The organism is Pseudomonas sp. 2 (assembly GCF_056627435.1).
In genome coordinates, this window is the sequence record NZ_JBWXNG010000026.1 from 1 (window position 1) to 56,713 (window position 56,713).

The window sequence follows — 56,713 nt, forward strand, 5'->3', positions numbered from 1 at the left end:
CTGGGTGCCAGTACCGGTGTGGCCGATGATCGGCGCGTCGTTGACCGGGATGACGGTCACTTGGCTGTTGTTGACTACGGTCTGGTTGTGGGTGCCGTTGGCATCGACGTCAGTGACCGACACGCTCACGCCGCGGGTGGCGGTGCTCGGGTTTTCGCTGCTGTTCTGGTAGGTGATCGAGTTGATCAGCTCTTTATAAGCATCGATCGAGGCCTTGCCGGTCAGCTCGATGACGATGTTGCCGTTGCTGTCGTTGCTCAGCTGGTAGCGGATCCCCAGATCGGTGGTGCCTTCGGTGCCGCCCTTGTAGTACTTGGAGACGATCACGTCTTCGGCCAGGAAGCCGGTGAGGGTGATCTTCGCGCCGCTCAGTTGGGTGCTGTCGACATCGGTCACGTTGAAGTCTTTGACCAGAGGAGTCGCTGCGCCGTTTTCGGTGTACTCGATGCTGCCGAAAGTGACAACGGGTGCGTCGTTGACGGCGACCACGCCGATCTCGCCCTTGGCGACCACCGAGGTTTCTGCGCCCACGCCATCGCCTTTCAGGCCGGTGTCGGTCACGCTGATTTCCACGCCGCGCGGGGTCACGCTCGGGTCTTCAGTGACGGCGGCGAATTTGATCGACTGAATCAGCGCCTGGTAATCGGCAACGCTGGCGGTGCCGGTGAGGGTGATGACCAGCGTGCCGCTGGCGGCCGAACCTTGCAGGGTGTAAGTCACACCGGCGATCGTGGTGGTGCCGTCCGGATTGGCCATGTTCGAACCGAAGACGTCTGTCGCTTGCAGGTGAGTCAACGTGATCGTTGCGCCCTGCAGAGTGGAGTTGTCCACATCGCTCAGGTGAACGCCCTGGGCGATGGCGACAGGCTCGCCGTTCTCGGTGTAGGTGCTGTTCTTGAAGCCGACTTCCGGCGCGTCGTTGACCGCAATGACATTGATAGTCGAGGTGCTGGTGTTCGAGGTGCCATTGATCAGATGGCCGTCGCTGACGGTCACGGTGATGGTGCGCGGCACGGTGCTCGGGTCATCACTGGTGTTGCTGTAGGTGATGGCCTGAATGGCTTTCTGATAGGTATCGGCAGTGGCGCTGCCGGTCAGGGTGACCGTGATCTTGTTGTGCGCGATGTCGTTGTCGATCTTGACCGTCAGGCCGTATTTGTTGGCGATCGCCAGCACGTCGCCTTTCTGGGCGTTGGTCAGGGTGACGGTTGCGCTCTGTACGCGGGTGTCGTCCGGGTCAGTGATGCTGACCTTGCCAGCGACGCTGACGCCTGTGCCGTTCTCGGTAAAGCTGGTGTTGTAGTTGGCAGAGCCGTTGTCCAGCCCGACCACTGGCGCGTCGTTGATCGGGGTTACGGTGACGAGGACGGAGCCTGCCGAGGAGTTCAATTCGCCGTCGTTCACGGTCACGTTGACCAGACGAATGCCGCCAACCGGATCATCGCCTTCGCTGACGAAGGTCGCCGACTTCAGCACGGCTTCATACTGCGCCTGGGTTGCGGTCCCGGTGAGGGTGTAGACCAGTTGGCCTCCGACGGTTTGCGAAGTGACCACGATGCCGGTGGTGCCAGTATCGAAAGCCAGTGCGTCGCCAGGCTTGGCGTTGGTGATGGAAACCCTGGCACTTTCGAGATTCGGGCTGTCCGGATCGCTGAGGGTGATGCCCGGCATCAGTTTGACCGGCACTGCATTCTCGAAGTAAGCGGCCAGTGTGACGTTGCCGAAGCCATGCATATCCAAGGTCGGCGCATCGTTGACGGCAATGACCTTGATGGTGCTGGTCGCGACGTTGGACAGGTTGTTCTCGGACTGGCCGTCATTCACCTGCACAGTGATCTGACGATCGACGGTGCTCGGGTTATCGCTGGTGTTGCGATAGGTGATCGACTCGATCATCGCCTCGTACTGGGCTTTGCTCGCCTCGCCGGTCAGATTGACCGTAATGGTCTTGTTGCCGTTGGCGTCGGTGCTGTTGACGATCTGCACCGAGATGCCGAATTTGTTGCTGGCGGCCAGCACGTCACCGGCCTGAGCGTTGGTCAGGGTGACGGTCGCGCTCTTGATCGTGGCGTTGTCGACGTCGGTGATCGAGACATTCTTGCCCGCGATGCTGATGCCGCTGCCGTTCTCGGTGTAGCTCAGGCTGTAGCCGGTTTCGGTCGCGCCGTCCTTGGAGTTCAGGTCCAGTACCGGAGCGTCGTTGACAGGCGTCACGGTGACCGCAAGCGGCTGAGTGGTGGTCGCTGTCTGACCGTTGCTGGCTTCAGTCGAGGTGGCTGTCACCACCAGGTTGATCTGGCCATTGAAGTCTTTCGGCGGGGTGATGGTCAGTTTGGACAGGTCCCAGCCATTGATGACGACTGCGCCGTCGCCGCCGGGAATCGAGGTGTAGCTGTGGGTGCCATCGGTCAGTACGGCGCCCAGCGGGATGCCGGAAACGGTGGTGGTCAGGCTTTCCGAACCATCGGTGTCGACCAGCGCCGGAGCAATGGTCAGATGAATGGCCGAGTCCTCGGCGCCAGTGGCCGACGTCACGGTCAGGATTGGCGCGTCGGCCACGGCGATGACGTGAACGACGAAGCTCAGGTCCTGACTGGCAGGCGCAGCGGTGCCGTCCTGTGCGGTTGCGGTCACGGTCAGCTGAATATCGCCACTGACGTTGGACGGCGCAGTGAACTTGAGTTTGCTCAGGTCCCAGCCGGTGATGTCGGTCGAGGTGTTGCCAACGGTCGCGGTGAAGGTGTGAACGCCGTCGGTCAGGGTCGAGCCGACAGGCAGGCCTTTCATGGCCAGTTTCAGGCTCGAGTCTTCGGAGCCGTCGATGTCGGTGGCGTGGGCCTGGATGGTCGACAGCAGGATGCCTTTGTCTTCAAGGCCGGTGTTCAGGTGCTCGGTGACGCTGATATTGTTGATCACACCGCCCGTGGAGTTGCTGTCCACGGCCTTGAATTCAAGCTTGGCAGTGCCATCGGCGGTAACCGGCACCTGGAAGGTGTAGGTCTGCATGCCGGTCTGGCTGGCGTTCAGCGTGCCGATCAGCGTGTCACCCCAGTAGACATTGATGGCCGAGTTATTCAGCGCGATGTCACGAGGCGAGTAGTCGACCGAGATGGTGTAGGTCGCGCCGTCTTTGACGGCGATGTTGGTGTACAGGTTGCTCGGATCACCATTGTCGCGTTCCAGCTCGATGACCTGCGAGTTGCGCGGGTCAGTGGCCACGCCGTAGGTGCCCGGTGCGCTGATTTCGACGGTGCCGCCGTTATTGTCGGTGTGCCAGGCGCCGCTGCCGATGTTGCCGATCACGCTGGTGTTTGCGCCGTTGACGGTGAGCGAGGCAACGGTCTGGTCGCCAACCAGCGCCAGGAACGGAGTGTCGGTGACCGGCGCGACGGTGATGGTGCCGGTCGCAGGCGTGGTCGCTGGCAGGCCCTGGTTGTCGGTCGCGGTGTAGGTGAAGTTGGTGTCGCCGCTCCAGTCCTTGTCAGGCTTGAAGTAGATCGTCGCGCTGTTGTTGGCGGCTGCGATGTCGCTGGCGCTGGTCAGTTCCTGAGTGCCGGCGGCGTCGGCGTAGAACTTGCCGTGGGCGGCCATGTCGACCAGGTTGAAGTGCGAAATGGTGCCGTCGACATCGCTGCCGGTCAGCTTGATTTCGATCATGCCGTCTTCATTGCCCGAACCTGTGGCCGGAGCCACGACCGGTGCGTCGTTGACCGCAATGATGTCGATTTCGCCGGTGTGGCTGCCAGCCTGGTTGTTGGTGCCGTGGGCATCGACGTCAGTCACTTCGATGGTCACGCCGCGTGGGGTGACGCTCGGGTTGTCACTGTTGTTGGCGTAGGTGATCGAGTTGATCAGTTTGGTGTAGTCGGCGATCGAAGCGTTGCCGCTCAGCTCGATGATGATGCTGCCGTCCGGGGCGTTGCTCAGCTTGTAGCTGATGCCCAGGTCGGTCGTGCCTTCGGTGCCGCCCTTGTAGTACTGGGAGACGATCAGGTCTTCGGCCTGGATGCCGGTCAGCGTGATCTTCGCACCGCTTAAGGTGTCACCGTCGACGTCAGTGATCTGCAGGTTGGCGACCAGCGCTTGAGGTGCGCCGTTTTCGGTGTAGGTCGGGCTGTCGAAGGACACGACCGGCGCGTCGTTTACAGCAGTCACGTGCACGGTGCTGGTCACCGGCACAGAGTCATTCTGCCCATCGTTGACGGTCACAGTGATGGTGCGGTCGACGACGCTCGGGTTCTGGCTGCTGTTGCTGAAGGTGATCGATTTGATCACGGCTTCGTACTGCGCCGCGGTGGCGTTGCCGGTCAGGGTCAGGACGATCTGGCCGTTGACCACAGCGGTGGTCACGGTGATGGCCGGGTTTGGGCTGCCGACGACCAGGGTGTCATCAGCCTGGGCGTTGGTCAGGGTGACCTTGGCGCCTTGCAGGGTTGGGCTGTCGACGTCGCTGACGCTGATGTTAGGGGCGATCGATACGCCAGTCTGGCCTTCGGTGAAGGTCGCTTCGTTGTTCACGCCGGCGGCGCTGCCGTTCAGGTCGACCACTGGCAGGGCATCGTTGTCGATGATGGTGGTGGTGACGCTGCCGTTGGTGCTGCTGACCACGACGTTTTCGAAGTTGCCGCCGGTGATGGCGCCGATCGATACGGTGACGTTCTCGACGCCTTCCGGAATGGTGTCGTTGATGGTGGCCAGGTCGAAGGTGACGCTGCTGGAACCGGCCGGGATCTTCACGCTGACCACTTGGGTGTAGTCACTGCCGTTGGCGGCGGTGCCGCTGTAGGTCAGGTTGATGGTGACTTCAGTCTGCGCCGGGTTGCTCAGGCTGATGGTGTAGGTCGCCGACTGGCCTTCGGTCACCTGGGTGCTGCCGGTGATGCTGGCCGTGGTGGTGTCGATAGTGTCGGTGATGGTGGTCGTTGCCGGCGCCGGGTTGGTGGTGATGACCAGGCCTGCACCGCCGGTGGTACCGGTGATGGTGGTGGTGATGTCATGGGCATCGATGTACGGCGTGTTGCCGTTCGGAATCTGCACGGTGACCGAACCGGTGGTCTGGCCGGCGGCGATGGTGATCACCGATCCGTTGGACAGGGTGATGGTCAGGTCGCTCAGCGGTGCCTGGGTGACAGTGGCGGTGTACACCAGCGCGCCGCCGGCTTCGGTCAGGGTCGGGGTGGCGGTCAGCGTCAGCGTCGATTCGCGCTGCGGAACGGCCGCGTCTTCCTCGATGCCGGCGGTGGCGTTGTTGCCAAGGCCTGCGGTGTTGAAGCCGATGTTCGGGTTAACCACGTCAGCGGTCTCGGTCAGCATCACCACGCTGTGGCCGCCGCCGGCAGCGCCGCCATCTGCGGAGGTGCCGGTGGCGTTACCGGCAGCGGTCGCCTCCAGGTCTTTGGTCGGGTCGGCGCCCGCAGCGATGGCTTGTTGCAGCTCGGCAACCGACGGTGCGGCCTGTGCGGCGGCTTCGGCGACGTTGGTGGTGGAGGTCGGGGTTTCCGAGCTCCACTGGCTGTCACGGCCCATGTCCAGTTGACGGCCGTCCGGCAGTTGCAGGGTGACGGAGCCTTCCGGCCCGGTCAGCACCTGCTCGCCGGCTAAGAGCCGGTCACCCTCGATCAGTACACGACGAATCCCTTCCGGGGAGACTGCGACTACTTGGCCAACAATGCTTTTGACGATGGCAACAACACTGCTCATGGGGGTGACTCTCCGAGTTTACCGTTCAGTTGGGATCCGTCATGCCGACTGGTCACTTAGGGATGCCGATTCGTATTGGGGTGTTCACAAACTTCAAAACTTTGACGTCAATTAAATAAGCGTTTGATTTAATTATTGTTAAATATTTGACGTCAATTTATTAACTGCTATTTTCAAGGTCGGGCATTAACTTTATGCCAAACTATTGACCTATTACGCGCCATCCTAAACAATCGCTTTCGTAATGTCACATTGATATTTTCTGAGATCGCGTATTTGTGTTGTTCGCTCCCAGATGCCCTTCAGAACAGCGTGACGCCGCCGATCTCCTTCATGACTCTCATGCTGCGCAGCAGTGAATGCTGCGTTTTCGAACAAGTACGTTCTCGGGAAGTAAACAAAATGCGAGTGCAACTCCTCTCCGCTGTACCTTTCGTTCTCTCCGTCGGTTTCGTGCAGGCACAAACCCTGCCAGAAGCCATGCAGAAGGCCATGGACGTGCATCCTGAGGTGCAGGCAGGCGTCAACGCCCGCATTGCACAGGACTATGCGGTGCGTGCAGCCAAGGGCGGATACCTGCCTCGCGTCGATGTGACGGCAGGTTACGGCAGAGCGGGTTCGGACACGCCAACCACTCGTGCGCAGGGCGGCAACGATCACTGGCAGACGCTGAACCGCGGCGAGTCTGCCATCCGTTTGCGTCAAATGCTATTCGACGGTTTCGCCACAAGTAACGAAGTTGGCCGTCAACAGGCCACCGCCAACTCCCGTGGCTACTCTTTGCTCAATACTTCCGAGCGCACCGCGCTGACAGTTGCGCAGGTCTATATCGATGTTCTTACCCAGCGCGAGATGGTTCGCCTGGCGCAGGAAAACCTGAAAAGTCATGAACGTATCTACGACCAGATCAAGTTGCGCACCAGCCGCGGTGTCGGACGAATGGCAGATATGGACCAGGCCGATGCACGTCTGGCACAGGCACAAAACAACCTGATCACCGAGCAGACTAACCTCGCGGACGCTGAAACCAACTTCGCCAGTGCCGTGGGCGTCGTGCCTGATCAACTGGAAAAACCCGCCCCGTTCGCGCTGATGCCGGCCGATCTGCAGGAAGCGCGCCGCCAGATGCTTGAGAACAGCCCTGTGCTGCGTTCGGCCGAATCGGACATTGCCGCTGCCGAGAAGCAGTACGACGCTGCCAAATCCTCGTTCTACCCACGTTTCGACTTCGACCTGGGCCGCAATGCCGACAACAACGTCGGTGGCGACGAAGGCCACAACAACGGCTGGGAAGCGATGGTGCGCATGCAGTTCAACCTGTATGCCGGCGGCAGCAACAAGGCTGACCTGACCTCCAAGTCGTACCTGGCCTCCCAAGCGCTGGACATCCGCAACAACGCCCTGCGTCAACTGAACGAAGAACTGGGCCTGGCCTGGAACGCCTACAACAACGCATCGCAGCAAGTGCCGATCGCGCAGCAGTACGTTGATCGGGCCACCAGCGTCCGTACGTCGTATCAGCAGCAATTCAGCCTCGGAGAGCGTACTCTGCTCGACCTGCTGGACAGCGAGAACGAATTGTTCACCGCGCAACAGCGTCTGGTGCAGCTGCAGAGCCTGAAAACCTACACCCAGTACCGCATTCAGGCTGACATCGGCACCCTGCTGAAAAGCCAGGGCGTAGTGGCTCCGCTGGCATCGGTTGTGCAGAATGATATTAAACCGACAGTGAAACTGCCGGGCATGAACTGATTTTTGACAGAATCGGTTTTCTTCATATTGAAAAGAGAGTGTCAGCGTGGATTTGGAATCGACTTCTGCCCAATTAGGTCATGACCCACGAAGCCAGCATGATGATCCATTGCTTGATGGTTTGCTGACACTCTGCGCCTTGCATCAAAAACCGGCGAGCCGGGCGATGTTGAGCACCGGCCTGCCGTTGCCCGACCAGCGCCTGAGCGCCGACCTGCTGCCTCGTGCAGCGGCTCGCGCCGGTTTGCAGGGGCGTCTGCTGGTGCGCAAGCTCGAGCAGATCCCCGACATCGCCCTGCCTGCCATGCTGCTTCTTAAGGAAGGGCGTTGCGCCGTTCTGCTGGGCTGGGACGGTGACACCGCACGCCTGCTGATCAGCGAAAGCGACGGCGGCGAAGTGCGGGTCGAGCGTGAAGCACTGCTCAAGGATTTCAGCGGCAAAGTGTTCTTTGCCCAACCGCAACACAAATATGACGTGACCCTGGGCTCGCTGATTCCCCGCGCGCGCTCCTGGTTCAAGGACACCCTCAAGCTGTCGCGCTGGCTGTACGCCGATGCGATCGCGGCCAGTTTCGTGATCAACCTGATCGCCCTCGCTGCACCGCTGTTCGTCATGAACGTCTATGACCGCGTCGTGCCCAACCAGGCCACGGCAACCTTGTGGGTGCTGGCGGCCGGTATCTGCGGCGCCTACCTGTTCGACCTCTTGCTCAAGGGCCTGCGCAGCCTGTGCCTGGACCTGGCCGGCAAGAAGACCGACCTGATCATTTCCGCGACCCTGTTCGAGCGCATCGTCGGGATGGCAATGAAGTTTCGCCCGGCGCGCGTGGGCAGCTACGCCCAGAACATCCATGAATTCCAGGGCATGCGCGACTTTCTGACGTCGCTGACCCTGACCAGCCTGATCGATTTGCCGTTCACCGTGATCATCCTGCTGGTGATCGCGCTCTTGGGTGGGCATCTCGTCTGGATTCCGATCGTCGCCTTCCCGCTGGCGCTGGGCATTGGCCATTGGCTGCAAAAACCACTGACTGCAACCCTTGAGCGCACCATGGCGCTGGGCGCCGAGCGTCAGTCGAGCCTGATCGAAACCCTCGCTGGCCTCGACGCGGTGAAGGTCAATAACGCCGAGAGCGAGCGCCAGTATCACTGGGAACACACCATCGGCACCCTCAGCCGCCTGGAGCTGCGAGTCAAGATTCTGTCTGGCCTGGCCATGAACCTGACCCTGCTGATCCAGCAGCTGGCCGGCGTGGCGATGATCTGCTTCGGCGTGTACATGATCATCGACGGCAACCTCAGCATGGGCGGCCTGGTGGCCTGCTACATGCTCAGCGGCCGCGCACTGGGCCCGCTGGCGCAGCTGTCGGGTCTGTTGACCCGATATCAGCAGGCCAAGGTGACCATGGTTTCGGTCGACCAGATGATGGAGCTGCCGCAAGAGCGCAACTTCGAAGAACGCCCGCTCAGCCGTCAGGTGCTGCAAGGCGCGATGGAATTCCGCAATGTCGACTTCACCTACCCGAACCAGGAAAACCTGGCGCTGAAGAACATCAATCTGATCGTTCGTCCGGGCGAGAAGATCGGCATCATCGGCCGCAGCGGCTCGGGCAAGAGTTCGCTGGCCAAGCTGTTGGTAGGCCTGTATCAGCAGGATGAAGGCTCGCTTCTGGTCGACGGCGTGGACATCCGCCAGATCGACGTCAGCGAACTGCGCCACAACATCGGTTACGTCGCCCAGGACATCCAGCTGCTGGCCGGCACCCTGCGTGACAACCTGGTGTCCGGCGCGCGCTACGTGGATGACGAAACCGTGCTGCAGGCGGCGGAGCTGGCAGGCGTGCACGAATTCGCCCGTCTGCACCCGATGGGTTACGACCTGCAAGTCGGCGAGCGCGGCCAGAACCTCTCCGGCGGCCAGCGTCAGAACGTTGCCCTGGCCCGGGCGCTGTTGCTCAACCCGCCGATTCTGCTGCTGGACGAACCGACCAGCGCCATGGACAACACCGGTGAAGAACGCCTCAAGCAGCGTCTGCAAGCCGTGATCGAGAAAAAGACCGTGATTCTTGTGACCCACCGGGCCTCGTTGCTCTCTCTGGTCGACCGCCTGCTGGTGATCGACCGTGGCCAGATTCTTGCCGACGGTCCGAAAGCCGCCGTGATGGAAGCGTTGAAGAAGGGGCAGATCAGTGTTGCTTAAATCGGGTCCAAATTCCGGCGGTGGTCTGTTCGGCTACTTCAAGGGCTCGCCATCGCTCGATGGCCAGCCGATGCCTGAAGTCAAAAAGGCGCTGGTCGACGATGCACCGCGTATCGTGCGGATCACCATCTGGTCGGTGATTCTGTTTTTCGTGTTCCTGGTGCTCTGGGCCAACTTCGCGATCATCGACGAGGTGACCAAGGGCGAGGGCAAGGCGATTCCGTCGACCAAGATCCAGAAGATCCAGAACCTTGAAGGCGGTATCGTCGCGCAGATCTATGCCCGTGACGGCGAGATCGTCGAGGCTGGCGCGCCGCTGATTCGTCTGGACGACACCCGTTTTGCCTCCAACGTCGGCGAAACCGAAGCCGACCGCGTGGCCATGGAACTGCGCGTAGAGCGCCTGAGCGCCGAGGTCGATGATCGTCCGCTGAACATCAGCGCCGACGCCCGCAAGTCAGCGCCCAAGCAGGCGGCCAACGAAGAGTCTCTTTATCAGAGCCGTCGCCAGCAACTGGTGGATGAAGTCGGTGGCCTGCAGCAGCAACTGATCCAGCGCCAGCAAGAGCTGCGCGAGTTCGGCTCCAAGCAGGAGCAGTACCGCAACAGCCTGAACCTGCTGCGTCAGGAGATCGGCATGTCCGAGCCGCTGGTGGCTCAGGGCGCGGTTTCGCCGGTGGACATCCTGCGTCTGAAACGCTCGGAAGTCGAAACCCGTGGTCAGATGGACGGCACCACACTGGCCATTCCGCGTGCGCAGGCGGCCATCGCCGAAGTGCAGCGCAAGATCGATGAAACCAAGGGCAAATTCCGCAGCGATGCGTTGACCCAGTTGAACGAAGCCCGCACCAACCTGGCTAAGGCGCAGTCCACGGCCAAGGGCCTGGAAGACCGGGTCAACCGCACCATGGTCACCTCGCCGGTGCGCGGTATCGTCAAGCAGATGCTGGTCAACACCGTGGGCGGCGTGATCCAGCCGGGCAGTGACATCGCCGAGATCGTGCCGCTGGACGACACCCTGCTGGTCGAAGCGCGCATTCGCCCGCAGGACATCGCGTTCCTGCACCCGGGCCAGGAAGCGATGATCAAGTTCACGGCCTACGACTACACCATTTACGGTGGCCTCAAGGGCAAGCTGGAACAGATCGGCGCCGACACCATTCAGGATGAAGAGAAGAAGAACACCTTCTACGTGATCAAGCTGCGCACCGACCGCAGCCACCTGGGTACCGATGAGCATCCGCTGCTGATCATTCCGGGGATGGTTGCGTCGGTGGACATCATCACCGGCAAGAAGAGCATCCTGAGCTACCTGCTCAAGCCGGTGCTCAAGGCCCGTGCCGAGGCGTTGCACGAGCGCTGATCGCTTAAGGCAAATACCAAACCTGTGGGAGCCGGCTTGCTGGCGAATGCGTCAGGTCAGACAACACAACGTTGAATGACACACCGCATTCGCCAGCAAGCCGGCTCCCACAAGGCGTGTACGAACTGATTCACCGTCCGCGCTTGCTGTCGATCCTGATCAACCGCCCGCCCTCGAACCTCAGGTACTGATACATCCCGTTGTTCGGGCCGTAGATCCATTCCTGGACCTGCACCTGATCGACCTGGCGGAAGTGGTTCACCGTTTCCTTGTAACCGATGATGTCCTGGCTGATCGGCTGGCCGCATTTCTGCTGCACTTCGAACATCCGGTCGCCGGCGCTGATCAACTGGCTGCCACAACGCAGGGTATCCGCTTGAGTCAGGCCGCTCAGCGCGGCGAGGCCGATCAACGCTGCGGCTCTTGTTAACACGCTTTTCAATGTCGTTACTCACTGTCCAGATGCAGGGGGCTGATGACGCGGCCGTCTTTTTCCGGTTGGCCAAGCGTGGCATCCACGAAATAGACCCGGTCATCGGCCAATTGTCCCTTGTCCACCAGATAGTCCTTGATACTGCCCGCCCGCGCCTGACCCAACTGCCGCAACAGCAGGGCGCTGGAGCTCCAGGACTTGAGCACCGCTTCGCGCAGTTTGTTCTGGCGCTCTTCCTTGCCCAGGTCGACCCACTCGGCCGGTGGCTGCTGTTTGAGGCGGGTGCGATAGATGCCGTCCAGCATCGGGCCTTTTTCATCGTCAGGCACCTTCAGGTCGCCGGCCTGGGCCGGGACCTTGTCGCCGCGGCGCTGCAAAATCTTGTAGTAGGTGCTCTGGTACTCGCGCTCCAGCCGTTGCTGCGCGATCAGCGGGCCATCGCTGGCCTCGGCGCTGGTGCCTTCGATTTCCAGGCGCAGGGTCGGGCGTTTTTGCAGCGCTTGCGCCAGTTTGTCCAGTGACGCCTGTGCCTCGCCGCTCAACTCGTCCGAACCCGGCGCGAAGGCCACGGTGCCCAGATCTTCCGAACCGCCGCCGCTGACCAGCCCGCCAATCAGTTTGAACGGCGCGGCTGCCGCCTTGACGATCAGATTGCGCAGGGTCTGCCAGACAATCGGCATGACGCTGAACTGCGGGTTATTCAAGTCGCCGGTCACCGGCAGCTCGATGGAAATCTTGCCGTCGACATCCTTGAGCAGCGCGATCGCCAGTTTCAGCGGCAAGTTCACCGCATCCGGGCTGTCGACTTTCTCACCCAGCTGCAGTTGCTCGACCACCACCTTGTTCTCGGCTTTTAGCTGGCCTTTGGTGATCAGGTAATGCAGGTCCAGATTCAGCCGGCCCTTGCGAATTCGGTAGCCGGCGAACTTGCCGGAGTAGGGCGTCAGCGTGGTGAGTTCGACGCGTTTGAAGCTGGTGGCGATGTCCAGGCTCGCCAGCGGGTTGAACGGGTTGAGCGCGCCTTTGATGGTGACCGGTGCATAGCGGTCGACCTTGCCGTTGATGTTCACCGGCGCGGGTTTGTCCTGGCGGTTGTCCAGCGTGCCGATGGTCCCGTTGAGCTGTTGAATGGCGGTGGCGAAGTTGGGTGTCAGGCTGAAGTCGGCGAAGTTGGCCGAGCCGTTGTTGATGTTGATCTGGCCGATGCGGATGCCCATCGGCTTGCTTGCACTCTGTGCGGTCTTCGCCTGGGCCGGGGCTTTGCCTGCAGTGTTACCGGCAGGCGCACCGTCAGCCGGCTGCGGGATCAGCAGATCGTCGATGTTGGTGGTGCGGTCGTCGGCGATCACGAAGCGTGCGTAAGGCTGCTCCAGGTTGACGGTGGCGATGCTCAGGCTGTCGCCGAGCTGGAAATTCAGGCCATCGACGTTCAGGCGCTGCCATTTGACGAAATCCCTCGATTTGAGGGTATCGAGTGTATGCAATTGGTCGACCTGCGCCTTGCCGGTGATCCCCAGCGCCAGCGGCTCGGTGCTTTTCAGGTCCACCGCCAGGTCGGTGTTGAGCATGCCGCTGCGCACTTCCAGGCGAATGAACGGTGTGACGTAGGACTGCGCCACGCGCAGGTCGATGTCGCGGGTGGTGACGTTGAGCCTGGCCCACACCGGCGCGAGGTTGACCTGGCCCTCGGCGGTGACCTTGCCCTGTTTGCCCAGGCCAGTGTCGAGCTTGATGTTGAAAGGCGACGTGTTGAGGCTGTCGAAGTCGGTCATGTCGAGATTGAGGGGGCCGACCTCCAGCGCAACCGGCTCTTTGGGGGCCTTGTCCGCCAAATGGATGCGATAGTCCCTCAATTGAGTGTCTCTCAGCAGCACTTGCCAAGGCTTGCTCGGCGCTGCGTTCTGGGTGCTCGCCGTGGCTTCAGCACCGGTCGCAGTCGCCGGTTGCTGCTTTTCGGCTTCAGCTTTTTTCTGTTCGATTTTCGCCGGCTGGCTGGCGAACAGTTTCTGCCAGTCCAGCTCGCCATCGGCTTCCCGCGCGGCCCAGGTTTCCAGGCCCTGACTGCGGATCTTGCCGACCGTTACCAATTGTTTGGCCAAGTCTACCGAGGTGTCGCTGACTTCCAGATTCTTCAGGCGCACCAGCGGCCGGCCGTCCGGCGCATCGATGGCGAAGGGCGCGACCTTGATGGACGTCTTGTCCAGCAACAGTTCGGTTTCCTTGGCCAGATTGAGTTTGTAGTGGGTGTCGAGGCTGAGCACGCCTTCCTTGAGCACCAGCGGCAGTGCGTCACGCACATAGGGCCACCAGGCTTTCATCTGGCCATCGGTGACTTTCAGCGTGCCTTCGGACGAGATCGGCACCAGGCTAATGCGGCCCACCCAGTCGATCTGCCCACCGGCCGGGCCTGCGGCCACCAGCGTCATGTCGGCGTTGTCTTCGGGCAGGGTGCTGAGGTTTTTCAGGTCGAAATTCAGCGCGTCGTAAAGGAATTCGATGGGCTCGCTGGGGCGCAAGTCCTGAAAGTGCACGTAGCCGTCGGCCAGTCTGATGTCGTCGATACGCAGCGGGAAGGGTTTGCTCGGGGGCTCGTCAGGCTTGGCCGGCTCGCTGGGCGGCAGTTTGAACAGGCCGGCGAGATTGAGCTTGCCGTCCTTGGAAAACAGCACTTGGGTCTTGGGTTTGTCCAAGTGCACGGCGGCCAGGTGCAGGGCCTTGGTCCACAGGCTGTCGATCTGCAGGTTGGCGTACAGGCGCTCGAAGCCGATCTGTTCCTTGCCTGGGGCACCGATGCTCAGGCCCCACAGCGTCACTTCCAGGGTGTAGGGGTTCAGTTCCAGGCGTTCGAGCTTCGCAGGCTCGGTCGAGTAGTTGGCCAGTTGCTGATTGATCACCCGCAGCGCGATGCCGGGCAGAATGAAGAAGCCCAGCATGCTGTAAATGGCGAAGACGGCCAGCAAGGCGGCAATGACGCGTTTCAATCCTTTGGGCATGTAGTCGCCAACTCTCTCGATAGGAGGTGCCTTTGAGTATGGCACGCCAATCTGGTTCCTGAGGCAGCGTCCTAGAAGCTTGTAGGAAATTTCCTTGCGGCTAGCCAGTCATCAGAGTTGCAAGATCAAGGTCTTGAGCGGCGGCTGTTGGTCCAGTGACGGAAAGTCGGCGCCCGGTGTAAGCACCTGGCAGTCGCGGACCGGACGCCCGATCTTGCTGGCGCAGCGCAGCACCTGATCGCGCCAGTCTTCCATGGCGACCTTTGCCAGATTGTTGCAGCAGATCAGCACGCCGTTGTCTGCCGTGCTCAGCAGCGCCGGTTTGAGCAGGCTCTGGTAATCACGCAACAGGTCGACGGTGCCGAAGGCGCTCTTGGCCCAGGCCGGTGGGTCGAGCAGCACGAGGTCGAACTGGCGTTGTTCGAGGCGCGGGTAACTCGGCAGTTTCTGCCCGCGGCGTGAAGCGATCGGCAGGCCGGCCAACTGGCGAATGGCCGGGAAATAGTCCGACTGGACGAACTGCATTGTCGGCAGTTGCGGGTTCAGCTCACCGTTTTCCCGGCCCACCGCCAGATTGCCCTCGGCGAAATCCAGGTTGCACACCTCGCGGGCACCACCGGCCGCAGCCGCCAGGCCCACGCCGCAGGTGTAGGCGAACAGGTTGAGCACGCTCTTGCCTTTGGCGTGATCCTTCATCCAGCCGCGGGCATTGCGCAGGTCCAGGAACAGCAGCGGGTCCTGTCCGGCATGGCGGCCGCGCACCCGGTAATTCAGACCCCACTCGTGGCCGACCAGGTCTTCCAGCGCAGCGTCTTCGGCTTTATAGATGGCGTCGCTGCGATCAATGCGCGAATTGCCCTGGGAGCGGTCGTTGTAGACCAGCAGCAACTCCAGGCCCAGGCGGGCATTGATCAGCGCGTGGGCGGCCAGCAGCGAATCGCGGTCCAGCGTGTTGTGGAAACTCTGCACCAGCAACTGCGGGCCGTAGCGGTCGATGGTCAACCCGCCGGCGCCTTCCTGGCTGCCGTGGAACAGGCGATAGCAATCGGTGCCCTGAGCGTGCAATTGAGCGAGAAGGGATTGACGGTTATCGAGGGCGACGCCGAGCGCCTGATTCAACGAAGACATGCGCAGCGCCTTGGTGCGGGAATGAGGCGGGCAATTCTAACAGCAAGAGTCTCTGTGGTAACGCCGAACCTGTGGGAGCCGGCTTGCTGGCGAATGCGTTCTGCCAGAAACCACGATGTTAAATGACACACCGCTTTCGCCAGCAAGCCGGCTCCCACACGATGCGGATGAGGAATCCTGAACCTTCCCTGAAGCCCCGCGCGATAGCCCTGGCAAAGCTGTAACAGCGATTTACTCTCTAAAAGGCCGGGCGTATTCTTCGCCCGTTTTCAACAGATGCGGAGACCCACAGTGGGTACTTGTTCGAGTGACAGACGTCAGCCGGTTTTGATGACCGGCCAATTCTCGGCAAGATAACGCGCAGTTCTTTCGCTGCCGTTATCTCGCCGATCAATGCGAGAAACGGCAGCGCCATCCCGTCCATCTGGACCCGGTTCCTGTCCTTTCCCTGACGCCTCATAGCGTGACGAACGCGCGCGGCCTTTTGCCGTGCGGGTCAGCCTGTCGTGCGCCGTTGCCTGGCAACTGCGCGCGAGCGGTCGGCCGTGCCTGCTCTGGCCTCCTTAGTAGTAGCCCTCACGCCATGAGGACAATGCCATGAAGCACATCGACCTGAAGTTCGCCCTGCTCAAAGAGTTCTTCGCAGGCTTTCTGCGCACTCGCCACATCGCCCGGCACTTCCGCCGCCTGGCGCTGCTCGACAGTGTGACCGACGCCACCGTCAGCCGCGAAGTCCCTCCAACCCTGGCGCAAACCCTGACCCGTGGCGCCAGCAGCGAGGTGCCCGAATTGCTCGCCCGCCTGGGCAGCCACAGTGATGGCCTGAGCGAAGAACAGGCGCTGGAACTGCGCCAGCAACACGGCCTCAATGAAGTCGAGCACGAGCAACCGCTGCGCTGGTACGTGCACCTGTGGCACTGCTACAAAAACCCGTTCAACCTGCTGCTGACGCTGCTGGCGTTCATCTCGTGGCTGACCGAGGACATGAAAGCCGCCACCGTGATCTTCTCCATGGTGGTGCTCTCGACGCTGCTGCGTTTCTGGCAGGAAGCCCGCTCCAACCAGGCCGCCGACGCGCTCAAGGCCATGGTCAGCAACACCGCGACCGTGCTGCGTCGTCACGATGCCTCGTTCGAGGAGGTTCACGCCAATGGCAACGGCAAGCAGCACCGTGTCGAACTGCCGATCAAGGAGTTGGTGCCGGGCGATCTGATCGTGCTCTCGGCCGGTGACATGATCCCCGCCGATTGCCGGGTGCTCAGCGCCAAGGATCTGTTTGTCAGCCAGGCCGCCATGACCGGTGAATCGCTGCCGGTGGAGAAATTCGCCCGCCGCGAGGAGTCCGACACCGGCAACCCGCTGGACCTGGAAAACATTCTGTTCATGGGCACCAACGTGGTGTCCGGTTCGGCCGTCGGGGTGATTCTGGCCACTGGCAATCACACCTACTTCGGCGCACTGGCACAGCGGGTCAGCGCCACCGACCGCGCGCCGACTTCGTTCCAGGCCGGGGTCAACAAGGTCAGCTGGCTGTTGATCCGTTTCATGTTCGTGATGGCGCCGCTGGTGCTGTTCATCAACGGCTTCACCAAGGGCGACTGGATGGAAGCGCTGTTGTTCGCGCTGTCGATCGCCGTGGGGCTGACCCCGGAAATGCTGCCGATGATCGTCACCTCGACCCTGGCCAAGGGCGCGGTGTTCCTGTCGCGCAAGAAAGTCATCGTCAAACGCCTGGACGCCATCCAGAACTTCGGCGCCATGGACGTGCTGTGCACCGACAAGACCGGCACCCTGACCCAGGACAAGATCTTCCTGGCGCGGCATGTGGACGTGTGGGGCGATGAGTCCGACGACGTGCTGGAAATGGCTTACCTGAACAGCTACTACCAGACCGGCCTTAAAAACCTGCTGGACGTGGCCGTGCTGGAGCACGTTGAAGTCCATCGCGAGCTGCAAGTGGGCACGGCGTTCAGCAAGGTCGATGAAGTGCCGTTCGATTTCACTCGCCGGCGCATGTCGGTGGTGGTGCAGCAGCAGGGCCAACCGCATCTGCTGATCTGCAAGGGCGCGCTGGAAGAAGTGCTCGGCGCCTGCACCCGTGTGCGCCATGGCGAGGCGGACGAAGCGCTGACCGCTGAACTGCTCGAACGCATTCTGCAGGTCACCGCCGAGTTCAACGACGAAGGTCTGCGTGTGGTGGCGGTGGCTGCCCGCGCGATGGAAGCCGGCCGCGACACCTATGGCCTGGCCGACGAAAGCGACCTGACCCTGATCGGTTACGTGGCCTTTCTCGATCCGCCCAAGGAAAGCACCGCGCCTGCCCTCAAGGCGCTGGCCGAACATGGCGTGGCGGTGAAAGTGCTCACCGGTGACAACGAACGTGTAACCGCGAAGATCTGCCGCGAAGTGGGCCTGGACCGTCAGGGCCTGCTGCTGGGCGGCGATGTCGAGCGCATGAGCGATGCCGAACTGGCGGTGGCGGTCGAGACCACCAACGTGTTCGCCAAGCTGACGCCTTCGCACAAGGAACGCATCGTGCGCCTGCTCAAGGCCAACGGCCATGTGGTGGGTTTCATGGGCGACGGCATCAACGACGCGCCCGCGCTGCGCACCGCCGACATCGGCATTTCAGTGGACAGCGCCGTGGACATCGCCAAGGAAGCGGCGGACATCATCCTCCTGGAAAAGAGCCTGATGGTGCTGGAAGAGGGCGTGCTGGAAGGGCGCCGGACCTTCGCCAACATGCTCAAGTACATCAAGATGACCGCCAGCTCCAACTTCGGCAACGTGTTCTCGGTGCTGGTGGCCAGCGCGTTCATTCCGTTTCTGCCGATGCTGCCGATGCATCTCTTGGTGCAGAACCTGCTGTACGACATTTCGCAGATCGCCATTCCGTTCGATAACGTCGATGAGGATCTGCTGAAAAATCCGCAACGCTGGCAGCCAGCGGACGTGGGGCGTTTCATGGTGTTTTTCGGGCCGATCAGCTCGATCTTCGACATCACCACCTTTGCCGTGATGTGGTACGTGTTCGGCGCCAATACGCCTGAACATCAAACCCTGTTCCAGTCGGGATGGTTCGTGGTGGGGCTGCTGACCCAGACGCTGATCGTGCACATGATCCGCACCCCGAAAATCCCGTTCCTGCAAAGCCGTGCCGCCATGCCGCTGATGGTGATGACCGGGGTGATCATGGCAGTTGGTGTGTTCCTGCCGATGGGCCCGCTGGCGCACTACTTCAAACTGCAGGCGCTGCCAGCGCTGTACTTCGCCATTTTGCCGGTGATTCTGCTGGCGTACGTGGGGCTGACTCAGGCGGTGAAGGGGTTTTATGTGCGTAAGTTCGGCTGGCAGTGAGATGATCGCCAAGCCCGGGGCCAACTGCAGATGAGGAACCCTGTGGGAGTGAGCTTGCTCACGAAAGCGGAGTATCAGCCACGCAAATGTCGTGGATGTACTGGCCTCTTCGTGAGCAAGCTCACTCCCACAGGTCTTGAGTTGGCTTGCAGTCTGGATTACCGCGCCAATGCCAGCGCCACGCCCTGGCCGCCGCCGATGCACAGGGTCGCCAGGCCTTTCTTGGCATCGCGCTTGATCATTTCATGCAGCAGGGTCACCAGCACGCGGCAGCCCGAGGCGCCGATCGGGTGGCCGATGGCGATGGCGCCGCCGTTGACGTTGACCTTGTTCATGTCCCAGCCCAGTTCCTTACCCACCGACAGCGACTGCGCGGCGAAAGCTTCGTTGGCTTCGATCAGGTCCAGCTCGTCCAGCGACCAGCCGGCCTTGTCCAGGCAGCGGCGGGTGGCGCTGACCGGGCCGATGCCCATGATCGCCGGGTCCACGCCGGCATTGGCGTAGGCTGCGATGCGCGCCAGTACCGGCAAGCCCAACTCCTGTGCCTTCTTCGCGCTCATCAGGATCACCGCCGCGGCGCCATCGTTGAGCGACGAAGCGTTACCGGCGGTCACGGTGCCGTCCTTCTTGAAGGCCGGCTTGAGCTTGGCCAGGGATTCGGCGGTGGTGCCTGCGCGAGGTTGCTCGTCGGTGGCGAAGGAGACCGGATCGCCCTTGCGCTGGGGGATCAGGATCGGGGTGATCTCGTCCACAAAGCGCCCGGCTTCGATGGCCGCCGCGGCTTTTTGCTGGGAGGCGGCGGCGAAGGCGTCTTGCGCCTCACGGCTGATGTCGAACTTCTCGGACAGGTTCTCGGCAGTGATGCCCATGTGATAGTCGTTGAAGGCATCCCACAGGCCGTCGCTGATCATGGTGTCGACCATGGTCGCGTGGCCCATGCGCAGACCGGTGCGGGCGCCCGGCATCACGTAATTGGCCAGGCTCATGCTTTCCTGGCCGCCGGCGATGATCACCTCGGCGTCGCCGCAACGGATGGCCTGAGTGCCCAGATGCAAGGCCTTGAGGCCCGAGCCGCAGACCTTGTTCAGGGTCATCGCCGGAACCGAGAACGGCAGCCCGGCCTTGATCGACGCCTGACGCGCAGGGTTCTGCCCGGCACCGGCGGTGAGGACCTGGCCCATGATCACTTCGTCGACCTGCGCAGGATCCAGACCGGTCTGGGCCAGCAACTGGCGAATCACCGCCGCACCCAGATCGACCGCAGGAATATTCGCCAGCGAGCCCTGGAAGCTGCCGACCGCCGTGCGGGTAGCGGCAACGATAACGACGTCTTGCATGGTGCGAATCCTCTATTGTTATGGGTTCAAGTGATGGGCGTAATGTAAGCGTTTTCGCCCCGGCGGGTGATCTTTAAATCACGCCCATCCTGCGTCTGGCGCGATGCACCGAGGCATTGCGCACTGCCCAGCGCAAAACCGGTGCGGTGCAATCGATGCCGGTGCGAATCATTTTGCGTTTCAAGGGGCTGAAGCGGATCCCGAACATCGCGCTGGCCCATTCGGGCAGCAGTTCGATCCCGGCCTGCATCATCAGCTTGCCCATGGGTTTGGCCATGCGGCTCGGTGCCGGGGCGTCGCGCAAGACTTGCAGCACTTCGCGGGTTCGTTCATCGCACAGCAGTTGCGGGCGCATTTGCTGCAGGTAGTCGTCTATATCCTGCACGGAGCGTGGAACATTGCGGGCGCCCAGGCGCTCGGCGACCAGTGCCGTCTCGGCGTAGTAGCGGTTCTGCTCCTCCAGCGACAGCGCCGGGTTCAGGTAGCGCAGGTGCGCGGCCATGAAACTGCTGACCTCGGCCACATGCACCCAGGTCAGCAAATCCGGGTCATCCGCTTTGTAGTGGCTGCCGTCCGGCGCGGTGCCGCTGATCTGCGCATGAATGCCGCGCACCTTGTCGATCAGCCAGTTGGCGTCATGGGTCGAGCCGAAGGTGGTGCCGGACACGAACTGCCCGGTGCGCCGCAGCCGCCCGAGCATGTCATCGCGAAAGTTGGAATGATCCCAGACCCCGGCCAGCACCCGAGGGTGAAGCATCTGCAGCATCAGCGCGCAGATGCCGCCGATCAGCATGGCAGGAAAATCCCCGTGCACCTGCCAGCACACCGCCTGCGGCCCGAACAGGCCGGGATCGCCCTTGGGGTTCTCGATGTCCAGTTGCCCAAGGGCCAGGCCGGTCATGCTCATGACCTGGGTTTCGATGCGGGTGCGGATGAATTCCATGGTGTGCCTTATCGGTTCAAACGCTTTTCGATCAAGCCCTCCACGACACTCGAATCGGCCAGGGTGGAAATGTCCCCCAGGCTGTCCAGCTCGTTGCAGGCGATCTTGCGCAGGATGCGGCGCATGATCTTCCCGGAGCGGGTTTTGGGCAAGGCCGGGGCCCACTGGATCAGCTCGGGTTTGGCGAAACTGCCGATTTCCTTGCTCACCAGTGCCAGCAGTTCCTTGCGCAGCGCCTCGTCCGGCTCGACCCCGGCCATGGTGGTGACGAACGCGTAAATGCCCATGCCCTTGACGTCGTGCGGGTAACCCACCACGGCAGCCTCGGCGACGCTGTCATGCAGCACCAGCGCGCTTTCGACCTCGGCGGTGCCGATGCGATGGCCGGACACGTTGATCACGTCGTCCACCCGTCCGGTGATCCAGTAATGGCCATCCTGATCGCGGCGCGCGCCATCGCCGGTAAAGTAGTAACCCGGATAAGGCTTGAAGTAGGTTTCGACCATGCGCTTCTGGTCGCCATAGACCCCGCGAATCTGCCCCGGCCAACTGGCCTTGATCGCCAGCAGGCCGCTGGTGGCGCCTTGCAGCTCCTTGCCCTTGTCGTCCAGCAGCACCGGTTGCACGCCGAACATCGGCTGGGTCGCGCAGCCGGGTTTCAGCGGCGTGGTGCTGACCAGCGGGGTGAGCATGATGCCGCCGGTTTCGGTCTGCCACCAAGTGTCGACGATAGGGCAGCGCTCTTTTCCTACCTGATGGAAATACCATTCCCACGCTTCGGGGTTGATCGGCTCGCCCACCGTGCCCAATACCCGCAGGCTGTCGCGACGGGTGTTCTCCAGCGGCTTGGGGCCTTCGCGCATCAGGGCGCGCAGGGCGGTAGGCGCGGTGTAGAAAATGCTCACATGGTGTTTGTCGATCACCTGCCAGAAGCGCGAGGTGTCGGGATAGTTGGGCACGCCCTCGAAGATCAGCGTGGTGGCGCCGTTCGCCAGCGGGCCGTAGACGATGTAGCTGTGGCCGGTGACCCAGCCCACGTCGGCGGTGCACCAGTAGATTTCACCGTCGCGGTAGTCGAACACGTATTTGAAGGTCATTGCTGCCTGCAGCAGGTAGCCGCCTGTGGTGTGCAGCACGCCCTTGGGTTTGCCGGTGCTGCCGGAGGTGTAGAGGATGAACAGCGGATCCTCGGCGTCCATGGGCTCGGGCGGGCAGTCGTCGCTGATGCCGTGCAGCGCTTCGTGATACCAGATGTCCCGGCCCTGCACCCAGTCGACGCTGCCTTCGGTGCGCTTGACCACCAGCACCGTGCTGACGTTGGGGCAGCTTTGCAAGGCCTTGTCGACGTTCTGCTTGAGGGGAATGTATTTGCCGCCGCGCACGCCTTCATCGGCGGTGATCACGGTCTGGCAGTCGGCATCGAGAATGCGGTCACGCAATGCGTCGGGCGAAAAGCCGCCGAACACCACCGAGTGCACCGCACCAATGCGGGCGCAGGCCAGCATCGCGTAGGCCGCCTCCGGCACCATCGGCATGTAGATGCAGACGCGATCGCCTTTTTTCACGCCGCGCTGCTTGAGCACGTTGGCCAGGCGCGCGACGTTGTGGTGCAGCTTCTTGTAGGTGATTTCAGCGGATTCGGCAGGATTGTCGCCTTCCCAGAGAATCGCCACCTGATCGCCGCGTTGCTCCAGATGACGGTCGATGCAGTTGTAACTGACGTTCAACTGGCCGCCCTTGAACCAGCTGGCCGCGCCGGTCTTGAGATCGTAGTGCTGCACCTGATCCCAGGGGCGGGACCAGTCGAGGAATTTTTCCGCCTGCCCGGCCCAGAAGACATCGGGCTGTTCAACCGACTGCCGGTACATCCGCTGATAATCCTCGGCGCTCAACTGGGCGGCCTTGCGGGTGGCGTCGGCGTGGGGGAAATGGCTGAGATCGAACATGGCGTCTCCTTGTTCTTGTGCTTGGGACATGACATCAGAGTAGTTGCAAACGCTTGGGTTCAAGGGGTGGGAGTGGGACACCTTCGTGAGGTCGGCATCTGGCCCTGTGGGAGCCGGCTTGCTGGCGAATGCGTCAGGTCAGACAGCACGATGTTGAATGACACACCGCTTTCGCCAGCAAGCCGGCTCCCACAATGTTTCGCGACGTGGCAGATATCGATCCCAGAAACACAAAACCCGCCGCCTCTTGCGAGGGGGCGGGTTTCGGGGTGTTGCGTAAGGGCTGTATCAGCCGCGGTGACGGCCGCGGAAGTAGTTGATCAGGCCCTGGGTGGAAGCATCTTCGGCCACCGATTCCTCGGTGCCGACCAGGCGGCTGTAGACGCCCTTGCCCAGTTCCTTGCCCAGCTCCACGCCCCACTGGTCGAAGGCGTTGGTGCCCCAGATCACGCTCTGCACGAACACCTTGTGCTCATACATCGCCACCAGCGCGCCCAGACGACGCGGGCTGATGCGCTCCACCACGATGGTGTTGCTCGGACGGTTGCCCGGAATGACCTTGTGCGGCGCCACACGCTGCACTTCTTCTTCAGGCATGCCCTTGGCGCGCAACTCGGCCTCGGCTTCCTCGCGAGTCTTGCCGAGCATCAGCGCCTGGCTCTGGGACAGGCAGTTGGCGTACAGCCACTGGTGGTGGTCGGAAACCGGGTTGAAGCTGACGATCGGCACGATGAAGTCAGCCGGGATCAACTGGGTGCCCTGGTGCAGCAACTGGTGGTAGGCGTGCTGGCCGTTACAGCCCACGCCACCCCAGATCACAGGGCCGGTGTCGGTCTTGACCGGTACGCCGTCCATGCGAACGCTCTTGCCGTTGGATTCCATGTCCAGCTGTTGCAAGTGCTTGGTGATGTTGCGCAGGTAGTGGTCGTACGGCAGGATCGCGTGGCTCTGCGCGCCCCAGAAGTTGCCGTACCACACGCCCAGCAGCGCCAGCAGCGTCGGCATGTTCTGTTCGAATGGCGCGTTCTGGAAATGCTGGTCCATGGTGTAGGCACCGGACAGCAGTTCCTTGAAGTTGGACATGCCCACCGCCAGCGCGATCGGCAGGCCGATGGCCGACCACAGCGAGTAACGACCGCCGACCCAGTCCCACATCGGGAAGATGTTCTCTTCACGGATACCGAACGCCACGGCGGCGGCGTTGTTGCTCGACACCGCGATGAAGTGGCGATACAGCTCGGCTTCCGAACCGCCCTGGGCCAGGTACCAGGCGCGTGCGGCCGTGGCGTTCTTCAGGGTTTCCAGGGTGGTGAAGGTCTTGGACGAGACGATGAACAGCGTGGTCTCGGCGCGCAGCTTGCTGGTCAGCTCGTGCAGCTCGGTGCCGTCGATGTTCGCCAGATAATGGCAGCGAACGCCTTTCTGCGCGTAGGACAGCAGCGCTTCGGACACCAGCTCGGGGCCCAGGAACGAGCCGCCGATGCCGATGTTGACCACGTCGGTGATCGGTTTTTCGGTGTAGCCGCGCCACAGGCCGTCGTGGATGCGGCCGACCAGATCGGTGATTTGGTTCAGCACCTTGTGCACTTCGGGCATCACGTTGACGCCGTTGACCATCAGCTTGTCGCCCACCGGACGACGCAGCGCGGTGTGCAGCGCCGGGCGGCCTTCGGAGGAATTGACCAGCTCGCCGTCGTATTGCGCCTTGATGGCGTCCTTCAGGCCCACTTCATTGGCCAGGTTGACCAGCAACTGGCGGGTCTCGGCGGTGATCAGGTTTTTCGAATAATCCAGGAACAGCCCGCTGCTGCTGAGGGTGAAGTTGTTGAAGCGCTGCGGGTCTTCGTTGAACGCATCGCGCATGCTGAAACCCTGCATGGCTTTGCGGTGATCGTTGAGCGCCTGCCAGGCGGGCAGGGTGGTGACGTCATGAGGAGTGCGGTAGTACGCCATCGCTACGGGGTTCCTTGTACTTGCCTTTGGACATTGAAAGCCAGGGGAGGGGTCGAATGCCTGCGTATCCCGAAGCCTAATCTTCGGTCGCGCCGATGTCTGCGCCTGACTCTACCTTTGCTCGGTACTTTTTCTCACAATGTTCTCTATTGTCTGCCGCCTTTCTCGGGCGAACGGTACCGGTATGGCATTGCTCGTGTGGCTAAGTTCATTCCGTCGGCGGCCGCCAGGTCTTTTACGCCGGGCCGCCGGGTACAGAGCATAGCCGCATTGCCTGCGTGGTGTTTATTCCTTGGCCAGATGCAGATTGTCGATCAGGCGGGTCTTGCCCAGGAAGGCGGCGCCCAGCACCACCAGATCGTGGTCGTCCGCAGTCGCCGGACGCAGGGTCACGGCATTGCGGATTTCCAGATAATCGGGGCGAAAGCCAGCAGCTTCGAGCGCTTTCTTGCCATCGTCGAGCAACTGCACGTGGTTCTGCTCGCCATTGTGAACGGCGTCTGCGATCTGTTTGATGACACGGTACAGTGCCGGTGCCGCAGCGCGCTCGGCTTCGCTCAGGTAACCGTTGCGCGACGACAGCGCCAGGCCGTCGGCGGCGCGGACAGTAGGCTCGCCGATGATCTGGATCGGCATGTTCAGGTCACGCACCAGCGCGCTGACCACGGCCAGTTGCTGGAAATCCTTCTGGCCGAAGATGGCGATGTCCGGCTGCACCATGTTGAACAGCTTGCTGACCACGGTGGACACACCGTCGAAATGCCCCGGGCGGCTACCGCCACACAGGCCCTCGGAGACGACCGGCACGCGCACGATGGTCTGGTCGGCCATGCCGTGGGGGTACATTTCCTCGACCGTCGGCGTGAATAGCAGATGGCAACCAGCCTGCAGCAGTTTTTCCTGATCCGCCGCCAGGGTGCGCGGGTAGGTGGCCAGGTCTTCATTGGGGCCGAACTGCAGCGGGTTGACGAAGATGCTCGCCACCACGAAATCGGCGCGCTGCGCGGCCTTGGTCACCAGCGCGGTGTGGCCGCTGTGCAGGTTGCCCATGGTGGGCACCAGCGCGATACGTTTGCCTTCGCTGCGGGCGCGGGCCACGGCGGCGCGCAGTTCGCGAACGGTTTTGACTGTGTTCATGCCGAGAATCCGTGTTCTGGAGCGGGGAAGCTTGAGTCTTTGACGGCGCTGACATACGCGGCGATGGCCGACTGAATGTCTGGCTGGCCGATCATGAAGTTCTTCACGAACTTGGGCACGCGACCGCTGATGGACAGGCCGAGCATGTCGTGCAGCACCAGCACCTGGCCATCGACCGCGCTGCCGGCGCCGATGCCGATCACCGGAATCTTCACCGCGTGGGTGATTTCCTGCGCCAGCTCGCTCGGCACGCACTCGAGCAGAATCATCGCAGCGCCCGCCTGTTCCAGGGTGATGGCGTCGGCGCGCATCTGCCGGGCCTGGGCTTCCTGACGCCCCTGCACTTTATAGCCGCCCAGCACGTTGACCGCCTGCGGCGTCAGGCCCATGTGCGCGCACACCGGAATGCCACGCTCGGCCAGCAGGCGAATGGAGTCGGCCAGCCACGCCGCGCCTTCGATCTTGAGCATGTGCGCGCCGGCCTGCATCAAGGCGGCGCTGTTGGCGAAGGTCTGCTCGGCAGTGGCGTAGGACATGAACGGCAGGTCGGCGAGAATCAGCGCGCCCTGGTTGCCGCGCTTGACGCTGGCGACGTGGTAGGCCATTTCGGCGGTGGTGACGGGCAGCGTGCTGTCATGGCCCTGCAGGACCATGCCCAGCGAGTCGCCGACCAGCAGCACTTCAACGCCGGCCTGGCTGGCGGTGTGGGCGAAGGTTGCGTCGTAGCAGGTAAGCATGGTGATTTTTTCACCTTTCTGCTTCTGACCCAGCAGGGACGTAACGGTGATATCTGGCATGAAAAAGTCCTCGTTCAGGCGCTGTGAACACTACGGCGAGCAACGCGTGATTCATTCGTAAGACACAGGCACACCGTCGTTTCGCGGCGTTTGAAAAAGCCTGTTCTGCGCCTTGGGGCCGGTCTCCCGGCGTTGGGACGCTTATCTTCGTGAGGAGGGGGCGGGAAGTCAATTGCGGGTGTTACCGGTTTGGTCGGGATGTTACCGCGGGCGTCACCGTACCGCTTTTGATTCTGCCCGGAGGGCGTAGGAGCTTGGCTTGCCAGCGATCTGGCGCGCAGCGGCAGCGAAACCTGACGATTCAATGTACCTGACACGATGAGGTGTCTGATTCTACTACCGCTTCGCGGCAGATCGCCGGCAAGCCGGGCTCCTACGCCCTTCGGGCAGAAGCGGCTAGAGTCGCTCCAGCCCTTCGAACGGGCAAGCCGCCAGCAGGTCATCCAGCGCGCGGCCATCGGCCAGGATCAGGCCCGGTGCCAGTTCGGCCAGAGGGTAGAGCACGAATGCCCGGGCATGCATGTGGTAATGCGGGACTTTCAGGCGCGGCTCGTCGATGACCCGGTCATCGAACAGCAGGATGTCCAGGTCCAGCGTGCGCGGCCCCCAACGTTCCAAGCGCTCGCGACCCTGGCCGTTCTCCACACCTTGCAGCGCATCGAGCAGCGCCAGCGGCGCCAGGCCGGTGTCCAGCGCGGCGACGGCGTTGGTGTAACGCGGCTGACCGGGCAGCAGCGAGTCGCTGACATAGAAAGAAGAAACGCCTGACAAGACAGTCTGCGGCAATTGCGCCAGCGCCTTCAGCGCTTCACGCAGTTGCTCGGCGGGATCGGCCAGGTTGCTGCCCAGGCCGATGTAGGCACGTTCCATGTTCATCGCCCCGGATCACTCCCCTGCGTCGGCGCCAGCATGCTTGCGCTTGCCGCCACCGCTGCGGCGACGCTTGCGCGGGCCCTGACCGGCGGCTTCAGGCTTGTTGCCCAGTTCGCGGATCATCTCGCGGCGCCCGGCGTCGTTGGCGTCCTGGTAATCGGTCCACCATTCGCCCAGGCCATCGGTTTCCTCGCCCGCGCTCTCGCGCAGCAGCAGGAAGTCGTAACCGGCGCGGAAGCGCGGGTTGTCCAGCAGCAGGTCGGCGCGCTTGCCCGAACGGCGTGGCAGGCGTTCCTGCATGTCCCAGATCTCGCGGATCGGCAGGGTGAAACGTTTCGGGATCGCGATCCGCTGGCACTGCTCGGTGATCAGGATGTGCGCCGCTTCCTGCATCGCCGGAATCGGCGGCATGCCGCGCTCTTGCAGGCGCAGCACCAACGGTGGCAGGGCCGGCCAGAGCAGGGCGGCAAACAGGAAGGCCGGCGTGACCGGTTTGTTCTGTTTGACCCGCAGATCGGTGTTGGCCAGGGCCTCGCTGATCAGCGTGTGGGTGTAGGTCGGGTTGTGTTCCAGCGCGTGGGACGCGGCCGGGAACAGCGGATCGAACAGTTCCAGGTCCACCAGCATCTCGAAGGTGGGCTCGGCGTTGCCGGACAGGAACAGCTTGAGCACTTCCTCGAACAGGCGCGCAGCCGGGATGTCGCGCAGCATCGGTGCCAGCGGGCGAATCGGCATGGCGCTGTGCTTCTCGATGCCGAAATCCAGCTTGGCGGCGAAACGCACGGCACGCAGCATGCGCACCGGGTCTTCCTTGTAGCGCTGTTGCGGATCGCCGATCAGGCGGATCAGGCGATTGCGGATGTCGTGCACGCCGTTGGCGTAGTCGAGCACGCGCTCGGAGACCGGGTCGTAATACAGGGCGTTGATGGTGAAGTCGCGGCGCTGGGCGTCTTCTTCCAGGGTGCCGTAGACGTTGTCGCGCAGGATCCGCCCGCTTTCGTTGCGCGAAGACTGGTTGCTGTCTTCGTCGTCTTCATCCTGCGGATGGTTGGCGCGGAAGGTGGCGACTTCGATGATTTCACGGCCGAAATGAATGTGAACCAGCTTGAATCGCCGGCCAATGATGCGCGCGTTGCGAAACTCCGCCCGCACCTGTTCAGGCGTGGCGCTGGTGGCGACGTCGAAGTCTTTCGGGGTGATGCCCAGCATCAGGTCCCGTACACAGCCACCGACCAGATAGGCCTGATAGCCGGCATTTTGCAGCCGCTCGACGATATTCACCGCATAACGGCTGAACTGATTGCGTTGCAACGAATGCTGGCTGCTGCTGAGCACTTCAGGCGTTGTGCGCGTGTGTTGCTGCGGCTTGGTGCGCAGAGGGGTACGGAATGACTGGAACAGCTTCTTCAGCATGGGATGCACTGTTTGAAGGAATATTCGGCCAATGACGAAGAATGACCGCATGATGGGCGGGGATTCTAGCATTTAGTCGATCAATGGTGTAGGACGCAGCGCGATCGCCGCCTAGAGGCAGGTATTGCGAGGGTAAGGGCTTGTTCTGGAAGGGAATTTTCTGCTGGAAGCTACTGGGGGAGCCGAAGCTCCCCCAAAGTGCGTGCTCTTATTTTTATTGTCTGTTGGGCTTTTTGTTTTTGTTGAGTGCCCAATTCACGGCTTAACGCCTGTGAAACCTCCCAATCGGGAGTCAAGAGCAAACGGATTGCTTTGGTCGCTGTGCTGCAGTAATCGTTCGATCCAACCAGTTCAGGCGCTACCTTGGTGGTAGTTTTTTGTAGTTCTCAGCCTGGTTGCGGGACGAATCCCGAATGCAACGCCTCTCCAAAAGAATCAGTTAGCTGCGCCTCCGCCGTCTTGTTCTTATTATGCGTGAGCCGATACGTCTTGTTTTTATTATGGTTTTTTTGCGGGTGACTGATTTTTGTTGTTCTTGTACGAATACATATAGCAGGACGCGTGCCAACTTTTGCGAAACACGCCGCAGCCCTTTAAAACCGGGGGTGTGGCAAATCGACGCTATTTTCGTGTAGCCAAAAAAAACCGGGACTACGTTACCGTACGCCCCGGCTTTTGTTACGTGCAGCTTTTGAGGTAACAGTTTTTTCACAACCCGCGCAGGCCACGTGCCAGAGCCTTGCGCGCAAGATTTTTGCTCAGGTTTCGCTGGCCACACCGGTCTTGCGACGCGGAATGCCCAGGCGTTGACGGCGTTCCCATAGGCACTTGCGGCTCACGCCCAGCTTGCGTGCCAGTTCGGTCTCGGTCATGTGGTCCTGATGCTCGAGCACGAAGTGCTGGAAGTAGTCCTCCAGCGACAGGTCCTCGGTCGGCTCGTGGGCGGTGGAGGTGGCGCTGGCCGGTTGTGGCGTCAGGCCGATGAACTCGTCCACGTCCAGATCGCTCAGCTCGATGTCGATGCCCAGCAGGTCGGCGGAGATTTCCGGGCTTTCGCACAGAATCACCGCGCGTTCCACCGCATTTTCCAGTTCGCGCACGTTACCCGGCCAGGAATACTGACGAATCGCCTGCTCGGCATCGGGGCCAAATTTCAGGTCGTTGCGGCCGGCCTTGGCGCTCTGGCGCGCCAGAAACGCATTGGCAATCTCGTTGACGTCGGCGCCACGCTCGCGCAGGGCAGGGAGTTTCAAGGCGATCACGTGCAGACGGTAATAAAGGTCTTCACGGAACTGCCCGACCTTGGCCAGGCTCTTGAGGTCGCGGTGGGTCGCGGCGATCAGGCGCACATCGACCTTCTGTGACTGCACCGAACCGACGCGACGGATCTCGCCTTCTTGCAGCACGCGCAGCAAGCGCGCCTGCGCTTCCAGCGGCAACTCGCCGATTTCGTCGAGGAACAGCGTGCCACCGTCTGCCGCTTCCACCAGGCCCGCGCGGCCTGCGCTGGCGCCGGTAAACGCGCCTTTCTCGTGGCCGAACAGTTCGGACTCGATCAGGGTTTCCGGGATGGCGGCGCAGTTCACCGAAATCATCGGCGCCTTGGCGCGGCGGGAAAGGTTGTGCAGGGCGCGGGCGACCAGCTCTTTACCGGTCCCGGACTCGCCCTGGATCAGTACGTTGGAGTCGGTCGGCGCGACTTTGCGGATCTTGCCATAGAGGTCCTGCATCGGCGGGCAGGAACCAATGATGCCGATCTCGCCGTTGCTGTTGTCCGGCACAGGCTTGTCGGACGAGGGCTTGCTGGCGATGGCGGCGCGCTCGGCCTGCAGGCTCTGTACCGTTTGTCGGTCACGCAGGATACGCGAGACCGCCTGCAGCATTTCGTCGTGGTCGAACGGCTTGGCGATGTAGTCCACCGCGCCCATTTTCATCGAGTCCACGGCCGAGCGCAGGCTGGCGTAGCTGGTCATGATCAGCACCGGTTTGCCCTGGCCGAGCTTGATCAGCTCGGTGCCGGGGGCGCCGGGCAGGCGCAGGTCGCTGACGATCAGGTCGAACGAGGGGATGCTGAAACGTTCCTGAGCTTCCTGCACGGATCCGGCTTCACTGACCTGGTACTGATTACGTTCCAGCAGGCGACGCAAGGCAGAGCGGATAATGGTTTCGTCTTCGACGATCAAAATGTGCGGCATTGATTCGATTCTCTCGACGGTCTCAGTTCACAGCGGACGTCGCTTCGACATGTCGCGGTAATGTCACCCGAATACGGGTTCCGCGTTGTTGCTCGGGGTCAGCCGGGCTGTCGATGGTGATTTGTCCATAATGCTCTTCAACGATGGAATAGACCAGTGCAAGGCCAAGGCCTGTCCCTTCCCCCGGATCCTTGGTGGTGAAGAACGGTTCGAACAAGCGGTCCATGATTGCTTTCGGAATACCGGTGCCTTCGTCTTCGACGATCAGATCCACCGTATGTTCAGACGCTTCGCTCTTGACCCGGATCGCGCTGCCGGGCGGCGAGGCGTCGCGGGCGTTGGAGAGCAGGTTGATCAACACCTGGGCCAGGCGTTGCGGGTCGCCGTCGACCCAGTGATTGGGGTTGCACAGGTTATAGAACTGCACTTCGAAATTGCGCCGGTTCAGCGCCAGCAGACCAATGGCATCCTGGGCCACTTCGGCCAGGCACACCGCTTCGTCGGATTGTTGGTGGCCGCCGGCGTGGGCGAAGCTCATCAGCGACTGGACGATGCGTGACACGCGTTTGGTCTGCTCGATGATCTGGCTGCTGATTTCGGTCAGTTCGCCATCTTCTTCGCGCTCTTCGCGCAGGTTTTGCGCAAGGCAGGCGATGCCGGTGATCGGGTTGCCGATTTCGTGGGCCACGCCTGCGGCCAGGCGGCCGATGCTGGCCAGACGCTCTGAGTGCACCAGCTTGTCTTCCAGCATCTGGGTGTCGGTCAGGTCTTCCACCAGAATCACCAGGCCGCTGTTACCGGGCGCGAGCGGCTCATCGATGGCCGCCTTGTGCAGGTTCAGCCAGCGGGTCTGGCCATCCAGCGCCAGGCGCTGTTTGTGCAAGTGTTCGTCCGGGACGTTGATGAAGCCCAGCAGCAGCTGGCGCCACGGGTCGACGATGGTTTCCAGGCGCGAGCCGACCACGCGCTGGGCGCCGATCCCGGTGAGTTCTTCCATGGCCTTGTTCCACATCAGGATTTCCTGATCCTTGGCCAGCGAGCAGACGCCCATCGGCAGCTCTTGCAGGGTCTGGCGGTGGTAGCGGCGCAGGGCGTCGAGCTCGGCGGCCAGGCCGGTGAGGCGCGAGTGGTAGTCCTCGAGGCGGCTTTCGATGAAGTGGATGTCTTCGGTGACGTAGTTTTCGCTGCCGGATTTGTAGGGCAGGAAGGTTTCAACCATGTCCTGGGCGACGCTGGGGCCCATCAGGCCGGACAGGTTGGCTTCGATCCGGTCGCGCAGGCGGCGCAGCGCATAGGGCCTGCGCTCGTCGAAGGGCAGGTAGAGATCACGCAGCGCTTGCTCGACTTCCTTCTGCGCTGCCTTGGCGCCCAGCGGTTTGGCCAGTTGCGTGGCGAATTCCTGCGGCGAGACGGCGTGCAGTTCCCGGCGCTGTGGACGACGCACGTTGTCCACGGCGCAGGCCTCGGCGGCGCTGGCTTCTTCGGCGCTGGGGTTGCTGAACAGGGAAATCAGGGTGAACACCAGCACGTTGGCCGCCAGCGAGGCGATCGCTGCCATGTGCCAGCTGGTGTCATCCAGCACGTAAATCATGTTCAGCAGCGGAATGTAGAAACCCTGGAAGTTGCCGATCAGCGGCAGCAGCATGCTCGCCAGCCACACCACCACGCCTGCGATCAGGCCGGCCATGAAGCCCCGGCGATTGGCCGCCGGCCAGTATAGTACCGACAGCACGCCCGGCAGGAATTGCAGGGTGGCGACGAAGGCGACGATGCCCAGATTCGCCAGATCCTGCTTGGCGCCCAGCAGCAGGTAGAAACCGTAGCCGGCCATGATGATCGCCACGATCAGGCCGCGACGGGTCCATTTCAGCCAGCGGTAGATGTTGCCTTCAGCGGGAGGCTGATAGAGCGGTAGAACCAGGTGATTGAGCGCCATGCCCGACAGCGCCAGGGTGGTGACGATAATCAGCCCGCTGGCGGCTGACAGGCCGCCGACGTAAGCGAGCAGGGCCAGCGCCGGGTTGTGGGCGGCGATGCCGATGCCCAGGGTGAAGTATTCGGGGCTTGTGGTCGCGCCCAGTCTTAACCCGGCCCACAACACCAGCGGCACGGCCAGGCTCATCAGCAGCAGAAACAGCGGCAGGCCCCAGCTGGCGCTGACCAGTGCGCGGGGGTTGAGGTTTTCGGTGAAGGTCATGTGATACATGTGCGGCATCACGATCGCTGAGGCGAAGAACACCAGTAGCAGCGTGCGCCACGGGCCTTCCTGCAACGGTGTGTGCAAGGCGGCCAGGGCGCTCTGGTTCTGCAACAGCCACTGTTCGAGGCTCTGCGGGCCGTCGAACACGCCATACAGCGCATAGAGGCCAACGCCACCGATGGCCACCAGTTTGATCACCGATTCGAAGGCGATCGCGAACACCAGCCCTTCGTGTTTCTCCCGCGTGGCGATGTGCCGCGAGCCGAAGAAGATGGTGAACAGTGTGATTAACACGCAGAACGCCAGTGCCACATAGTTGCGCACCGGCTCGCGGGTGAGGATGCCGATGGAGTCGGCCACCGCCTGAATCTGCAGGGCCAGCAGCGGCAATACGCCGATCAGCATGAAGACCGTGGTCAGCGCCCCGGCCCAGGTGCTGCGAAAACGGAACGCGAACAGGTCGGCCAGCGACGACAGTTGGTAGGTCCGGGTGATCTTGAGAATGGGATAAAGCAGCACCGGCGCCAGCAGAAACGCGCCCGACACCCCCAGGTAACTGGACAGAAAGCCGTAGCCGTATTCGTAGGCCAGCCCCACCGTGCCGTAGAACGCCCAGGCACTGGCATAGACGCCCAGCGACAGGGTGTAGGTCAGCGGGTGGCGAATGATCCAGCGCGGGATCAGGCCGCGTTCGCTGATCCAGGCAACGCTGAACAGCGCCAGCAGGTAGGCGGCGCTGACCAGAATCATCTGGGTCAGGCTAAAGCTCATCGGCATCTCGTTGGCTCTGCAGAATGAAAGTCACCACGATCAGGATCAGCCACAGCATGTAAGGCCGGTACCAGGCACCTGTCGCGTCGATCCACCAGTCCATGATGGCGGGGGAGAAAAGGTAGATGCCCACCACCAGGAGCAGAACCAATCGGTAGATATACATTTGGCCTCCCAGGTTGACTGACCGACAGATGAGGAGCGGCATGGTAACGGATGGCTATCAGGCTGCAAGCGACGTTTCGGCCAGCTTTGTACGGCAGTTTGGAGCAACCGCTCTAGGTCAGTCTATTCGAGCTTCTTCGATGCTGCCGACCCGAGGAATCAAATCGGCGTTCCAGTGGGCGATTGCCCAGTCCAGCACCTCGCGTGGCGTGCCGAACGACATCTGCTCCGGCGCGGGCTGGCCCAGTGCACGCAAGGCCCGCAGCAGCAAGGGTGTTGCCTGGTCGGCGGGCAGCGGCGGGGAGCGATAGGATTTGCCCAGCTTGTGACCGTTGGGCTGGGTGATCAGCGGCACATGTAAATAGCGCGGTTGCGGCAGGCCCAGCAGTTCCTGCAAGTAAAGCTGGCGGGGCGTGGAGTCCAGCAGATCGGCGCCGCGCACGATGTCGGTGACGCCTTGCCAGCCATCGTCGAGCACCACGGCCAGTTGATAGGCGTAGAAACCGTCGCGGCGGCGGATGACGAAATCGCCGACATCACGGCCCAGATGCTGGGCGAACGAGCCCTGGACCCGGTCCTCGAAGCGATATTCGAGCTCGGGCACACGAATGCGGATCGCGGCGTTGTCAGGCGAATGCCCGGCGTTGCGGCAGAAACCCGGGTAAATGCCCTGGAAATCTTCCAGTTGCTTGCGCGAACAGGTACAGGCGTACGCCAGACCGTGGCTGAACCAGCGGTTGATGATAGCCTGATAGGCGTCGTGGCGGTCGCTTTGCCTGACCAACTCGCCGTCCCATTCGAAGCCGTAGCTCTCCAGCGTCTTGAGAATCGCCGCCTGTGCGCCGGGCTCCTCGCGGGGCGGGTCCAGGTCTTCCATGCGCATCAGCCACTTGCCGCCTGCCGCGCGCGCATCCAGATACGACGCCAGCGCCGCGACCAGCGAGCCGAAGTGCAGATAACCGCTGGGGGTTGGCGCAAAGCGCCCTATATAAGGAAGGGATTTCATGGATGCCTCACAGACCCCAAAAACAACAAAAGACGCCGAAGCGTCTCTTGTCTTGCGTCAAAGCCGGATCATTTACCGATCTGCTTTTCCTTGATTTCCGCCAGCGTCTTGCAGTCGATGCACAGGTCGGCCGTCGGACGGGCTTCCAGGCGGCGCAGGCCGATCTCGATGCCGCAGGATTCGCACCAGCCGTACTCTTCGTCTTCGATCAGTTGCAGCGTCTTGTCGATCTTCTTGATCAACTTGCGCTCACGATCACGAGCACGCAGTTCAAGGGCGAATTCTTCTTCCTGACTGGCACGGTCTGCAGGGTCAGGGAAGTTGGCCGCTTCGTCCTTCATATGATCAACGGTGCGATCGACTTCCTGCATCAAGTCCTGTTTCCACTTGTTCAGGATCTTGGTGAAGTGAGCGCGCATGGGCTTGCCCATGTACTCCTCGTCCTTCGTCGTGACGTAAGGCTCGAAACCACTAATCGTTTGGTTGCTTTTTTGCTTTTCTTCGGTGGGCATGAACGGACAGCCTCTCACTCTTCTAAGCCATTGCGCAGGGTAAAGATCCATCGCCGACGCCTGCCGGCCCTGCGGCTGCAAGCGGGCGAACTTACCAGATCGAATCGGAGCGCGCTACTCCCGGTTGTCGAGCATGGCTCTACAACGCGCCCGTGAACTATGACCACGGCCAAAGCGCCCGGTTTTATATTATTTTGCGGTGCCATCAGTCTAGCCCCCCTTGGAAACTCCACCGGGATTTGCGGATCATCGGCTGCGATCGTTACATGTGGTGTCCGATAGTGCTGTAGCCGGGCAGGCGGTTGGGTAGAATCGGGCGATCGATTCGACACCTGCAAGTAAAAGGAAGGCCCATGCCCCAGCCCTACAGTGCGCGCAGCCGCGCCATCGAACCCTTTCATGTCATGGCGCTGCTGGCCCGCGCCAATGAACTGCAGGCGGCGGGGCACGATGTCATCCACCTGGAAATCGGCGAGCCGGATTTCACCACCGCCGAGCCGATCATCAAGGCCGGGCAGGCGGCACTGGCGGCCGGCAAGACCCGCTACACCGCCGCCCGTGGCCTGCCCGAGCTGCGTGAGGCGATCTCCGGGTTCTACGCGCAACGCTATGGCGTGGATATCGACCCCGAGCGAATCCTGATCACTCCTGGCGGGTCCGGCGCGCTGCTACTGGCGTCCAGCCTGCTGGTCGATCCGGGCAAGCACTGGCTGCTGGCCGACCCGGGCTACCCGTGCAACCGCCACTTCCTGCGGCTGGTCGAAGGCGCAGCGCAACTGGTGCCGGTGGGGCCTGAGGTGCGCTATCAATTGACGCCGGACCTGGTGGCCCGCCACTGGGATCAGCACAGCGTCGGCGCGCTGGTCGCGTCCCCGGCGAACCCGACCGGCACCTTGCTGCATCGCGACGAACTGGCCGCGCTGTCAGCTTCGCTCAAGGAGCGCCACGGGCACTTGGTGGTGGACGAGATCTACCACGGCCTGACCTACGGGACGGATGCGGCCAGCGTGCTGGAAGTGGACAACGATGCCTTCGTCTTAAATAGCTTTTCAAAGTATTTCGGGATGACCGGATGGCGCCTCGGCTGGCTGGTTGCACCGCAAGCGGCTATCGGTGATCTGGAGAAACTGGCGCAAAACCTCTACATCAGCGCACCGAGCATGGCGCAGAGTGCGGCGCTGGCCTGTTTCGAGCCGCAAACCCTGGAAATCCTCGAACAACGCCGAGCCGAGTTTGGCAAACGCCGGGACTTTTTGCTGCCCGCATTGCGCGAATTGGGCTTCAATATCGCCGTCGAGCCTGAAGGCGCGTTCTATCTGTACGCCGATATCAGTGCATTTGGCGGCGATGCGTTCGCTTTCTGCCGGCATTTTCTGGAAACCGAGCACGTGGCGTTTACCCCGGGCCTGGATTTCGGGCGCCATCTGGCAGGCCATCACGTGCGCTTTGCCTACACCCAGGACTTGCCGCGTCTTCAGGAAGCGGTCGAGCGAATCGGGCGCGGACTGCGGAGCTGGCAAGGCTGATGCGTTTCTCTCCTCAACTCGAAGAAGCTCGCCTGCTGCAACGTTACAAGCGTTTTCTGGCCGATATCGAAACCGCCAGCGGCGAGCGCCTGACCATCCACTGCCCCAACACCGGCTCGATGTTTAACTGCATGATGCCCGGCGGGCGCGTCTGGTTCAGCCGCTCCAACGACCCCAAGCGCAAGCTGCCGGGCACCTGGGAAATCAGCGAGACCCCGCAAGGGCGCTTTGCCTGCGTGAACACCGGGCGGGCCAACAAGCTGGTGGAGGAGGCGCTGCTGGCGGGCGTCATCACTGAATTGAACGGCTTTACCGGCTTGAAGCGCGAAGTGGCCTACGGCCAGGAAAACAGTCGGGTGGATTTCCGCCTGGACTACCCGGACGGCTCGCTGTTTCTTGAGGTGAAAAGTGTCACCCTGGGTTTCGACGACAGCGCCGTTGCGGCCTTCCCCGATGCTGTGACTCAGCGCGGCGCCAAGCACCTGCGCGAGCTGGCGGCGCTGGCCCGTGAAGGCGTGCGCGCCGTGCTGCTGTATTGCGTGAACCTGACCGGCATCGAGGCCGTGCGCCCGGCCGAGGAAATCGATCCGGCTTACGCCACCGCCCTAAGAGAGGCCGTGGCGGCGGGCGTGCAGGTCCTGGCCTATGGCGTGGAGCTGACGCCGGAAGAGGTGCGGGTGAACAAGCGGCTCGAAGTGCATCTGGATCAGCTCACGCCTGCGCTGGCAGATTGACCCAGACTCCCTGAGCGTCTTCGCCGGCCGCGATCAGGTTCAGGGATTTGCCCTCGCAGGGCCCGGCGATGCATTCCCCGCTTTCTATGAGGAACAGCGCACCGTGGGTCGCGCACTGGATCAGGCTGGCGCTGTCGTCCAGGAAACGGTCCGGCTGCCACTCCAGCGGGATGCCGCGGTGCGGGCAGTGGTTTTCATAGACATACACCTGCCCGCTGCGGCGCACCGCCAGCAGTTTCACGCCATCGATATCGAAGCCACGGCTGCTTCCCTCGGCCAGTTGATCGCTGTTACACAAGTACTTCAGCTGAAACTCCTTCGCGCTTGACGCGCAAATGCAAATAATTATCAAATTGCCCGGCTGTCGGCAGCCGCCTAGTCTGACAGCTCTGCAATCAAGGCGTCGATTTTGCCGGGCCAAAGGCGGGTTCACAAAAGGCCAGGCCGCCGCGTTCCTTTCCTCTCAAGGACTTTTTCCATGCGCTTCGTTGCCAAGCTGACTGCCGTTCTGACCGGGGTTCTCTTCACTCATCTGGCACTGGCCGACTCGCAGCAACCCCAGCGCTGGGTCAGCGCCGGCGGTGCATTGACCGAGTGGGTCGTAGCACTGGGCGGGCAGCCGCATCTGGTGGGCATCGACACCACCAGCCAGCATCCTGAATCGATCAAATCCCTGCCCAGTATCGGCTACCAGCGTCAGTTGTCGTCCGAAGGTATCCTGAGCCTGCGTCCGAGTATTCTCGTCGGCACCGAAGAAATGGGTCCGCCGCCTGTGCTGGAACAGCTGCGTGCAGCGGGTGTGAAGGTCGAAGTGTTTTCCGCCGGCGCTGATGTAAGTGCGTTGCAAGGCAACCTGCAAAAACTCGGCAAGCTCTTGGGGGACGAAAAACAGGCGCATGAAGCGGCCGAGCGCTATGTGCAGCAACTGGACAGCCAGCATGACTGGGTGGCCCGTGCGCAACAGCATCAAACGGCGCCGGGGGTTCTGCTGCTGGTCAGCCATGCCGGCGCGGCGCCGATGGTCGCAGGCGCGGGCACCGTGGGTGACTGGCTGATCAAGCAGGCTGGCGGTCGCAATCTGGCGACACATAATGGCTACAAGATTTTCTCTGCCGAAGCGATGACCGGGCTGAACCCGGAAGTGCTGATCTTCACCGATCGTGCGCAGAACGGCGCGGCCCGCGAAGCGTTGTTGCGGGAAAACCCATTGCTGGCGGCGACCCAGGCAGGGCGTAGCAACCGCCTGTTCGAAGTCGACCCGACCCTGCTGGTCGGCGGCCTGGGCCCGCGACTTCCCGAAGCCATGAAGGCGCTCTCGAAAGCCTTCTATCCTGCAGACTCATCACTCAATGCCAAGGTGACGCCTGCTCAATGAGGGTTCTGCTCAAACCGCGCACGCTGTTCGTGCTGCTGACGCTGGCCTGTGTGCTGGCGATCTGGCTTTCGTTGGCGCTGGGCCCGGTCAGCCTGCCGCTGGTGGATACGCTACGCGCCGGCCTGCGTCTGCTCGGCGCGCCGATTCCCGGAGATAACCTGCAACAGGCCGAGCTGATTCTCGGCCAGATTCGCCTGCCCCGCACCTTGCTCGGCCTGGCGGTCGGCGCCGTTCTGGCGTTGTGCGGTGTGGCGATGCAGGGATTGTTTCGCAACCCGCTGGCCGATCCCGGGCTGGTGGGCGTTTCCAGCGGCGCCGCCCTAGGCGCGGCGTTCGCCATTGTCATGGGCGCTTCGCTGGGCGGTCTGCCCGAAGGTTTCGCGCCTTATGTGCTGTCGGTCTTCGCCTTTGCCGGGGGCCTTGCGGTGACTGGCATCGTCTATCGCCTGGGCAGCCGCAACGGGCAGACCAACGTGGGCATCATGCTGCTGGCAGGCGTCGCGATGACGGCGCTGGCGGGGTCGATCATCGGCCTGTTCAGTTATCTGGCCGATGACGCTGCCTTGCGCACCCTGACGTTCTGGAACCTGGGCACGCTCAATGGCGCCAGCTACGCGCGGCTCTGGCCTTTGCTGTTGGTGTGCGTGTTGGTGATCCTGTGGCTGCCACGGCGGGCCAGCGCGCTGAATGCGCTGCTGCTTGGCGAATCCGAGGCGCGTCACCTGGGCATCGAAGTCGAAAGGCTCAAGCGCGAACTGGTGCTGTGCATTGCCCTGGGCGTTGGCGCTGCAGTCGCAGCGGCCGGGTTGATCGGTTTTGTCGGGCTGATCGTGCCGCATCTGGTGCGTCTGCTGGTCGGCCCCGATCATCGCGTGCTGCTGCCCGCTTCAGCATTGGCGGGCGCGAGCCTGTTGCTGTTCGCCGACGTGTTCGCGCGTCTGGTGCTGGCGCCTGCCGAACTGCCCATCGGCATCGTCACCGCGTTCATCGGCGCGCCGGTGTTCCTGTTCATGCTGGTGCGGGGGCGGACCTGATGATGAAGGCGCAAAACCTGTCGGTGCATCGTGACGGCAAGTCGGTGCTCGCTGACATCGACCTGACCCTGCAACCGGGTGAAATGCTTGGCGTGCTGGGGCCGAACGGTGCTGGCAAGAGCACGCTGCTGGGCGCATTGTGTGGGGAGTTGAAGACCACGCGCGGGCAGGTCTGGCTCGATGACCGGCCGCTGGCGCAATGGACCGGGCAGCAACGGGCGCAGCGCCTGGCGGTGCTGCCGCAGACCTCGACCTTGAGTTTTGCCTTTACCGTGCGGGAAGTCGTGGCCATGGGCCGGTTGCCCCACGACAGCGGGCAGCAGCGCGACGACGAGATCGTTCAGCAAGCGCTACAGGCCGCCGATGCCGGGCATTTGCAGGCGCGCAGCTACATGGCGCTGTCTGGTGGCGAGCGCCAGCGAGTGCATCTGGCCAGGGTGTTGGCGCAGTTGTGGCCGGGGGAGGGCGGCAAGACGCTGCTGCTGGACGAGCCGACCTCGGCGCTCGACCCGCTGCATCAGCACACCACGCTGCAGGCGGTGCGTGAGTTCGCCGATCGCGGCGGCGCGGTGATGGTGATCCTGCATGACCTCAATCTGGCGGCGCGTTACTGCGACCGGCTATTGTTGTTGCAGGCGGGGCGTGCGCACGCGCTGGGCACGCCTGAAGCGGTGCTGGTGCCGGACTCGCTCAGGCAGGTGTTCGGCCTGGAGGTGCTGGTGCAGCCTCACCCGGAGCGGGGGCATCCGCTGATCATTGCGCGCTGAGTCGCGTTTTGCCGGGCGCGCAGCCTGTAGGACCCAGACAAGGAGGTGCTGTGCGTCGTTATCTGTTGCTGTTGGTGCTGTCCTTGGCGAGCGCATGCCAGTCCTCGCCGACGTTGCCATCCCTTCCACCCTGGCAGAGCCCCGAGGGGCGAGAGCATGTGGACCTGGGCGTGATACGGGATCTGAGCAACGGGCACGTACTGACACCGCAGCAGTTGGTTCGCCGGCTGGCTGGCGCGACACGGGTGTTGGTCGGCGAGCAGCACGACAATCCGGATCATCACGCGCTGGAGCTGTGGCTGCTGCAAGCGCTGGGCGATCAACGCCCGCAGGGCAGTCTGCTGCTGGAAATGCTCACCCCCGATCAGCAAGCCCGCGTCGACAGCGCGCAGCGCGATGTCCGCCGCGGCCAGGCGCCTGCCGACTTGCCCGCCGCGCTGGGCTGGCAGAAAGGCTGGAACTGGGCGCTGTATGGCCCGGTCGTGCGTTATGCCCTGCTGCAGCTTTATCCGCTGCTGTCGGCCAATCTCGCCCCGGCCGAGGTGGGCGCGATCTATCATCAACGCCCCGAACTGAGCGGCACTCTTTCCACGGCAGATTCAGTTCGCAACGTGCTGCTCGCGCAGGTACGTGAATCCCACTGCGGCATGCTCCCGGAAGACGCCTTGCCCGCCATGCTCGCCGTGCAACAGCAGCGTGACAGGCGCATGGCCCGGCGGGTCATGGAGGCACCGGCCCCGGCGCTGTTGTTCGCCGGCAGTTATCACGTGCGCAAGGACCTCGGCGTACCGCTGCACATGGCCGATCTGGGCAGCGATGAGCGGCCGATCGTGCTCCTGCTTGCGCAAGTGGGCAGCGAAATCCCGCCAAGCAGTGCCGACTACGTCTGGTTCACGGCGGCGCTGCCCGATCAGGATTACTGTGCGCAAATGCGCGCGCCGTCGCGTTGAGCGCGCTCCTGCGAACTCCCCGCCGAGCAATGGATAGTTTGAAGGCAATGTCCTTAGGAACCTTCTGATAGTCATGTAGGCGAGTTCTTAACCGTTCCCACAGTCCGCCACGCGCCCTCGCGCTGGATTATCGTCGCTGCCCCAAACGTAAGGAGCGACGACATGAAGATTACGGATGAATGCGATGTAACGATCGCTCAAACAGCCATCAGGCTGTTGGAGCTGACGTCGCTCAACGCGGACGACACCGCCGAGCGCATCGCCGCGCTGTGTAAAAGGGCGCTCACGCCCGTGGGCAATGTCGCCGCCGTCTGCGTGTTGCCCCGATTCGCGGGCCTTGCGCGGCGTACGCTGGACACGCTGGGTGCTCGCGAGGTCAAGGTCGTCGCGATGGTCAACTTCCCCAATGGTGGTGCGTGCGTCGCGACCGTCGAGTCGGAAACTCACGCCGCCATGCTCACCGGCGCTGACGAAATCGATCTGATCTATCCCTTCAATGCGCTACTGGCAGGTGACCGGCAGATCGGCGCGAAGATGATTGCAGCCTGCAAGGCCAAGTGCGGCAGCCGCGGGCAATTGACCGTGACCCTGGAAACCGGTGTGCTGGATGATCCGCAGATCATTCATGGCGTCTGCCGCGTTGCGATTGGCGAGGGGGCGTCGTTTCTCAAGACCAGTACCGGGCGGCAAATTGTCGGAGCCACGCCGCAGGCTGCGCGGATTTTGCTGGAGTCGATTGCCGAGCGCAGTTATCTGGTGGGGCTGAAGGCGTCCGGAAATGTCCGATCGCTGGCGCAGGCAAGATCCTACATCGAGATGGCGCAGAACCGGTTCGGCCCGATGTGGCTGGCGCCCGAAAGAATGCGCCTGGGCGCGGCGAGCCTGCTCGATGACCTGCTGCAAGAGCTGGGCGTTTGCCCGTGAGGGGCCTGTGAGAAATCGCAGGCAAAAAAAGACCCGGCAAAATGCCGGGTCAAAAACCGTGATTAGCCTGATGAGGAGATAATCTGAGAGTCCGAACCAAGGAGCCTTTCAGGTTACCAGCCAGTCTCGCGACTGGATGTGATAATCATAGTGATTCTCATTTGTAAGTCAACAGGCTTTTTCAAACTATTTTTCCGGGTGGGTTTTGCCGGCTTTCAGCGCTTCCAGATCGAGCTTGATCAACTGGCGGTTCAGCGAGTCCTTGAGTTCCTCGGACAGCTCGTACCAATGCCGGTCAAGCAGGGCACCTTCGATTGCGTACAGCAGGACCTTGGAGGTGCGAAAGCCGCGCGTCTTGACGGCGCGAAAGGCATGGATGGCGCCAATGCGGCGTAGATCGGCGGCGTTGTGGATGCCTGAAGCGTGAAGCCATTGGGCGGATGTCTTGCCCAGATTGCGCAGCGATTGCAGTTCGTCGTCCATGGTGACGCCTCCTGGCGGCGTGTTGCTCCGTATGAAATAGCCTCCCTGGCCTGGACAAACTGCGGGCGCAAGCCATGGAATGAGTGTAGGCAGCTGTAGGGCGGGGCAGAGGGGGCAGGCGCCGGACGGTAGGAAGGCAGGCGAGAAAACCGCCGAACGGCTCGGGCCCGGCATGTCCGTGCATGCAGGGCGCAGGCGAGAGTCTTGTGGGAAAGCTTGCGAATGTGTCAGCGGGTACGGTAACGCAGGCGAGTGCCGAAATTGACCGACATGAGAATTTCGTCAGCGCTCAGTTCGGAAGGAAAGTACGCCCCGGAGATCTGCGCATGGGCGATGCTCGCGCCTTCGAGGGAGGCTGTACGAAAGTCGACGCCGCGCAAGTCGGCAGAGCGGAAATAGGCATCGGTGAAGTCGATGTCCTCAGCGTTCAGCTCGCGCAGGTCCAGGCCGCGAAAGTCGCCGCCGGCCAGATCGATAGGGCCGTTCTTCGGGCGCTGGAGGTTGAAGGCTGTTACGTCATCTTTTCGCAGCAAGGCGAAAAGCGGTGAGTCGAGCTGCTTGGGCTGGGTCATCGTGGCGCCACCTTGTTGGATTTCTGGCGCCATTATAATGCCACTATTGTCGAGCCGTGAAGAGCGGCCTTCACGTCTCGATAACCGGTTCACAAAGTTGCGTTACAGCCCCGGCAAATACTGGCGAATGTCGGTTACCAGCTTGTCCAGATCGCCACTCAGGTTGGTCTCCACATGGCGGCTGCGCAGGGTTTCGTCTGCGGTCAGCGGCTCGCGGTTGGCCAGTTGGGCTTCGATGACTTCCATGGTGGCGTCGGACGGGTCGTTATTCTGCGCCTGACGCTGGGCCAGCCAGCCTTCGATTACAGCCTTGGGCGCTGAGCAGTCGAGAATCAGGAACGGCGCGCCGGTGGCTTCGGCCACCTGGGCGGTGGCCAGGCGCTGCTCGTGCTTGAGGAACGTGGCGTCGATCACCACCGGCAGGCCGGCGTGCAGCACCACCGCTGCCAGCTCGTTCAGGCGCTTGTAGGTCGCCGCGCTGACGTCGGCAGCGTAGAGGTCCTGGCTGTCAGCGAACAGGCGCTTGCGTTCGACGTCCGAGCGCAGGCGAATGGCGCCCAGCGCCTCGACCAGACGCATGGCCACGTGGCTTTTGCCAACGGCGGAAACACCGTGGGTGATGGCCAGGAAGCTGGAAGGGATGGCGCTGTAGCTCTCGGCTAGGTTGGCGTAGTTGCGGTACTGGCGCAGGGTGGCGGCGCGCTGGATGTTGTCGGTGTCCGGCTGCAGGCTGAACAGCGCAACCTTGGCGCGAACCAGCGCGCGGTACGCCTTGTAGAAATTCAGCAGCTCAAGGCCCGCGTAGTCCCCGGTGTATTCCAGGTACTGGCTGACCAGGCGCCGCGACAGGCTCTTGAGGCCGCGGTCTTCCAGGTCCATGGCCAGAAAGCCGATGTCGGCATAGACGTCGGTCATGCGGAACGGCTCGTTGAACTCGATGCAGTCGAAAATCACCACGTTGCCGTCGATCAGGGTGATGTTGCCCAGATGGATGTCGCCATGGCATTCGCGGATGAAACCGTCGGCCTTGCGCTGAGCCAGCAGTGGCTTGAGGCGTTCGAAGCTGGCGTTGGCCCAGGCTTCGAGCGCTTGCAGTTGGACCAGGTCGGATTTTTCGCTGAGGAACGGCAGAATCTGCTCGAAGTTCTGAGTGACCGGGGCCATCACGCTTTCGGGCGAACCCAGGACGTTTTCCGACAGCACGCGCGGCGCGCTCAGGTGGAACTCAGCGATTTGCCGGGCCATGTCGTCGATGTGCGCAGTGGTCAGTTCGCCCTTCGCCTGCAGGCTGCTGAGCAGGCCATCCTGCGGGAACTGGCGCATCTTCAGCACGTATTCGATAGCCTCGCCTTCGCCGCCCAGCTGTGGCGCCTCGGCAGTGCCGGTGACCGGCAACACTTCAAGATACAAATTGTCGGTCAGGCGCTGATTGAGCTTGAGCTCCTCGCGGCAGAAGTGCCCACGGGACTCCAGCGTGGTGAAATCGAGGAAGCCGAAGTTCATCGGCTTCTTGATCTTGTACACGTAGGGGCCAGTGAGCAGAACCCAGGAAATATGGGTCTCGATGACCTGAAACTGCTCCACGGGATGGGGAAACAGGGCAGGGTTTTGCAGAGCTGCGATCAGTGTCTGGCTCACGGACGGTCCTTGAAGGTGACAAGTCGATATTTAAAGTGTCTAAAGGCGCCATTATGGCCGCTCGGCGCGTTGGTGAAAACCGCCGCGAGGGTGGTCTGCCGATGACCCTGAAAGTGCGTATAATCCGCCGCCATGACTCGATCCCGTACTTCGAAAAAATCCCCCAAACCCGCCAACAGCCGCCTTCGCAGCCTGTTGGGCTGGGCCCTGAAACTCAGTCTTGTCGGGCTGGTCATCCTGGCCTGCTTCGCCGTTTACCTGGACTCCATCGTCCAGGAAAAATTCTCCGGCAAGCGCTGGACGATTCCGGCCAAGGTCTATGCACGGCCACTGGAACTGTTCGTCGGCCAGAAGCTGTCGCGCGACGACTTCCTGATCGAGCTCGACGCCCTGGGCTATCGCCGCGAAAGCGTGGCCAACGGCCCGGGCGCCGCGTCGGTGAACGGCAACAACGTCGATCTCAATACACGCGGCTTTCAGTTTTATGAAGGCGCCGACCCCGCGCAGCAGATTCACGTGCGTTTCTCGGGCGATTACGTCGCCGACCTGACCGCCGCCAACGGCTCCAAGCTGGCGGTGGCGCGTCTCGAGCCGTTGCTGATCGGCGGCCTGTACCCGAAAAACCTCGAAGACCGCATCCTGATCAAGCTCGATCAGGCGCCACCGTATCTGCTCGATACCCTGGTCACTGTCGAGGACCGCGACTTCTATCACCATTTCGGCGTCTCGCCCAAGTCGATCCTGCGGGCCTTCTGGGTCAACGCCTCGGCCGGCCAGATGCGCCAGGGCGGTTCGACGCTGACGCAACAATTGGTCAAGAACTTCTACCTGACCAACGAACGCAGCCTGTCACGCAAACTGACTGAAGCGATGATGGCGATCCTGCTGGAGATTCACTACAGCAAGCAGGAAATCCTCGAGGCCTACCTCAACGAAGTGTTTGTCGGTCAGGACGGCCAGCGTGCGGTGCACGGTTTCGGTCTGGCCAGCCAGTATTTCTTCAGCCAGCCGTTGTCGGAACTCAAGTTGCATCAGGTCGCGTTGCTGGTGGGGCTGGTCAAGGGGCCGTCCTACTACAACCCGCGGCGCAACCCCGAGCGCGCCCTGGAACGTCGCAATCTGGTCCTCGACCTGCTTGAACAGCAGGGCGTCGCCACGCCGGAAGCGGTGGCTGCTGCGAAGAAAATGCCACTGGGCGTGACCAAGACCGGCTCGCTGGCCGACAGCTCGTTCCCTGACTTCCTCGATCTGGTCAAACGCCAGCTGCGCCAGGACTACCGCGACGAAGACTTGACCGAAGAAGGCCTGCGTATCTTCACCAGCTTCGACCCGATCCTGCAGATGAAGGCTGAGTTGGCGGTGCGTGAAAGCTTCGCGAAAATGGCCGGCCGCAAAGGCTCGGAAGAGATGGAAACGGCGATGGTCGTGACCAACCCGGAAACTGGCGAAGTGCAGGCGTTGATCGGCAGCCGCCAGGCCGGTTTCGCCGGCTTCAACCGCGCGCTGGACGCAGTGCGCCCGATCGGCTCGCTGGTCAAGCCGGCCATTTACCTGACCGCGCTGGAGCGTCCGCAGCAATACACGCTGACCAGCTGGGTGCCGGACGAACCGTTCCAGGTCAAAGGCGCGGACGGGCAAATCTGGAAACCGCAGAACTTCGATCACAAGGCCCACGGCAACATTTTCCTGTATCAGGGCCTGGCGCATTCCTACAACCTGTCCAGCGCCAAGCTGGGTCTGGATCTGGGCGTGCCGAATGTCTTCAAGACTCTGAACAAGCTGGGCGTGACCCGCGACTGGCCGACCTTCCCGTCGATGCTGCTGGGCGCTGGCGCCCTGACCCCGATCGAAGTGGCGACCATGTACCAGACCATCGCCAGTGGCGGCTTCAATACGCCGCTGCGCGGGATTCGCAGCGTGCTGACCGCCGAAGGCGAGCCGCTCAAGCGTTATCCGTTCCAGATTCAGCAACGCTTCGATCCGGGCTCCATCTATCTGCTGCAGAACGCCATGCAGCGCGTGATGCGCGAGGGTACGGGCAAATCGGTGTACAACGTATTGCCAAGCTCGCTGAATCTGGCGGGCAAGTCCGGTACGACCAACGATTCGCGTGACAGCTGGTTCGCCGGTTTCAGTCAGGATCTGCTGGCGATCGTCTGGATGGGCCGCGACGACAACGGCAAGACGCCGTTCACCGGGGCCACCGGTTCGTTGCAGATCTGGACCAATTTCATGAAAAAGGCCGACCCGTTGCCGCTGGACATGGCGATGCCCGATAACGTGGTGCAGGCATGGGTCAATGCGTCGACCGGGCAGGGCACCGATGCCAGCTGCCCGAATGCGGTGCAGATGCCGTATATTCGAGGCAGTGAGCCGCAACCTGGGCCAACGTGCGGCGGGCCGACAGCGCCTGCCGAGTCGGTCATGGATTGGGTCAAGGGCTGGTTGAACTAAGCGAAGAGGGTGTGAAGTGAACAAGTGGTGGATTCCGGCTTTAGCGGCCCTGGCTTTGCTCAACGGCTGCGCGTCGCAAACGCGCAGCAACATTCCGGTGGTGGACTCCGGCTCGCGCGTTTCCAACGGCGAGCGCGTGTCGGCCAACCGCAGCAACACCTATCGCACACCGGTCCAGGCGCAGACGCCATCGCAGTCTCAGTCGATTCAGGAAGACTCCGGCGTCACGGTGATGATCCCGGGCGGGGCGAGCGCCAGTGCTGCGCCGATTTCGACCTTCACGCCGCCGATCAACACATCGCCTGCGCCGATCGACACCTCGCCGGTGAATCAGGCGCCGATCAACAACACCTACACGCCACCGGCGGCCACCGGCAACACCTACAACATGCCGTCCTCGGCGCCGACCGGCATTCCGTCGGCGCCGACCGGCATTCCGTCGGCGTCTAGCGGCGGTCTGTCGGCTGACGAACAGCTCGATGGTCCGGTGCTGGCCCTGCTGACCACCGCTCAGCAACAGCAGAGCAGCGGCGACCTCAATGGCGCATCGTCGAGTCTGGAGCGCGCCCAGCGGGTTGCCCCGCGTGAGCCACAAGTGCTGTACAAACTGGCGCAGGTGCGTCTGGCCCAGGGCGATGCGCCGCAGGCTGAGCAACTGGCCCGTCGCGGCCTGACCTACGCCAACGGTCGTGCCAGCCTGCAGGCCAGCCTGTGGAACCTGATCGCCCAGGCGCGCGAGAAGCAGGGCGATGCAGCCGGTGCTGCGCTGGCGCGGCAGAAGGCCAATGGATAAGCGTTTTCCCCAGATCGCCGATCAGCTGCTGCTGATCGAGCGCGAGCTGCGTACGCTGGGCATGTGGAAAGACGTGCCGCCCAGCGACGAAGCCTTGGCCAGCCGCGAGCCGTTCTGTGTTGATACGCTGGATTTCGATCAGTGGCTGCAATGGATCTTCCTGCCCCGGATGAAAACCATCCTGGAGCAGGATCTGGCGTTGCCCAACGCTTCGGGCATTCTGGAAATGGCGCAGATGGTCTACGCCGAGCGTGCCGCAGAAACCCGCGCCTTGCGGGATTTGCTCAAGCAGTTCGATCAGTTGATCACCGAGTCAGCCTGACGCTCACTTGCAGGTATCGTCGATGGACTTCTTGACCTCGGCGATACGTGCCTGACGCTCCTCTTCGGTAAAGCGTCTGAACTCGCCGTTCACTTCTTCGCGAACCCTTGGATTGTTCTGCAACTGCGCAAGATTGGTGCGCTGGGTCTCGCAGTATTCCTTGCGTCTGGACTCCTGCGCGGCGACCTGTCTTTTGACCTTCGCGTCTACAGCCTGCTGTTCCTGGTCATTTGACGGTTTGGCAGGTGCCGATGAAGGGGCGGGCGGGGGCACCGGCTTTTGCGTGTCGATTTCCTGCGCCGACTGCCCGGCGGGCGGCTGGGCGTCGAAGTGAGTCACGCCTTGAGCATCGACCCACTTGTAGATCTGGGCGGCCTGACTGGCCGTGGAGCCGACGGCCAGGGTCAGCGTGGCAGCAAGAATCATCCAGCGCATACTGCTTCCTTAACTTCGAGTGCTGTGCAGGTGCAACCTATCACAAGCATGCCATCGCGACCTCATTCGGTGCCTTTTCATCTGCTGTGAGTGAAGAAAGCGCATCGATGACTTGACTTGCGAGGGTCGAATCAGAACAATCCAAAGTCCGCTGTAGAGGGACTGCCAGAAGCAGACCGTCTCGGCAGATCATGAGGCGCACACCCGCGCCGACCTGTTACACCCGCAACGCGTTACCTCGCGCTGGGTGGGAAGACCCCGAAACATTAATGGGCTGATTCCCAATACTTGCTCAGTCAGTGCTGACGTAGTCGGCGACCACCGTCGCTCATGCTCTGCTTGGCAGTAAACCTATTAAGACCCGTCTCCTCTTCCTGTGGACGGTATTCTGGCGTTTTAGAGGTGAACAACGTGGAGCTTTTATCTGGCGCTGAAATGGTCGTCCGCTTTTTGCGTGACGAAGGCGTTGAGCATATCTACGGGTACCCGGGTGGTGCCCTCCTGCATATTTACGACGCGCTGTTCAAAGAACCGGCTGTGAGCCATATCCTCGTTCGTCACGAACAGGCGGCTACACACATGGCCGACGGCTACGCCCGCGCGACCGGCAAGGCCGGTGTGGTACTGGTGACTTCCGGTCCCGGCGCCACCAACGCCATCACCGGTATCGCAACTGCCTACATGGACTCGATCCCGATGGTCGTTCTGTCGGGTCAGGTGCCCAGCACCATGGTCGGCACCGATGCCTTCCAGGAAACCGACATGATCGGTATCTCCCGCCCGATCGTGAAGCACAGCTTCATGATCAAGCACCCGTCGGAAATCCCGGAAGTCCTGAAAAAGGCTTTCTACCTGGCGCAATCCGGCCGCCCTGGTCCTGTCGTTGTCGACATTCCGAAAGACATGACCAACCCGGCTGAAAAATTCGAATACGTTTTCCCCAAGAAAGCCAAGCTGCGTTCCTACAGCCCGGCCGTTCGCGGGCATTCGGGTCAGATCCGCAAGGCCGTGGAAATGCTGCTGGCCGCCAAGCGTCCAGTTATCTATGCCGGCGGCGGCGTGGTCATGGGCAACGGTTCGGCGCCTCTGACAGAACTGGCTCAACTGCTGAACGCTCCGGTCACCAACACTCTGATGGGCCTGGGCGCGTACCCTGGCACTGACCGTCAGTTCGTCGGCATGCTGGGCATGCACGGCAGCTACACCGCCAACCTGACCATGCACCACTCGGACGTGATCCTGGCGGTCGGCGCGCGTTTCGACGACCGCGTGATCAACGGTGCACCGCGCTTCTGCCCGGGTGCCAAGATCATCCACATCGACATCGACCCGGCTTCGATCTCCAAGACCATCAAGGCCGACGTGCCGATCGTGGGTCCGGTCGAAAGCGTGTTGACCGAAATGGTTGCGACCTTCAAGGAAATCGGCCAGACCCCTAACAAGGAGTCGGTGGTGACCTGGTGGAAGCAGATCGACGAATGGCGCGCCGGTGGCGACCTGTTCCCGTACGACCGTGGCGATGGCAGCGTGATCAAGCCTCAGGCCGTGATCGAAACCCTGTGCGAAGTCACCAAGGGCGACGCTTACGTCAGCTCCGACGTCGGCCAGCACCAGATGTTCGCCGCGCAGTACTACCGCTTCAATAAGCCTAACCGCTGGATCAACTCCGGTGGCCTGGGCACCATGGGCTTCGGTCTTCCGGCGGCCATGGGCGTTGCGCTCAGCTTCCCTGATGCACACGTGGCCTGCGTCACGGGCGAAGGCAGCATCCAGATGAACATCCAGGAGCTGTCGACCTGCCTGCAGTACAACCTGCCGGTGAAGATCATCCTGCTCAACAACGGCGTGCTCGGCATGGTCCGTCAGTGGCAGGACATGAGCTACAGCGGCCGTCACTCGCATTCCTACATGGAGTCGCTGCCTGATTTCGTGAAGCTGGTCGAAGCCTACGGTCACGTCGGCATGAAGATCACCGACATGAAAGACCTCAAGCCGAAGATGGAAGAAGCGTTCGCCATGAAAGATCGCCTGGTGTTCCTCGATATCCAGGTCGACGTGGCTGAGCACGTCTATCCGATGCAGATCAGAGACGGCTCGATGCGCGACATGTGGCTGAGCAAGACGGAGCGTACTTAATATGCGGCACATCATTTCGCTGTTGCTGGAAAACGAACCGGGTGCCTTGTCTCGCGTCGTCGGTCTGTTCTCGCAGCGCAACTACAACATCGAAAGCCTGACCGTGGCGCCGACCGAAGACCCGACCCTGTCGCGTCTGACGCTGACCACCGTCGGCCATGATGAGGTGATCGAGCAGATCACCAAAAACCTCAACAAACTGGTTGAAGTGGTCAAGCTGGTCGATCTGTCGGAAAGTGCTCACATCGAGCGCGAACTGATGCTGATCAAGGTCAAGGCCACTGGCGCCCAGCGCGCCGAAATCAAGCGCACCACGGATATCTTCCGCGGCCAGATCGTTGATGTAACCAGCAGTGTGTACACCGTGCAGCTGACAGGGACGAGCGACAAACTGGATAGCTTCATCCAGGCCATTGGCACCACCGCCATCCTGGAAACCGTACGCAGCGGCGTCACGGGCATTGCCCGTGGCGACAAAGTGCTGAGCATCTAACCTACATATATAGCGAATGGCCTTGCGGCCAAGATAACAGGGGAATTTCATGAAAGTTTATTACGACAAAGACTGCGACCTTTCCATCATCCAGGGCAAGAAAGTTGCCATCATCGGTTACGGCTCTCAGGGCCACGCCCAAGCGTGCAACCTGAAAGACTCCGGCGTTGATGTCACCGTAGGTCTGCGTCAAGGTTCGGCCACTGTCGCCAAGGCTGAAGCCCACGGCCTGAAAGTGACCGACGTCAAATCCGCCGTTGCTGCTGCCGACCTGGTCATGATCCTGACCCCGGACGAATTCCAGGGCGCCCTGTACAAGAACGAAATCGAGCCGAACATCAAGAAAGGCGCCACCCTGGCCTTCTCCCACGGTTTCTCGATCCACTACAACCAGGTCGTTCCACGCGCTGACCTGGACGTGATCATGATCGCGCCAAAAGCGCCAGGTCACACCGTACGTACCGAGTTCGTCAAAGGCGGCGGTATCCCTGACCTGATCGCTGTTTACCAGGACGCTTCGGGCAACGCCAAGAACGTCGCGCTGTCCTACGCTTCGGGCGTTGGCGGTGGCCGTACCGGCATCATCGAAACCACCTTCAAGGACGAAACCGAAACCGACCTGTTCGGCGAACAAGCCGTACTGTGCGGCGGTACCGTTGAGCTGGTCAAAGCCGGTTTCGAGACCCTGGTCGAAGCTGGCTACGCGCCAGAAATGGCCTACTTCGAGTGCCTGCACGAACTGAAGCTGATCGTTGACCTCATGTACGAAGGCGGCATCGCCAACATGAACTACTCGATCTCCAACAACGCCGAATACGGCGAGTACGTGACTGGCCCAGAGGTCATCAACGCCGAATCCCGTCAGGCCATGCGCAACGCTCTGAAGCGCATCCAGGACGGCGAATACGCGAAGATGTTCATCGCCGAAGGCGCGAGCAACTACCCATCGATGACCGCCAAGCGCCGCAACAATAAGGCTCACGGCATCGAAATCATCGGCGAGCAACTGCGCTCGATGATGCCTTGGATCGCCAAGAACAAAATCGTCGACCAGACCAAGAACTAAGCTTTTTCAAAGCGGGTTCTGCTTCACGAAAAACGCGGCCTTCGGGTCGCGTTTTTTCGTTATGGGGGCTCATCTGGTATAAAGCTGCATCGTTTGCCGGCGCGAGGTCGCCGCGAGCATTGTCGAAAATTCCTGGTTGCAAGGTATTGTCCATGAGCGAACGTCCCGAAGAGCCGAACAAGGTCTCTGACGCCGAAAGTCTGCTGCCGATCGACGAGCATGTAGAAGAAGGTCACGACGCCGAGGGCCGCAAGGTCCGGCATCGTGGCATCTACCTGCTGCCGAACCTTTTCACCACTGCGAACCTGTTCGCTGGCTTCTACGCCATCATCAGCGCCATGAGCGCGCAAAGCGCGTTGAGCGCCGGCGATGCGGCAGGGGCGAGCAAGTACTTTGCCTTTTCCGCCATCGCCATTTTCGTTGCGATGGTCCTCGACGGCCTGGATGGTCGCGTGGCGCGCATGACCAACACCCAGAGCGCGTTCGGCGCCGAATACGACTCGCTGTCGGACATGGTCGCCTTCGGCGTGGCGCCGGCATTGCTGGCGTTCGGCTGGGCGCTGGGTGACATGGGCAAGGTCGGCTGGATGGTCGCCTTTATTTATGTCGCTGGCGCTGCGTTGCGCCTGGCTCGATTCAACACGCAGGTGGGCAAGGCCGACAAGCGTTATTTCATTGGCCTGGCGAGCCCCGCTGCTGCGGGCGTGGTTGCCGGTACGGTCTGGGCCTTCAGCGACTACGGGATTCAGGGCTCCAAGCTGTCGTTCCTGGTGGCGTTGCTGGTGGCTGCAGCGGGCATGCTGATGGTCAGCAACATCAAGTACAACAGCTTCAAGGAACTGGACCTCAAGGGCCGCGTACCTTTTGTTGCGATTCTGGCCGTTGTGCTGGTATTTGCGGTCGTGTTCAGCGATCCGCCGCGTATTCTGCTGCTGATCTTTCTCGGTTACGCGGCTTCCGGGCCGATCCAGTACCTGCTGCGTCTGCGTCGCAACAAATAGAACCGAACCTGCGTTTCCCCGCATACTCCACAGTCTGTATGGTGCATTCATCCCGCTGACTGTGGAGTTGTCATGCTCATCAAGATCCCCAGCGCATCCGCCTGCAACGAGTCGGATGTCACTCCCGAATCCATTTATCTCTCTCGCCGCGCACTGTTGGGCGCTTCTGCTGCAGGCCTGGCTGTCGGCGTGTTGCCGTCCTGGGCGCAGGCTGCCGATCCGTCTCGTTATGACGGGGTGGAAGCAAGCACTGCCCCCGCCTGGTTCAACGACAAGCTTTCGACCACCCAATGGCAGGCCGTCACGGTAAAGGATGAGGCGATCACTCCGTACAAGGACGCGACCCACTACAACAACTTCTACGAGTTCGGCACCGATAAGGGCGACCCTGCGCGGAATGCAGGTTCCCTGAAGATCGAGCCCTGGAGCGTGGTGGTCGATGGTGAGGTCGGCAAACCAGGCCGATACGCCCTTGAAGATTTCATGAAGCCTTATCAACTGGAGGAGCGGATTTACCGCCTGCGTTGTGTCGAGGCGTGGTCGATGGTCATACCGTGGCTAGGTTTCCCGATCTCCGAGCTGCTCAAGCAGGTCGAGCCGACATCCAAGGCCAAATACATCCGCTTCGAAACCTTGCAGGACCCTCAGAGCATGCCGGGGCAGCGATCGGGTTTTGCCCTGATCGACTGGCCTTATGTAGAAGGGCTGCGTCTGGATGAGGCGATGAACCCGCTGGCCATTCTGGCGGTGGGCATGTACGGCCGGCAGTTGCCGAATCAGAACGGTGCGCCGCTGCGGCTGGTGGTGCCGTGGAAGTACGGGTTCAAGAGCGTGAAGTCCATCGTGCGCATCAGTCTGGTCAGTGAGCAGCCCAAGACCACCTGGCAGAGCATCGCGGCGAACGAGTACGGCTTTTATGCCAACGTGAATCCGACAGTCGATCATCCGCGCTGGACCCAGGCGCGGGAACGGCGACTGCCCAGCGGACTGTTCAGTCCGAACATTCGCCAGACAGAGATGTTCAACGGCTATGGAGAGCAGGTGGCGTCTCTCTATGCGGGTATGGATCTGCGCAAGGACTATTAATGCGATATCTGTGGTGGCGTCTGGCTGTTTTTCTGGCAATCGCCGTGGTGCCGGTGTTCTGGCTTCATCAGGCGTGGATTCTCGACCTCGGGCCTGATCCCGGCAAAGCGCTGGTTGATCGTTTCGGCCTGGGCACACTGGTGTTGCTGCTGATCACCCTGGCGATGACGCCATTGCAGCGCATGACGGGGTGGCCGGGGTGGATCATTGTTCGCAGGCAGTTGGGGTTGTGGTGTTTTGCCAGTGTCGTGCTGCACATGCTCGCCTATGGCTTTTTCATACTCGGGTTTGACTGGGCCCAGTTGGGTGTCGAGCTGGTCAAGCGTCCCTATATCATTGTCGGCAGTCTGGGCTTTCTCTGCCTGCTTGCGTTGGCTGTCACCTCGAATCGCTACAGCCAGCGCCGATTGGGCGCGCGCTGGAAGAAACTGCACAAGTTGATCTATGTGATCTTGGGGCTTGGGTTGTTGCACATGTTGTGGATTGTGCGGGCTGATTTGAAAGAGTGGTCGGTGTATGCGGTGATTGGTGCTGTGTTGTTGGCTGTCAGAGTTCCGGTTGTAGCGAAGCGAATCCCCCGTGTTTTGGGTCGGCGCGCTTCTGCTGTAACAAAAGTTTAAATAAGTGCTTGACGCGCCTCTCGATCTCTCTATAATTCGCCCCACTTCTGACGCAGTAGGAACGAAAAACTCCTTGAATATCAACGAGTTGAGCGTTTCAGATAGCGCGGAGGGGCTTCGATTCAGGTCG

Annotated in this window: 42 protein-coding genes; 20 read left to right on the plus strand and 22 right to left on the minus strand. The window is 61.8% G+C overall.

The window, feature by feature from the left end; all coding sequences use genetic code 11:
• A partial coding sequence (locus tag AC1MEK_RS28640) for a retention module-containing protein (protein ID WP_480399624.1) occupies positions 1 to 5,700 on the minus strand: 5,700 nt, incomplete at its 3' end.
• Positions 5,701 to 6,102: 402 nt separating this feature from the next.
• Between AC1MEK_RS28640 and AC1MEK_RS28645 the strand changes: the two genes are divergently transcribed.
• The 3 genes from AC1MEK_RS28645 to AC1MEK_RS28655 are packed head-to-tail and all read left to right on the plus strand — an operon-like array spanning position 6,103 to position 11,015.
• Positions 6,103 to 7,452, plus strand: coding sequence for a TolC family outer membrane protein (locus AC1MEK_RS28645; RefSeq protein ID WP_480399625.1), 1,350 nt, complete (start codon positions 6,103 to 6,105; stop codon positions 7,450 to 7,452).
• Positions 7,453 to 7,504: 52 nt separating this feature from the next.
• Positions 7,505 to 9,652, plus strand: a complete 2,148-nt coding sequence (locus tag AC1MEK_RS28650; protein WP_480399659.1) for a type I secretion system permease/ATPase — start codon at positions 7,505 to 7,507, stop codon at positions 9,650 to 9,652.
• Positions 9,642 to 11,015, plus strand: a complete 1,374-nt coding sequence (locus AC1MEK_RS28655) for an HlyD family type I secretion periplasmic adaptor subunit (RefSeq protein ID WP_480399626.1) — start codon at positions 9,642 to 9,644, stop codon at positions 11,013 to 11,015. Before AC1MEK_RS28650 ends, AC1MEK_RS28655 begins: the two co-directional genes overlap by 11 nt.
• A 130-nt stretch (positions 11,016 to 11,145) precedes the next feature.
• On the opposite strand, the gene AC1MEK_RS28660 is transcribed toward AC1MEK_RS28655, so the two are convergent.
• The 3 genes from AC1MEK_RS28660 to AC1MEK_RS28670 all read right to left on the minus strand — a co-directional run bounded on the left by AC1MEK_RS28660 (position 11,146) and on the right by AC1MEK_RS28670 (position 15,569).
• Positions 11,146 to 11,448 (minus strand): DUF2845 domain-containing protein, encoded by a 303-nt coding sequence (locus AC1MEK_RS28660; RefSeq protein ID WP_480399627.1) that lies wholly within the window; start codon positions 11,446 to 11,448, stop codon positions 11,146 to 11,148.
• A gap of 14 nt (positions 11,449 to 11,462) precedes the next feature.
• Positions 11,463 to 14,441, minus strand: a complete 2,979-nt coding sequence (locus tag AC1MEK_RS28665; RefSeq protein WP_480399628.1) for a DUF748 domain-containing protein — start codon at positions 14,439 to 14,441, stop codon at positions 11,463 to 11,465.
• Between the two features lie 111 nt (positions 14,442 to 14,552).
• On the minus strand, positions 14,553 to 15,569 hold the full coding sequence (locus AC1MEK_RS28670) for a class I SAM-dependent rRNA methyltransferase (RefSeq protein ID WP_480399629.1): 1,017 nt from the start codon (positions 15,567 to 15,569) through the stop codon (positions 14,553 to 14,555).
• Between the two features lie 612 nt (positions 15,570 to 16,181).
• Between AC1MEK_RS28670 and mgtA the strand changes: the two genes are divergently transcribed.
• The gene (gene mgtA / locus AC1MEK_RS28675) at positions 16,182 to 18,926 is read left to right on the plus strand and encodes a magnesium-translocating P-type ATPase (protein ID WP_480399660.1); all 2,745 of its coding nucleotides are present in this window, start codon (positions 16,182 to 16,184) and stop codon (positions 18,924 to 18,926) included.
• A 158-nt stretch (positions 18,927 to 19,084) separates the two neighbouring features.
• Here the strand turns inward: mgtA and AC1MEK_RS28680 are convergent, their stop codons facing one another.
• The 13 genes from AC1MEK_RS28680 to dksA all read right to left on the minus strand — a co-directional run bounded on the left by AC1MEK_RS28680 (position 19,085) and on the right by dksA (position 36,174).
• Positions 19,085 to 20,263 (minus strand): acetyl-CoA C-acetyltransferase, encoded by a 1,179-nt coding sequence (locus tag AC1MEK_RS28680; RefSeq protein ID WP_480399630.1) that lies wholly within the window; start codon positions 20,261 to 20,263, stop codon positions 19,085 to 19,087.
• 73 nt (positions 20,264 to 20,336) lie between these two features.
• Positions 20,337 to 21,206: an oxygenase MpaB family protein gene (locus tag AC1MEK_RS28685; RefSeq protein ID WP_480399631.1), complete on the minus strand. Its 870-nt coding sequence runs from the start codon at positions 21,204 to 21,206 to the stop codon at positions 20,337 to 20,339.
• An 8-nt stretch (positions 21,207 to 21,214) separates the two neighbouring features.
• The gene (gene acs, locus AC1MEK_RS28690) at positions 21,215 to 23,152 is read right to left on the minus strand and encodes an acetate--CoA ligase (RefSeq protein ID WP_480399632.1); all 1,938 of its coding nucleotides are present in this window, start codon (positions 23,150 to 23,152) and stop codon (positions 21,215 to 21,217) included.
• 288 nt (positions 23,153 to 23,440) lie between these two features.
• Positions 23,441 to 25,105: a glucose-6-phosphate isomerase gene (gene pgi / locus AC1MEK_RS28695; RefSeq protein ID WP_480399633.1), complete on the minus strand. Its 1,665-nt coding sequence runs from the start codon at positions 25,103 to 25,105 to the stop codon at positions 23,441 to 23,443.
• A 285-nt stretch (positions 25,106 to 25,390) separates the two neighbouring features.
• Positions 25,391 to 26,242 (minus strand): pantoate--beta-alanine ligase, encoded by an 852-nt coding sequence (gene panC, locus AC1MEK_RS28700; RefSeq protein WP_480399634.1) that lies wholly within the window; start codon positions 26,240 to 26,242, stop codon positions 25,391 to 25,393.
• A complete protein-coding gene (gene panB, locus AC1MEK_RS28705; RefSeq protein ID WP_480399635.1) occupies positions 26,239 to 27,039 on the minus strand; it encodes a 3-methyl-2-oxobutanoate hydroxymethyltransferase in 801 nt (266 codons plus the stop codon). Before panB ends, panC begins: the two co-directional genes overlap by 4 nt.
• A 396-nt stretch (positions 27,040 to 27,435) precedes the next feature.
• Entirely contained in the window at positions 27,436 to 27,909 is a 474-nt protein-coding gene (gene folK, locus AC1MEK_RS28710; RefSeq protein WP_480399636.1) for a 2-amino-4-hydroxy-6-hydroxymethyldihydropteridine diphosphokinase, read from the minus strand.
• Between the two features lie 15 nt (positions 27,910 to 27,924).
• On the minus strand, positions 27,925 to 29,325 hold the full coding sequence (locus AC1MEK_RS28715) for a polynucleotide adenylyltransferase PcnB (RefSeq protein WP_480399637.1): 1,401 nt from the start codon (positions 29,323 to 29,325) through the stop codon (positions 27,925 to 27,927).
• Positions 29,326 to 30,083: 758 nt separating this feature from the next.
• Positions 30,084 to 31,520: a sigma-54-dependent transcriptional regulator gene (locus AC1MEK_RS28720; protein WP_480399638.1), complete on the minus strand. Its 1,437-nt coding sequence runs from the start codon at positions 31,518 to 31,520 to the stop codon at positions 30,084 to 30,086.
• A gap of 22 nt (positions 31,521 to 31,542) precedes the next feature.
• The gene (locus AC1MEK_RS28725) at positions 31,543 to 34,497 is read right to left on the minus strand and encodes a sensor histidine kinase (RefSeq protein WP_480399639.1); all 2,955 of its coding nucleotides are present in this window, start codon (positions 34,495 to 34,497) and stop codon (positions 31,543 to 31,545) included.
• Positions 34,481 to 34,657, minus strand: coding sequence for a hypothetical protein (locus AC1MEK_RS28730; protein WP_002552060.1), 177 nt, complete (start codon positions 34,655 to 34,657; stop codon positions 34,481 to 34,483). The genes AC1MEK_RS28725 and AC1MEK_RS28730 overlap by 17 nt, the downstream gene beginning before the upstream one ends.
• 117 nt (positions 34,658 to 34,774) lie before the next feature.
• The gene (gene gluQRS / locus AC1MEK_RS28735; RefSeq protein ID WP_480399640.1) at positions 34,775 to 35,662 is read right to left on the minus strand and encodes a tRNA glutamyl-Q(34) synthetase GluQRS; all 888 of its coding nucleotides are present in this window, start codon (positions 35,660 to 35,662) and stop codon (positions 34,775 to 34,777) included.
• A gap of 68 nt (positions 35,663 to 35,730) precedes the next feature.
• Entirely contained in the window at positions 35,731 to 36,174 is a 444-nt protein-coding gene (gene dksA / locus AC1MEK_RS28740) for an RNA polymerase-binding protein DksA (RefSeq protein WP_274134884.1), read from the minus strand.
• Between the two features lie 353 nt (positions 36,175 to 36,527).
• Between dksA and AC1MEK_RS28745 the strand changes: the two genes are divergently transcribed.
• Together AC1MEK_RS28745 and sfsA are read left to right on the plus strand one after the other, a co-directional pair.
• Positions 36,528 to 37,700 carry a pyridoxal phosphate-dependent aminotransferase gene (locus AC1MEK_RS28745; protein ID WP_480399641.1) on the plus strand — a complete coding sequence of 391 codons (1,173 nt, stop codon included), beginning with the start codon at positions 36,528 to 36,530 and terminating at the stop codon, positions 37,698 to 37,700.
• Entirely contained in the window at positions 37,700 to 38,434 is a 735-nt protein-coding gene (gene sfsA / locus AC1MEK_RS28750; protein ID WP_480399642.1) for a DNA/RNA nuclease SfsA, read from the plus strand. The genes AC1MEK_RS28745 and sfsA overlap by 1 nt, the downstream gene beginning before the upstream one ends.
• Here the strand turns inward: sfsA and AC1MEK_RS28755 are convergent.
• Positions 38,412 to 38,741 carry a Rieske (2Fe-2S) protein gene (locus tag AC1MEK_RS28755; RefSeq protein WP_480399661.1) on the minus strand — a complete coding sequence of 110 codons (330 nt, stop codon included), beginning with the start codon at positions 38,739 to 38,741 and terminating at the stop codon, positions 38,412 to 38,414. The two genes, sfsA and AC1MEK_RS28755, sit on opposite strands and share 23 nt — an antisense overlap.
• Positions 38,742 to 38,912: 171 nt before the next feature.
• On the opposite strand from AC1MEK_RS28755, the gene AC1MEK_RS28760 reads away from it, so the two are divergent.
• The 5 genes from AC1MEK_RS28760 to deoC all read left to right on the plus strand — a co-directional run bounded on the left by AC1MEK_RS28760 (position 38,913) and on the right by deoC (position 43,484).
• Positions 38,913 to 39,809, plus strand: coding sequence for a heme/hemin ABC transporter substrate-binding protein (locus tag AC1MEK_RS28760; protein ID WP_480399643.1), 897 nt, complete (start codon positions 38,913 to 38,915; stop codon positions 39,807 to 39,809).
• 50 nt (positions 39,810 to 39,859) lie between these two features.
• Positions 39,860 to 40,843, plus strand: coding sequence for a FecCD family ABC transporter permease (locus tag AC1MEK_RS28765; protein WP_480399662.1), 984 nt, complete (start codon positions 39,860 to 39,862; stop codon positions 40,841 to 40,843).
• Positions 40,843 to 41,610 carry a heme ABC transporter ATP-binding protein gene (locus tag AC1MEK_RS28770; RefSeq protein ID WP_480399644.1) on the plus strand — a complete coding sequence of 256 codons (768 nt, stop codon included), beginning with the start codon at positions 40,843 to 40,845 and terminating at the stop codon, positions 41,608 to 41,610. The genes AC1MEK_RS28765 and AC1MEK_RS28770 overlap by 1 nt, the downstream gene beginning before the upstream one ends.
• Positions 41,611 to 41,660: 50 nt before the next feature.
• A complete protein-coding gene (locus AC1MEK_RS28775; protein WP_480399645.1) occupies positions 41,661 to 42,560 on the plus strand; it encodes a ChaN family lipoprotein in 900 nt (299 codons plus the stop codon).
• A 162-nt stretch (positions 42,561 to 42,722) separates the two neighbouring features.
• Positions 42,723 to 43,484, plus strand: a complete 762-nt coding sequence (deoC, locus tag AC1MEK_RS28780) for a deoxyribose-phosphate aldolase (protein WP_480399646.1) — start codon at positions 42,723 to 42,725, stop codon at positions 43,482 to 43,484.
• Positions 43,485 to 43,670: 186 nt separating this feature from the next.
• On the opposite strand, the gene AC1MEK_RS28785 is transcribed toward deoC, so the two are convergent.
• The 3 genes from AC1MEK_RS28785 to AC1MEK_RS28795 all read right to left on the minus strand — a co-directional run bounded on the left by AC1MEK_RS28785 (position 43,671) and on the right by AC1MEK_RS28795 (position 46,177).
• Positions 43,671 to 43,967: a TfoX/Sxy family protein gene (locus AC1MEK_RS28785; protein ID WP_480399647.1), complete on the minus strand. Its 297-nt coding sequence runs from the start codon at positions 43,965 to 43,967 to the stop codon at positions 43,671 to 43,673.
• A 227-nt stretch (positions 43,968 to 44,194) separates the two neighbouring features.
• A complete protein-coding gene (locus AC1MEK_RS28790) occupies positions 44,195 to 44,539 on the minus strand; it encodes a pentapeptide repeat-containing protein (protein ID WP_480399648.1) in 345 nt (114 codons plus the stop codon).
• A gap of 102 nt (positions 44,540 to 44,641) precedes the next feature.
• On the minus strand, positions 44,642 to 46,177 hold the full coding sequence (locus AC1MEK_RS28795; RefSeq protein ID WP_480399649.1) for a bifunctional aminoglycoside phosphotransferase/ATP-binding protein: 1,536 nt from the start codon (positions 46,175 to 46,177) through the stop codon (positions 44,642 to 44,644).
• Between the two features lie 132 nt (positions 46,178 to 46,309).
• Here AC1MEK_RS28795 and mrcB point away from each other — a divergent pair, with 132 nt between their 5' ends.
• Genes mrcB through AC1MEK_RS28810 form a run of 3 tightly spaced genes read left to right on the plus strand, consistent with a single transcriptional unit; the run spans position 46,310 to position 49,746 of the window.
• On the plus strand, positions 46,310 to 48,631 hold the full coding sequence (gene mrcB, locus AC1MEK_RS28800) for a penicillin-binding protein 1B (protein ID WP_480399650.1): 2,322 nt from the start codon (positions 46,310 to 46,312) through the stop codon (positions 48,629 to 48,631).
• Between the two features lie 16 nt (positions 48,632 to 48,647).
• Positions 48,648 to 49,424 (plus strand): tetratricopeptide repeat protein, encoded by a 777-nt coding sequence (locus tag AC1MEK_RS28805; RefSeq protein ID WP_480399651.1) that lies wholly within the window; start codon positions 48,648 to 48,650, stop codon positions 49,422 to 49,424.
• Positions 49,417 to 49,746: a YqcC family protein gene (locus AC1MEK_RS28810; RefSeq protein WP_480399652.1), complete on the plus strand. Its 330-nt coding sequence runs from the start codon at positions 49,417 to 49,419 to the stop codon at positions 49,744 to 49,746. Before AC1MEK_RS28805 ends, AC1MEK_RS28810 begins: the two co-directional genes overlap by 8 nt.
• 3 nt (positions 49,747 to 49,749) lie before the next feature.
• On the opposite strand, the gene AC1MEK_RS28815 is transcribed toward AC1MEK_RS28810, so the two are convergent.
• Positions 49,750 to 50,181 carry a DUF4124 domain-containing protein gene (locus AC1MEK_RS28815; RefSeq protein ID WP_480399653.1) on the minus strand — a complete coding sequence of 144 codons (432 nt, stop codon included), beginning with the start codon at positions 50,179 to 50,181 and terminating at the stop codon, positions 49,750 to 49,752.
• A 411-nt stretch (positions 50,182 to 50,592) separates the two neighbouring features.
• Here AC1MEK_RS28815 and AC1MEK_RS28820 point away from each other — a divergent pair, with 411 nt between their 5' ends.
• The 6 genes from AC1MEK_RS28820 (at position 50,593) to msrQ (ending at position 56,583) form a co-directional block, all read left to right on the plus strand.
• Positions 50,593 to 52,317 (plus strand): acetolactate synthase 3 large subunit, encoded by a 1,725-nt coding sequence (locus tag AC1MEK_RS28820; RefSeq protein WP_480399654.1) that lies wholly within the window; start codon positions 50,593 to 50,595, stop codon positions 52,315 to 52,317.
• 1 nt (position 52,318) lies between these two features.
• Entirely contained in the window at positions 52,319 to 52,810 is a 492-nt protein-coding gene (gene ilvN / locus AC1MEK_RS28825) for an acetolactate synthase small subunit (RefSeq protein WP_133752008.1), read from the plus strand.
• Positions 52,811 to 52,859: 49 nt separating this feature from the next.
• Positions 52,860 to 53,876, plus strand: a complete 1,017-nt coding sequence (gene ilvC, locus AC1MEK_RS28830; protein WP_480399655.1) for a ketol-acid reductoisomerase — start codon at positions 52,860 to 52,862, stop codon at positions 53,874 to 53,876.
• A 152-nt stretch (positions 53,877 to 54,028) separates the two neighbouring features.
• Positions 54,029 to 54,877: a CDP-diacylglycerol--serine O-phosphatidyltransferase gene (pssA, locus tag AC1MEK_RS28835; protein ID WP_480399656.1), complete on the plus strand. Its 849-nt coding sequence runs from the start codon at positions 54,029 to 54,031 to the stop codon at positions 54,875 to 54,877.
• Between the two features lie 72 nt (positions 54,878 to 54,949).
• Entirely contained in the window at positions 54,950 to 55,963 is a 1,014-nt protein-coding gene (gene msrP, locus AC1MEK_RS28840; RefSeq protein WP_480399657.1) for a protein-methionine-sulfoxide reductase catalytic subunit MsrP, read from the plus strand.
• Positions 55,963 to 56,583, plus strand: a complete 621-nt coding sequence (msrQ, locus tag AC1MEK_RS28845; protein WP_480399658.1) for a protein-methionine-sulfoxide reductase heme-binding subunit MsrQ — start codon at positions 55,963 to 55,965, stop codon at positions 56,581 to 56,583. The genes msrP and msrQ overlap by 1 nt, the downstream gene beginning before the upstream one ends.
• The last annotated feature ends 130 nt before the right edge of the window (positions 56,584 to 56,713 follow it).

What these genes read in the sequence shown, in the direction of transcription:
- AC1MEK_RS28645 (WP_480399625.1), top strand. Translation starts at nt 6,103, where the DNA reads ATGCGAGTGCAACTCCTCTCCGCTGTACCTTTCGTTCTCTCCGTCGGT.
- AC1MEK_RS28665 (WP_480399628.1), bottom strand. Translation starts at nt 14,441, where the DNA reads ATGCCCAAAGGATTGAAACGCGTCATTGCCGCCTTGCTGGCCGTCTTC.
- AC1MEK_RS28670 (WP_480399629.1), bottom strand. Translation starts at nt 15,569, where the DNA reads ATGTCTTCGTTGAATCAGGCGCTCGGCGTCGCCCTCGATAACCGTCAA.
- AC1MEK_RS28680 (WP_480399630.1), bottom strand. Translation starts at nt 20,263, where the DNA reads ATGCAAGACGTCGTTATCGTTGCCGCTACCCGCACGGCGGTCGGCAGC.
- AC1MEK_RS28685 (WP_480399631.1), bottom strand. Translation starts at nt 21,206, where the DNA reads ATGGAATTCATCCGCACCCGCATCGAAACCCAGGTCATGAGCATGACC.
- acs (WP_480399632.1), bottom strand. Translation starts at nt 23,152, where the DNA reads ATGTTCGATCTCAGCCATTTCCCCCACGCCGACGCCACCCGCAAGGCC.
- pgi (WP_480399633.1), bottom strand. Translation starts at nt 25,105, where the DNA reads ATGGCGTACTACCGCACTCCTCATGACGTCACCACCCTGCCCGCCTGG.
- panC (WP_480399634.1), bottom strand. Translation starts at nt 26,242, where the DNA reads ATGAACACAGTCAAAACCGTTCGCGAACTGCGCGCCGCCGTGGCCCGC.
- panB (WP_480399635.1), bottom strand. Translation starts at nt 27,039, where the DNA reads ATGCCAGATATCACCGTTACGTCCCTGCTGGGTCAGAAGCAGAAAGGT.
- folK (WP_480399636.1), bottom strand. Translation starts at nt 27,909, where the DNA reads ATGGAACGTGCCTACATCGGCCTGGGCAGCAACCTGGCCGATCCCGCC.
- AC1MEK_RS28715 (WP_480399637.1), bottom strand. Translation starts at nt 29,325, where the DNA reads ATGCTGAAGAAGCTGTTCCAGTCATTCCGTACCCCTCTGCGCACCAAG.
- AC1MEK_RS28720 (WP_480399638.1), bottom strand. Translation starts at nt 31,520, where the DNA reads ATGCCGCACATTTTGATCGTCGAAGACGAAACCATTATCCGCTCTGCC.
- AC1MEK_RS28725 (WP_480399639.1), bottom strand. Translation starts at nt 34,497, where the DNA reads ATGCCGATGAGCTTTAGCCTGACCCAGATGATTCTGGTCAGCGCCGCC.
- AC1MEK_RS28730 (WP_002552060.1), bottom strand. Translation starts at nt 34,657, where the DNA reads ATGTATATCTACCGATTGGTTCTGCTCCTGGTGGTGGGCATCTACCTT.
- gluQRS (WP_480399640.1), bottom strand. Translation starts at nt 35,662, where the DNA reads ATGAAATCCCTTCCTTATATAGGGCGCTTTGCGCCAACCCCCAGCGGT.
- dksA (WP_274134884.1), bottom strand. Translation starts at nt 36,174, where the DNA reads ATGCCCACCGAAGAAAAGCAAAAAAGCAACCAAACGATTAGTGGTTTC.
- AC1MEK_RS28745 (WP_480399641.1), top strand. Translation starts at nt 36,528, where the DNA reads ATGCCCCAGCCCTACAGTGCGCGCAGCCGCGCCATCGAACCCTTTCAT.
- sfsA (WP_480399642.1), top strand. Translation starts at nt 37,700, where the DNA reads ATGCGTTTCTCTCCTCAACTCGAAGAAGCTCGCCTGCTGCAACGTTAC.
- AC1MEK_RS28760 (WP_480399643.1), top strand. Translation starts at nt 38,913, where the DNA reads ATGCGCTTCGTTGCCAAGCTGACTGCCGTTCTGACCGGGGTTCTCTTC.
- AC1MEK_RS28770 (WP_480399644.1), top strand. Translation starts at nt 40,843, where the DNA reads ATGATGAAGGCGCAAAACCTGTCGGTGCATCGTGACGGCAAGTCGGTG.
- deoC (WP_480399646.1), top strand. Translation starts at nt 42,723, where the DNA reads ATGAAGATTACGGATGAATGCGATGTAACGATCGCTCAAACAGCCATC.
- AC1MEK_RS28785 (WP_480399647.1), bottom strand. Translation starts at nt 43,967, where the DNA reads ATGGACGACGAACTGCAATCGCTGCGCAATCTGGGCAAGACATCCGCC.
- AC1MEK_RS28790 (WP_480399648.1), bottom strand. Translation starts at nt 44,539, where the DNA reads ATGACCCAGCCCAAGCAGCTCGACTCACCGCTTTTCGCCTTGCTGCGA.
- mrcB (WP_480399650.1), top strand. Translation starts at nt 46,310, where the DNA reads ATGACTCGATCCCGTACTTCGAAAAAATCCCCCAAACCCGCCAACAGC.
- AC1MEK_RS28810 (WP_480399652.1), top strand. Translation starts at nt 49,417, where the DNA reads ATGGATAAGCGTTTTCCCCAGATCGCCGATCAGCTGCTGCTGATCGAG.
- AC1MEK_RS28815 (WP_480399653.1), bottom strand. Translation starts at nt 50,181, where the DNA reads ATGCGCTGGATGATTCTTGCTGCCACGCTGACCCTGGCCGTCGGCTCC.
- ilvN (WP_133752008.1), top strand. Translation starts at nt 52,319, where the DNA reads ATGCGGCACATCATTTCGCTGTTGCTGGAAAACGAACCGGGTGCCTTG.
- ilvC (WP_480399655.1), top strand. Translation starts at nt 52,860, where the DNA reads ATGAAAGTTTATTACGACAAAGACTGCGACCTTTCCATCATCCAGGGC.
- pssA (WP_480399656.1), top strand. Translation starts at nt 54,029, where the DNA reads ATGAGCGAACGTCCCGAAGAGCCGAACAAGGTCTCTGACGCCGAAAGT.
- msrP (WP_480399657.1), top strand. Translation starts at nt 54,950, where the DNA reads ATGCTCATCAAGATCCCCAGCGCATCCGCCTGCAACGAGTCGGATGTC.
- msrQ (WP_480399658.1), top strand. Translation starts at nt 55,963, where the DNA reads ATGCGATATCTGTGGTGGCGTCTGGCTGTTTTTCTGGCAATCGCCGTG.